The organism is Rhodanobacter geophilus, from assembly GCF_040812275.1.
Classification (GTDB): domain Bacteria; phylum Pseudomonadota; class Gammaproteobacteria; order Xanthomonadales; family Rhodanobacteraceae; genus Rhodanobacter_A; species Rhodanobacter_A geophilus.
Genome location: NZ_JBFOHL010000012.1, coordinates 1 through 56,870, shown reverse-complemented (window position 1 = coordinate 56,870; position 56,870 = coordinate 1). Strand labels below are relative to the sequence as shown.

General features: G+C 68.4%; 47 protein-coding genes and 1 tRNA gene (1 of these 48 running past the window's edge). 17 read left to right on the top strand and 31 right to left on the bottom strand.

Going from position 1 to position 56,870, the window contains the following annotated elements; all coding sequences use genetic code 11:
- From ABQJ56_RS13575 to ABQJ56_RS13545, 7 genes are all read right to left on the bottom strand, one after another.
- Nucleotides 1-316, bottom strand: partial view of a sterol desaturase family protein gene (locus ABQJ56_RS13575; RefSeq protein WP_367845546.1) — the 5' portion only. It extends 293 nt beyond the left edge of the window; only the first 316 of its 609 coding nucleotides appear in the window; the start codon lies at nt 314-316; its stop codon lies off the left edge, out of view.
- A 205-nt stretch (nt 317-521) separates the two neighbouring features.
- Nucleotides 522-1,409, bottom strand: a complete 888-nt coding sequence (yihG, locus tag ABQJ56_RS13570) for a 1-acylglycerol-3-phosphate O-acyltransferase, YihG family (protein WP_367845545.1) — start codon at nt 1,407-1,409, stop codon at nt 522-524.
- An 81-nt stretch (nt 1,410-1,490) separates the two neighbouring features.
- Nucleotides 1,491-2,735, bottom strand: coding sequence for a cysteine desulfurase (locus ABQJ56_RS13565; protein ID WP_367845544.1), 1,245 nt, complete (start codon nt 2,733-2,735; stop codon nt 1,491-1,493).
- Between the two features lie 122 nt (nt 2,736-2,857).
- Nucleotides 2,858-4,162: a Fe-S cluster assembly protein SufD gene (sufD, locus tag ABQJ56_RS13560; RefSeq protein WP_367845543.1), complete on the bottom strand. Its 1,305-nt coding sequence runs from the start codon at nt 4,160-4,162 to the stop codon at nt 2,858-2,860.
- Complete coding sequence (gene sufC, locus ABQJ56_RS13555; RefSeq protein ID WP_367845542.1) at nt 4,159-4,926, bottom strand: Fe-S cluster assembly ATPase SufC; 768 nt, start codon at nt 4,924-4,926, stop codon at nt 4,159-4,161. Before sufC ends, sufD begins: the two co-directional genes overlap by 4 nt.
- A gap of 217 nt (nt 4,927-5,143) precedes the next feature.
- Nucleotides 5,144-6,616, bottom strand: coding sequence for a Fe-S cluster assembly protein SufB (sufB, locus tag ABQJ56_RS13550; RefSeq protein ID WP_367845541.1), 1,473 nt, complete (start codon nt 6,614-6,616; stop codon nt 5,144-5,146).
- Nucleotides 6,613-7,089 (bottom strand): SUF system Fe-S cluster assembly regulator, encoded by a 477-nt coding sequence (locus tag ABQJ56_RS13545; protein ID WP_367845540.1) that lies wholly within the window; start codon nt 7,087-7,089, stop codon nt 6,613-6,615. The genes sufB and ABQJ56_RS13545 overlap by 4 nt, the downstream gene beginning before the upstream one ends.
- Before the next feature lie 227 nt (nt 7,090-7,316).
- On the opposite strand from ABQJ56_RS13545, the gene ABQJ56_RS13540 reads away from it, so the two are divergent.
- Together ABQJ56_RS13540 and ABQJ56_RS13535 are read left to right on the top strand one after the other, a co-directional pair.
- Entirely contained in the window at nt 7,317-7,655 is a 339-nt protein-coding gene (locus ABQJ56_RS13540) for a P-II family nitrogen regulator (RefSeq protein WP_367845539.1), read from the top strand.
- Complete coding sequence (locus tag ABQJ56_RS13535; RefSeq protein WP_367845538.1) at nt 7,645-8,970, top strand: ammonium transporter; 1,326 nt, start codon at nt 7,645-7,647, stop codon at nt 8,968-8,970. The genes ABQJ56_RS13540 and ABQJ56_RS13535 overlap by 11 nt, the downstream gene beginning before the upstream one ends.
- 37 nt (nt 8,971-9,007) lie before the next feature.
- On the opposite strand, the gene ABQJ56_RS13530 is transcribed toward ABQJ56_RS13535, so the two are convergent.
- Nucleotides 9,008-11,959 (bottom strand): DEAD/DEAH box helicase family protein, encoded by a 2,952-nt coding sequence (locus ABQJ56_RS13530; protein ID WP_367845537.1) that lies wholly within the window; start codon nt 11,957-11,959, stop codon nt 9,008-9,010.
- Nucleotides 11,960-12,044: 85 nt separating this feature from the next.
- Between ABQJ56_RS13530 and ABQJ56_RS13525 the strand changes: the two genes are divergently transcribed.
- Together ABQJ56_RS13525 and ABQJ56_RS13520 are read left to right on the top strand one after the other, a co-directional pair.
- The gene (locus tag ABQJ56_RS13525) at nt 12,045-12,326 is read left to right on the top strand and encodes a type II toxin-antitoxin system RelE/ParE family toxin (protein ID WP_367845619.1); all 282 of its coding nucleotides are present in this window, start codon (nt 12,045-12,047) and stop codon (nt 12,324-12,326) included.
- Between the two features lie 39 nt (nt 12,327-12,365).
- Entirely contained in the window at nt 12,366-12,644 is a 279-nt protein-coding gene (locus tag ABQJ56_RS13520) for a HigA family addiction module antitoxin (protein WP_367845536.1), read from the top strand.
- Nucleotides 12,645-12,655: 11 nt separating this feature from the next.
- Here the strand turns inward: ABQJ56_RS13520 and ABQJ56_RS13515 are convergent, their stop codons facing one another.
- A complete protein-coding gene (locus ABQJ56_RS13515) occupies nt 12,656-14,590 on the bottom strand; it encodes a site-specific DNA-methyltransferase (protein WP_367845535.1) in 1,935 nt (644 codons plus the stop codon).
- A 130-nt stretch (nt 14,591-14,720) separates the two neighbouring features.
- Between ABQJ56_RS13515 and ABQJ56_RS13510 the strand changes: the two genes are divergently transcribed.
- From ABQJ56_RS13510 to murU, 3 genes are all read left to right on the top strand, one after another.
- Nucleotides 14,721-15,122 carry a helix-turn-helix domain-containing protein gene (locus ABQJ56_RS13510; protein WP_367845534.1) on the top strand — a complete coding sequence of 134 codons (402 nt, stop codon included), beginning with the start codon at nt 14,721-14,723 and terminating at the stop codon, nt 15,120-15,122.
- An 83-nt stretch (nt 15,123-15,205) separates the two neighbouring features.
- Entirely contained in the window at nt 15,206-16,222 is a 1,017-nt protein-coding gene (locus ABQJ56_RS13505) for an aminoglycoside phosphotransferase family protein (protein WP_367845533.1), read from the top strand.
- 121 nt (nt 16,223-16,343) lie between these two features.
- The gene (gene murU / locus ABQJ56_RS13500) at nt 16,344-17,048 is read left to right on the top strand and encodes an N-acetylmuramate alpha-1-phosphate uridylyltransferase MurU (RefSeq protein WP_367845532.1); all 705 of its coding nucleotides are present in this window, start codon (nt 16,344-16,346) and stop codon (nt 17,046-17,048) included.
- Nucleotides 17,049-17,184: 136 nt separating this feature from the next.
- Here the strand turns inward: murU and secF are convergent, their stop codons facing one another.
- The 5 genes from secF to queA form a co-directional block, all read right to left on the bottom strand.
- Complete coding sequence (secF, locus tag ABQJ56_RS13495; RefSeq protein WP_367845531.1) at nt 17,185-18,141, bottom strand: protein translocase subunit SecF; 957 nt, start codon at nt 18,139-18,141, stop codon at nt 17,185-17,187.
- 148 nt (nt 18,142-18,289) lie between these two features.
- Entirely contained in the window at nt 18,290-20,173 is a 1,884-nt protein-coding gene (gene secD / locus ABQJ56_RS13490; protein ID WP_367845530.1) for a protein translocase subunit SecD, read from the bottom strand.
- Between the two features lie 100 nt (nt 20,174-20,273).
- On the bottom strand, nt 20,274-20,603 hold the full coding sequence (yajC, locus tag ABQJ56_RS13485; protein ID WP_367845529.1) for a preprotein translocase subunit YajC: 330 nt from the start codon (nt 20,601-20,603) through the stop codon (nt 20,274-20,276).
- 185 nt (nt 20,604-20,788) lie between these two features.
- Nucleotides 20,789-21,919 (bottom strand): tRNA guanosine(34) transglycosylase Tgt, encoded by a 1,131-nt coding sequence (gene tgt, locus ABQJ56_RS13480; protein ID WP_367845528.1) that lies wholly within the window; start codon nt 21,917-21,919, stop codon nt 20,789-20,791.
- 63 nt (nt 21,920-21,982) lie between these two features.
- Nucleotides 21,983-23,014, bottom strand: a complete 1,032-nt coding sequence (queA, locus tag ABQJ56_RS13475; protein ID WP_367845527.1) for a tRNA preQ1(34) S-adenosylmethionine ribosyltransferase-isomerase QueA — start codon at nt 23,012-23,014, stop codon at nt 21,983-21,985.
- A 110-nt stretch (nt 23,015-23,124) separates the two neighbouring features.
- On the opposite strand from queA, the gene ABQJ56_RS13470 reads away from it, so the two are divergent.
- Nucleotides 23,125-23,670 (top strand): PH domain-containing protein, encoded by a 546-nt coding sequence (locus tag ABQJ56_RS13470; RefSeq protein ID WP_367845526.1) that lies wholly within the window; start codon nt 23,125-23,127, stop codon nt 23,668-23,670.
- On the opposite strand, the gene ABQJ56_RS13465 is transcribed toward ABQJ56_RS13470, so the two are convergent.
- The 5 genes from ABQJ56_RS13465 to ABQJ56_RS13445 are packed head-to-tail and all read right to left on the bottom strand — an operon-like array spanning nt 23,667 to nt 28,407.
- Nucleotides 23,667-24,269: a response regulator transcription factor gene (locus ABQJ56_RS13465; protein WP_367845525.1), complete on the bottom strand. Its 603-nt coding sequence runs from the start codon at nt 24,267-24,269 to the stop codon at nt 23,667-23,669. The genes ABQJ56_RS13470 and ABQJ56_RS13465 overlap by 4 nt on opposite strands.
- Nucleotides 24,266-25,471 carry a sensor histidine kinase gene (locus ABQJ56_RS13460; RefSeq protein WP_367845524.1) on the bottom strand — a complete coding sequence of 402 codons (1,206 nt, stop codon included), beginning with the start codon at nt 25,469-25,471 and terminating at the stop codon, nt 24,266-24,268. Before ABQJ56_RS13460 ends, ABQJ56_RS13465 begins: the two co-directional genes overlap by 4 nt.
- Complete coding sequence (locus ABQJ56_RS13455; protein ID WP_367845523.1) at nt 25,468-26,685, bottom strand: sensor histidine kinase; 1,218 nt, start codon at nt 26,683-26,685, stop codon at nt 25,468-25,470. The genes ABQJ56_RS13460 and ABQJ56_RS13455 overlap by 4 nt, the downstream gene beginning before the upstream one ends.
- A 19-nt stretch (nt 26,686-26,704) precedes the next feature.
- Nucleotides 26,705-27,499 (bottom strand): ABC transporter permease, encoded by a 795-nt coding sequence (locus ABQJ56_RS13450; RefSeq protein ID WP_367845522.1) that lies wholly within the window; start codon nt 27,497-27,499, stop codon nt 26,705-26,707.
- Nucleotides 27,499-28,407 (bottom strand): ABC transporter ATP-binding protein, encoded by a 909-nt coding sequence (locus ABQJ56_RS13445; protein WP_367845521.1) that lies wholly within the window; start codon nt 28,405-28,407, stop codon nt 27,499-27,501. Before ABQJ56_RS13445 ends, ABQJ56_RS13450 begins: the two co-directional genes overlap by 1 nt.
- A 305-nt stretch (nt 28,408-28,712) precedes the next feature.
- On the opposite strand from ABQJ56_RS13445, the gene ABQJ56_RS13440 reads away from it, so the two are divergent.
- The 5 genes from ABQJ56_RS13440 (at nt 28,713) to ABQJ56_RS13420 (ending at nt 35,191) form a co-directional block, all read left to right on the top strand.
- The gene (locus ABQJ56_RS13440; protein ID WP_367845520.1) at nt 28,713-30,209 is read left to right on the top strand and encodes an aminotransferase class III-fold pyridoxal phosphate-dependent enzyme; all 1,497 of its coding nucleotides are present in this window, start codon (nt 28,713-28,715) and stop codon (nt 30,207-30,209) included.
- A 146-nt stretch (nt 30,210-30,355) separates the two neighbouring features.
- On the top strand, nt 30,356-30,715 hold the full coding sequence (locus ABQJ56_RS13435) for a PsiF family protein (RefSeq protein ID WP_367845519.1): 360 nt from the start codon (nt 30,356-30,358) through the stop codon (nt 30,713-30,715).
- A gap of 136 nt (nt 30,716-30,851) precedes the next feature.
- Nucleotides 30,852-31,493, top strand: coding sequence for a uracil phosphoribosyltransferase (gene upp, locus ABQJ56_RS13430; RefSeq protein ID WP_367845518.1), 642 nt, complete (start codon nt 30,852-30,854; stop codon nt 31,491-31,493).
- A 241-nt stretch (nt 31,494-31,734) separates the two neighbouring features.
- Complete coding sequence (locus tag ABQJ56_RS13425; protein ID WP_367845517.1) at nt 31,735-33,381, top strand: methyl-accepting chemotaxis protein; 1,647 nt, start codon at nt 31,735-31,737, stop codon at nt 33,379-33,381.
- Between the two features lie 13 nt (nt 33,382-33,394).
- On the top strand, nt 33,395-35,191 hold the full coding sequence (locus ABQJ56_RS13420) for an EAL domain-containing protein (RefSeq protein ID WP_367845516.1): 1,797 nt from the start codon (nt 33,395-33,397) through the stop codon (nt 35,189-35,191).
- Nucleotides 35,192-35,240: 49 nt separating this feature from the next.
- Here the strand turns inward: ABQJ56_RS13420 and pip are convergent, their stop codons facing one another.
- Both pip and ABQJ56_RS13410 read right to left on the bottom strand, forming a co-directional pair.
- Nucleotides 35,241-36,197, bottom strand: coding sequence for a prolyl aminopeptidase (pip, locus tag ABQJ56_RS13415; protein ID WP_367845515.1), 957 nt, complete (start codon nt 36,195-36,197; stop codon nt 35,241-35,243).
- Between the two features lie 108 nt (nt 36,198-36,305).
- Nucleotides 36,306-37,691, bottom strand: a complete 1,386-nt coding sequence (locus ABQJ56_RS13410) for a D-2-hydroxyglutarate dehydrogenase (RefSeq protein ID WP_367845514.1) — start codon at nt 37,689-37,691, stop codon at nt 36,306-36,308.
- Nucleotides 37,692-37,800: 109 nt separating this feature from the next.
- Here ABQJ56_RS13410 and serA point away from each other — a divergent pair, with 109 nt between their 5' ends.
- From serA to pbpC, 3 genes are all read left to right on the top strand, one after another.
- Nucleotides 37,801-39,033: a phosphoglycerate dehydrogenase gene (serA, locus tag ABQJ56_RS13405; RefSeq protein WP_367845513.1), complete on the top strand. Its 1,233-nt coding sequence runs from the start codon at nt 37,801-37,803 to the stop codon at nt 39,031-39,033.
- Between the two features lie 224 nt (nt 39,034-39,257).
- Nucleotides 39,258-44,246 (top strand): alpha-2-macroglobulin family protein, encoded by a 4,989-nt coding sequence (locus ABQJ56_RS13400; protein ID WP_367845512.1) that lies wholly within the window; start codon nt 39,258-39,260, stop codon nt 44,244-44,246.
- 52 nt (nt 44,247-44,298) lie between these two features.
- Complete coding sequence (gene pbpC, locus ABQJ56_RS13395; protein WP_367845511.1) at nt 44,299-46,680, top strand: penicillin-binding protein 1C; 2,382 nt, start codon at nt 44,299-44,301, stop codon at nt 46,678-46,680.
- A 39-nt stretch (nt 46,681-46,719) separates the two neighbouring features.
- On the opposite strand, the gene ABQJ56_RS13390 is transcribed toward pbpC, so the two are convergent.
- From ABQJ56_RS13390 to thrS, 10 genes are all read right to left on the bottom strand, one after another.
- The gene (locus ABQJ56_RS13390; protein WP_367845510.1) at nt 46,720-47,457 is read right to left on the bottom strand and encodes a hypothetical protein; all 738 of its coding nucleotides are present in this window, start codon (nt 47,455-47,457) and stop codon (nt 46,720-46,722) included.
- A gap of 126 nt (nt 47,458-47,583) precedes the next feature.
- Nucleotides 47,584-47,660: transfer RNA gene (locus ABQJ56_RS13385), tRNA-Pro, on the bottom strand.
- Between the two features lie 88 nt (nt 47,661-47,748).
- Nucleotides 47,749-48,105: a MerR family transcriptional regulator gene (locus tag ABQJ56_RS13380; RefSeq protein ID WP_181301494.1), complete on the bottom strand. Its 357-nt coding sequence runs from the start codon at nt 48,103-48,105 to the stop codon at nt 47,749-47,751.
- A complete protein-coding gene (ihfA, locus tag ABQJ56_RS13375; RefSeq protein WP_077481444.1) occupies nt 48,086-48,385 on the bottom strand; it encodes an integration host factor subunit alpha in 300 nt (99 codons plus the stop codon). Before ihfA ends, ABQJ56_RS13380 begins: the two co-directional genes overlap by 20 nt.
- Nucleotide 48,386: 1 nt before the next feature.
- Nucleotides 48,387-50,765, bottom strand: coding sequence for a phenylalanine--tRNA ligase subunit beta (pheT, locus tag ABQJ56_RS13370; RefSeq protein WP_367845509.1), 2,379 nt, complete (start codon nt 50,763-50,765; stop codon nt 48,387-48,389).
- Nucleotides 50,766-50,785: 20 nt separating this feature from the next.
- The gene (gene pheS, locus ABQJ56_RS13365) at nt 50,786-51,781 is read right to left on the bottom strand and encodes a phenylalanine--tRNA ligase subunit alpha (RefSeq protein WP_367845508.1); all 996 of its coding nucleotides are present in this window, start codon (nt 51,779-51,781) and stop codon (nt 50,786-50,788) included.
- 290 nt (nt 51,782-52,071) lie between these two features.
- Nucleotides 52,072-52,431, bottom strand: coding sequence for a 50S ribosomal protein L20 (gene rplT, locus ABQJ56_RS13360; RefSeq protein ID WP_367845507.1), 360 nt, complete (start codon nt 52,429-52,431; stop codon nt 52,072-52,074).
- A gap of 17 nt (nt 52,432-52,448) precedes the next feature.
- A complete protein-coding gene (rpmI, locus tag ABQJ56_RS13355; RefSeq protein ID WP_367845506.1) occupies nt 52,449-52,646 on the bottom strand; it encodes a 50S ribosomal protein L35 in 198 nt (65 codons plus the stop codon).
- A 233-nt stretch (nt 52,647-52,879) separates the two neighbouring features.
- A complete protein-coding gene (gene infC, locus ABQJ56_RS13350) occupies nt 52,880-53,407 on the bottom strand; it encodes a translation initiation factor IF-3 (protein WP_367845618.1) in 528 nt (175 codons plus the stop codon).
- Nucleotides 53,408-53,451: 44 nt separating this feature from the next.
- Nucleotides 53,452-55,353 (bottom strand): threonine--tRNA ligase, encoded by a 1,902-nt coding sequence (thrS, locus tag ABQJ56_RS13345; protein ID WP_367845505.1) that lies wholly within the window; start codon nt 55,351-55,353, stop codon nt 53,452-53,454.
- Nucleotides 55,354-55,660: 307 nt separating this feature from the next.
- Between thrS and ABQJ56_RS13340 the strand changes: the two genes are divergently transcribed.
- The gene (locus tag ABQJ56_RS13340; RefSeq protein WP_367845504.1) at nt 55,661-56,668 is read left to right on the top strand and encodes an NAD-dependent epimerase; all 1,008 of its coding nucleotides are present in this window, start codon (nt 55,661-55,663) and stop codon (nt 56,666-56,668) included.
- The last annotated feature ends 202 nt before the right edge of the window (nt 56,669-56,870 follow it).

Sequence of the window (56,870 nt, the reverse complement as noted above, 5' to 3'; positions counted from 1 at the left end):
GCAGCGAGTCGAAGCCCAGCGGCTTTTCGTGATGCAAGGTGTGGCCTTGCTCGAACAGCGGCACCGGCCCGTGGAACAGCCAGCGGTGGAAGGCATATTCGATGAAGCTGAAGATGAACAGGCCCAGCAGCAGCAGCAGCGCGGCCTGCAGCGGACGGCTGTGGTCGACCCAGAACGCCGCGCCGAGCAGGGCGAAGCTGACCACGAAATCGGCGGCCTGGCCGACCCAGTAGTTCGCCCGCGTGGCCGACATCCGCGCAATGGCCTGCAGCACGCCGTGGCCATGGGCCTCGCTCGGGCGCATCGTCTCACCCATGGGCAAGCCTCGCTCGTATCCGGTTTGCTTGGCGTCGATCCAGCGTCATCCTCCACCCCTTCGACCGGTTCCGCGGCAGTTCCATGGCTGCCTTTCACGGCGGCATCACCGCCCATGCAAGCTTACAGCGCCCCGCCCGACGGCGGGTATGGCGTGGTTTCGCCGCCTCACGCGGTATTCAGTCGCGCGCGCGGCATCGGCACGATTATTCCAGCAGCCGCCCGACCCGCGCATCCTGCTCTCGCCACAGGGCGTTGATCCACGCCTGGAAACGCTGGCGGAACGCCTCGTCGCCCTCGTAGTCGCCGCGCAGGCCCGGCTCGATCGGACGCTGGCGCAGGCTCACCCGCACCTCGCGCAGCCGGCCGCCGATCAGGTCGGACAGGCTGCACGGGCCACCGGGGTAGACGATGGCGACCTCGAGGATCGCCTGCAGGCCGTCGCCCATCGCGTCCAGCACGAAGGCCACCCCGCCGGCGCGCGGCCGCAGCAGGTGCCGGTAGGGCGAACCTTGCGCATCGTGCTTGGCCGGCGTGAAACGCGTGCCCTCCACGAAATTCATCACCGACACCGGCAGCTGGCGGAACTTCGCGCAGGCACGGCGGGTGGCCTCGCGGTCCTTGCCCTGCCGTTCGGGATGCCTCGCCAGGGTTTCCCGCGAGTAGCGCTTCATGAACGGGAAATCCAGCGCCCACCACGCCGGCCCCATCAACGGCACCCAGATCAGCTGGCTCTTCAGGAAGAAGCGCAGGAACGGGATGCGCCGGTTCAGCAGCTTCTGCAGCACCGGGATGTCCACCCAGCTCTGGTGGTTCGCCAGCACCAGGTAATTCGCGTCGCGGTGCAGGCCGTCCAGGCCGTCCACCTGCCAGCGGATGCGCGTGAACAGATCGAACAGCGCGTTGTTGACGGCTATCCAGCTTTCGGCGATCGCCACCAGGGTGCGCGAGCAGGCGCGGCGAAAACCGGCCAGCGGCACGAGCAGTTTCAGCAGGGTCAGCGCGAACAGCGGCAGCACGTGCGCCAGCACGTTGAGCACGAGCAGCAGCACGACCAGCGGCACGCGGATCAGGCCGGGCAGAGAGGCGAACATCGGGAACCCTGTGGCGGATGTGGGCCCAAGCATAAAGGCCCGGGAAGCGCCCCGGGACCGCCGGGGCGGCGCTGCGGCGACTCAACGCAGCAACCGGCGCACCTTGAGCAAGGCCGCCACGAAGGCGTCGACTTCCTCGTGGGTGTTGTAGAACGCCAGCGAGGCGCGCAGCGTGGCCGGCACGCCGTAGAACTGCATCAGCGGATGCGCGCAATGATGGCCGGAGCGTACCGCCACGCCTTCCAGGTCGAGCAGGGTGGCGAGGTCGGTGGCCTGCGCGCCCTCGACCAGGAACGAGATCACCGGCTCCTTCTCCTGCGCCTCGCCGAAGATGCGCAGGCCGGGAATCTCGCGCAACCGCGCGGTGGCATGGTCGAGCAAGGCACGCTCGTGGGCGCGGATCGCCTCGAAGCCCAGCGACTCGACATAGTCGATCGCGGCCGCCACGCCGGCGAAACCGGCGATGTTCGGCGTGCCCGCCTCGAAGCGGTGCGGCGGCTCGGCGAAGCTGGTGCCGGAGAACTTCACCTCGCGGATCATCTCGCCGCCGCCGAAGAACGGCGGCATCGCGTCCAGGTGTTCCTTGCGCGCCCACAGCGCGCCGGTGCCGGTGGGCGCCAGCATCTTGTGGCCGGTGAGCGCATAGAAGTCGCAGCCCAGCGCCTGCACGTCCACCGGGCGGTGCGGCATCGCCTGCGAGCCGTCCACGAACAGCGGGATGCCGCGCCTGCGGCATTCCTTCGCCAGCTCGCGCACCGGGTTCACCGTACCCAGCACGTTGGAGACGTGGCCCACGCAGGCCAGCTTCACCTCGGGCGTGAGCAGCTCGACGAACTTCTCCACGACCAGCTCGCCGCCCGGGGTGATCGGAGCCGCCTTCACCGTGGCGCCGGCGCGCGCGGCCACGATCTGCCACGGCACGATGTTGGCGTGGTGCTCCATCGTGGTGGTGAGGATGGCGTCGCCGGGCCGGAGCCGCGGCAGCACGAAGCTGTAGGCCACCAGGTTCGCCGCCTGCGTGGTGCCCGAGGTGAGCACCAGTTCGTTGCGCGAGGGCGCGTGGATGAAGCGCGCCAGCGCGTCGCGCGCGCCCTCGTAGGCCGCGGTGGCCTCCTCGCCGAGCAGGTGCACGGCGCGCGACACGTTGGCGTTGTGCTCGCGGTAGTGGCGATCCACCGCCTCGATCACCTGGCGCGGTTTCTGGCTGGTGTTGGCGTTGTCGAAGTACACCAGCGGCTTGCCGTGCACCGTGCGCGCGAGCAGCGGGAAATCCGCGCGGACGCGCTGGACGTCGAAGGTGGTTGGGGTGCCGGCTTGTGCATTCATCCCGAAGATCCCGTGGTTGGCCCCCTCCCCTGCTTGCAGGGGAGGGTTGGGGTGGGGTGCCCTGCGGCGAGCCTTGCCCCCCTCCCAACCTCCCCCTGCAAGCAGGGGGAGGAGAAATAACGTCATGCCGGCAATTCAATCGCCAGCAAGCCGGCCAGGTGTTCGCGCAGCGCCGCGTTCGGCAGGTCGTCCAGCACCGCGCGGCAGAACGCGACGGTGAGCATCCCGCGCGCCTCGGCCTGCGGGATGCCGCGCGAGCGCAGGTAGAACAGCGCGCGCTCGTCGAGCTGGCCCACGGTGGCGCCATGCGCGGCCTTCACCTCGTCGGCGTAGATCTCCAGCTCCGGCTTGGTGTCGATCTCGGCCTGGCCGGACAGCAGCAGGTTCTTGTTGCTGAGGCTGGCATCGCTGCCGTCGGCGCCGGGCGCCACCAGGATCGCGCCGCGGAACACGCCGCGTGCACGCTGGTCGGCCACGCCGCGCCAGACCGAATCCGAAGCCGTGTTCAGCGCCTGGTGGCGGATCGCCAGCTGGGTGTCGATGTGCTGGCGGCCGTGCGGCATGAACACGCCGCGGGTATCCAGCCGCGCGCCGTCGCCTGCCAGCTCGGCGCGCAGCTCGTGGCGCACCAGCGCGCCGCCCAGTTCCAGCACGTGCAGCGTGGCCTGCGCCCGCGCGCCCAGCTGCAGCCGGCTGCGCCGGACCAGGGTGCTGCCGCCGTCCGCGTCCTGGAACAGCGTGTGATGCAGCACCGCACCGTCGCGCAGCACGATGTCGCCCACGGCCGTGCCGAGGTGCCGCTGCTCGCCGCTGGCGGCATGGTGTTCCACCAGCGAGAGTTCGGCGCCCTCGCCCAGCTCGATCACGTGGCGCAGGTGCCAGGCCAGCTCGCCATCGGCAGGCGCGCCGAGGAACACGAGGTGCACCGGCGCAGCGGGCTTCGCGTCGGCTGCCAGCTTCAGCACCACGCCGTCGGCGGCCAGCGCGGCGTTGAGCCGCACGAAGGCGTCGCCCGTTTCGGGCTCGTGCCGCGACAACATGAAGCGCAGCGGCTCCGGTTCCTGCCGCAACGCCTGCGACAACGGCTGCAGCGTGAGGCCCGCCGGCAGCGCGTCCAGCACGGAGAGGTCGGCGCGGAACACGCCGTTGACGAAGACCAGCCGCGGCCCGTCCACGCCGGGCAAGGCGAACGCGGCGGGATCGATCGCGCGCGATGCCGCCTGTGCGTCGCCGTTCGCGAAGCGGCGCTGGCCCAGCGCGCGCAGTGCGGTGTACTTCCATGCCTCCATGCGCGTGTCGGGGAGGCCGGCGGCGGCGAAGGCCGCGAGCTGTTCGCGGCGCAGCGCGTCCAGCCAGGCGATGCCGCTGGCCGGCAGCGCCGCGTCGTCCAGCGACGCGACGAAGGGCGCGGGGGCCGGCTGGTTCATGCCGATGCCCCGGCCGGCTCGCCGTGCTCGCGCACCCAGGCGTAGCCGTGCTCTTCCAGCTTCAGCGCCAGCGTCTTGTCGCCGCTTTCCACGATGCGGCCGCCGGCCAGCACGTGTACGAAGTCGGGCTCGATGTAGTCGAGCAGGCGCTGGTAATGGGTGATCACCAGAAACGAGCGTTCCGGCGAGCGCAGCGCGTTGACGCCCTGCGCCACCTGCTTCAGCGCGTCGATGTCCAGGCCCGAATCGGTCTCGTCGAGGATGGCGAGCTTCGGCTCCAGCACAGCCATCTGGAAGATCTCGTTGCGCTTCTTCTCGCCGCCCGAGAAACCCTCGTTCACCGCGCGGTGCAGCAGCTCGTCGGAGATCTGCATCACCTTGAGCTTCTCGCGCACCAGCTTGAGGAACTGCATGGAATCCAGCTCCTTCTCGCCGCGCGCCTTGCGCTGGGCGTTGAGCGCCGCGCGCAGGAAGTAGGTGTTGTTGACGCCGGGGATTTCCACCGGGTACTGGAACGCCAGGAACACGCCGGCGGCGGCGCGCGCCTCCGGCTCCAGCGCCAGCAGGTCGATGCCGTCGAAGCTCACGCTGCCGGCGGTGACCTCGTAGCCGTCGCGGCCGGAGAGCACGTTGCCCAGCGTGGACTTGCCCGCGCCGTTCGGCCCCATGATGGCGTGCACCTCGCCCGGATTCACCGTCAGCGAAAGGCCCTTGAGGATTTCCTTGCCCTCGACGCGGGCGTGCAGGTTGTCGATCTTCAGCATGTTGGTTCCTGATCTTTTAGCCCCTCTCCCGCCGGGAGAGGGGTTGGGGTGAGGGTTCGGTGCTTGCGGAAAGATCCATGCAAGCCTCGCACCCTCATCCGCCCTTGCTCGCGCCATCCCTGTCGCTCGCCCCTTCGGGGCCAGCTTCGCTGTTCCGCAGGCGCATCCTGCGCCTGCAGGTCGGGCACCTTCTCCCGGAGGGAGAAGGAAAAAAACATCAACCCACCGCGCCTTCCAGCGAGACCTCGAGCAGCTTCTTCGCTTCCACCGCGAATTCCATCGGCAGTTCGCGGAACACCTGCTTGCAGAAGCCGTCGACGATCATCGAGACGGCATCCTCCTCGCCGATGCCGCGCGAGCGGCAGTAGAACATCTGGTCGTCGGAGATCTTCGAGGTGGTGGCCTCGTGCTCGACGATGGCGCTGGGGTTCTTCACTTCCATGTAGGGGAAGGTGTGCGCGCCGCACTTCTTGCCGATCAGCAGCGAATCGCACTGGGTGTAGTTGCGCGCGCGCTCGGCGCCCTTCTCCACCTTCACCAGGCCGCGGTAGCTGTTGTTGCTGCGCCCGGCGCTGATGCCCTTGGAGACGATCTTCGACTTGGTGTCCCGGCCGATGTGGATCATCTTGGTGCCGGTGTCGGCCTGCTGGTAGTGGTGGGTGAGCGCCACCGAGTGGAACTCGCCCACCGAGCGGTCGCCGCGCAGCACCACGCTGGGGTATTTCCAGGTGATCGCCGAACCGGTCTCCACCTGGGTCCAGCTGATCTTGCTGTCGTCGCCGCGGCAGTCGCCGCGCTTGGTCACCAGGTTGTAGATGCCGCCCACGCCGTTCTCGTCGCCGGGGTACCAGTTCTGCACGGTGGAGTACTTGATCTGCGCGCGCTCCAGCGCCACCAGCTCCACCACCGCGGCGTGCAGCTGGTTCTCGTCGCGCTTGGGTGCGGTGCAGCCTTCGAGGTAGGAGACGTGGGCGCCTTCCTCGGCCACGATCAGGGTGCGCTCGAACTGGCCGGTGTTCTGCGCGTTGATGCGGAAATACGTACTCAGTTCCATCGGGCAGCGCACGCCCTTGGGAATGAACACGAAGCTGCCGTCGGAGAACACCGCCGAGTTCAGCGCGGCGAAGAAGTTGTCGCCCGGCGGCACCACGCTGCCCAGGTACTGCTGCACCAGCCCGGGATGCTCGCGGATCGCCTCGCTCATCGAGCAGAAGATCACGCCGGCCTCGGCCAGCTGCTTGCGGAAGGTGGTGCCCACGGACACCGAGTCGAACACCGCGTCCACCGCCACGCCGGCCAGCGCCGCGCGCTCGTGCAGCGGCACGCCCAGCTTCTCGTAGGTTTCCAGCAGCGCCGGATCGACTTCGTCCAGCGACTTCGGCGCCTGCTTGGGCGCGGCGTAGTAGCTGATCGCCTGGTAGTCGATCGCATCCATCTTCAGCTTGGCCCAGTCCGGCTGCGGCATGGTCAGCCAGTGGCGATAGGCGGCGAGGCGCCACTCGGTCATCCACTCCGGCTCGCGCTTGATCGCGGAGAGCTGGCGGATCGTCTCCTCGTCCAGGCCCGGCGGCAGGCCGGTCATCTCGATCTCGGTGACGAAGCCGGCGCTGTAGTTGCGCCCCAGCGCCTCGGCGACCCCGGCGTTGTCGCGCAGCGCGGTGGAAGTGCTGTCGATGGTTGCGCTGCTCATGCCGTGGTTCTGCCTTTCAGGATGCCGGCTTTCAGGGTGCTGATGTCGATCGTCACGTCGGGGTGGCGCGGCGGCGGCCGCAGCATGTCGGCCAGGCTCACCGCACGCAGCGCCCGGTCGAGCACGGTGTTGATGCGCTGCCAGCTGCCGCGCACGCCGCATTGCGCCTCGCGCTCGCACTGGCCTTCGGTGACACCGCATTCGGTCATGCCGATCGGGCCTTCCATCGCCTCGACCACGTCGGCAAGGCTGATCGCCTGCGCGGGCCGCGCCAGCCGGTAGCCGCCGTTGACGCCGCGGAAGGACTCCACCAGGCCGGCATGGCCCAGCGACTTCAGCAGCTTGCTCACCGTGGGCAGCTCCAGCCGGGTCTCGTCGGCGATCTGCGCCGTGCTCAGCACGTCGGCCGGATGGGCGGCGATGCAGGTCATCACCACCGTGGCGTAATCCGTGAGTCGACTGACGCGAAGCATGGGGAGTCGGGGAGCGGCCTTAATTCAGACCAAAATGGTACTGATTGCGGAAAGCCCGGTCAAATGGCCGGCTTGCACCAGCAACACGCAAGGCTTGCACCAGTTTCGCCAGATCCAGACCGCTTCGCCCGCCATCTGGCCGTCCAAACGGCCACACGACGCGCTTCCTGCCGCTGGCACGCATTCTGCTGTGGTGCAACACAAAGCCTGCCGCGAAGGAAAAACGCATGCTGTGGATCACCGCCATCATCAAACCGTTCAAGCTGGATGAAGTACGCGAGGCGCTGGCCGAGGCCGGCGTGCACGGCATGACGGTCACCGAGGTCAAGGGTTTCGGCCGCCAGCACGGCCACACCGAGCTGTATCGCGGCGCCGAGTACGTGGTGGATTTCCTGCCCAAGCTCAAGATCGAGATCGCGGTGAGCGACGAGCAGGTGGAGCAAGCCATCGAGGCGATCGCCGGCACCGCGCGCACCGGCAAGGTGGGCGACGGCAAGATCTTCGTCAGCCCGCTGGAACAGGTGATCCGCATCCGCACGCAGGAGGTCGACGCCGATGCGCTCTGACCGACTGCTGGCCGGCGCCACCGCGCTGGCCTTCCTGCCGTTTTCCGCCCTCGCCCAGGCCGCGCCCGCGCCGAGGCTCGACAGCGGCGACACCGCCTGGATGCTAGTCGCATCCATGCTGGTGCTGATGATGACGATACCCGGCGCCGCGCTGTTCTACGGCGGCATGGTGCGCGCCAAGAACCTGCTCTCGGTGCTGATGCAATGCTTCGCGATCACCGCGCTGGTCACCGTGCTGTGGATGCTCTACGGCTATTCGCTGGCCTTCGGCACCGAGGGCATGCATGCCGGCGTGACGAACTGGCACTCGATCGTCGGCGGCCTCGGCCACGCCATGCTCGCCGGGCTGAAGCCCGATTCGCTGTACCAGACCGTGCCGGAAAGCGTGTTCGTGATGTTCCAGCTCACCTTCGCGATCATCACGCCGGCGCTCATCATCGGCGCCTTCGCCGAGCGCATGAAGTTCAGCGCCATGCTGTGGTTCAGCGGCCTGTGGCTCACCTTCGTCTACCTGCCGATGGCGCACATGGTGTGGAGCGGCCCCGGCTCGCTGCTGGGCGACATGGGCGTGCTCGACTTCGCCGGCGGCACCGTGGTGCACATCAACGCCGGCATCGCCGGCCTGGTCGCCTGCCTGGTGATCGGCAAGCGCCGCGGCTGGCCGCACACGCACATGCCGCCGCACAACCTCGGCTACACCGTGATCGGCGCCAGCCTGCTGTGGCTGGGCTGGTTCGGCTTCAACGCCGGCTCCGCGGTGGCCGCCAACGGCAGCGCCGGCATGGCGATGCTGGTGACGCAGATCGCCACTGCCGCCGCCGCGATCGGCTGGACCGCGGTGGAATGGGCGATCCACAAGCGCGCCAGCGTGCTCGGCATCGCCTCCGGCGCGGTGGCCGGCCTGGTCGCGGTGACGCCCGCCGCCGGCACCTGCGGACCCGGCGGCGCGCTGCTGATCGGCCTCGCCGCCGGCGGCATCTGCTTCTTCACCGCCACCCGGCTCAAGCACAAGCTTGGCTACGACGACACGCTGGACGTGTTCGGCGTGCACGCCATCGCCGGCATCGTCGGCGCCCTGCTCACCGGCCCGTTCGCCGCATCGAAACTGGGCGGCTTCGGCACGGTGACCTCGCCGCTGCTGCAACTGTGGATACAGGCCAAGGGCGTGGGCTTCACCATTGCGTGGAGCGCGGCGCTGAGCTGGGTGATCCTGAAACTCGTCGACCGCATGGTCGGCCTGCGCGTGGATGCGGAACAGGAGCAGATGGGGCTCGATCTCGCCGAGCACGAGGAGCGGGCGTACAACCTGACGTGAGTGACCCGGCCGGCAGCCTGGAGCCTGGGCGACGACCTCACATGCCGTCGCCAAGCTGCAGGTCGCCCTGCGACTGCGCGGTCGGCGTGGCGCGGGCGCGCGAGTACGCCAGCAATTCCCCCAGACGGGCACCCTTCTCGCGCCAGTCGTGGAACAGCGATTCACCGACCAGCGCGTAGTGCCACACGCGCTCGCCACGCAGCGCCGGGGCCAGCGCGTTGATCCGTTCGCACCACGTGGTCGCCGCCTTCAGCTTGCGCTGCACGTTCGGATGGCTGACCTGTTGCTGCGCCTTGGTCTCGACCAGGTAGATCGCATCAGCCGTGCGCACCAGGAAATCGGGGATGTACAGCGCCGGCAGGCCATCGTCCTTGACGTAACGCAGCCGCACGAAGTCGTGCCGGTTCTCGCTGATCTTGCAGAATGCCTCCACGCCGGCATCGCTCTGTGCCCATTCGATGAAGGCGCGCTCCAGGCCGCCGCTGCGGGTGGGATACGGCAGGCGCTCGTAGATGCACTTGCCGACTTCCAGCGAGGCGCTCTCGCGCACCATCAACCGCGTCACCTCCGACAGCCGGCGATGGCGCACCTCGGTGCTGCCGGTGGTGGTGTGCTCCTCGGTGCGCACCAGCGCCAGCCCGAAGATCTTCACGATGTGATCGAGCACCGGGTCCAGCAGCAACAGCCGCCAGCCCTCGTCCGCGAATGGCTCGAAAGGTTCGTCAAACAGCCATTCGCGGATGTAATCGTCCAGCGCGGACGCCAGCACGACGGTATTCATCTGCAGGTACGGGCGATCCAGGTTTTGCGCGATCCGGTTGCCCTTCGGCAGTGGATGGTTCAACGCCTGGCCGACGCGCCGGGTCAGCCGCGACAGCAGTTCGTTGTAGCCGCTGACGTTCATCGCCGCGCCATCGACGCGGTAGTCGCCGAACAAGGTGCTGCTCTGCAGATCCTGCGAGGTGAAGGTGTCGCCCTTGCCGAGCAGTTCGGCCAGTCTGGCCCGACTCATCGCGCTGAACGGCGGCAAGGCAGAGACGTCGATCGGCAGGTGCTCGACGTTTTCCTCGGCCTCGCGCAGGATGAACGGGATGGCAAAATCGTACTGTTCGTAACCCTCGCGCAATTCCGAGGCGATCAGGTCGCCGGTGCTGCTGCCATCCTCGTCGTCGCCGGTCGTGCCGACCAGGCCCTCGGCCATCAGCTCGTCGTAGAAGCCCTGGAATGCCGGATGCTCGACGATCGAGAGGATGTCGATCAGCGAACCCGGCTCCTCGCCGTGGTTGATCCGCTCGCGGTTCTCGCGCTTGATGTCGGCGTACTCCGGGTCGCGCCACATCAGGCGCAGGCCGCGGCCGATGGTCTGCTCCAGCAGGATCTGCGCCTGGCTGGAACGCAGCGGCACGATCACGCAGATGTTGTTGACGTCGAAACCTTCGCGCAGCATCAGCACGCTGACGATCGCCCGCGGCCGGGCATGCTTGTCCACGTTGAACAGGCGCTGGCGCAGCGGCGCCCAGTCCTTCTCGCCCAGTTCGGCCTTCTTGCCGGAATCGACGGTGAGCACGTCGTCGTCGTGCAGGCCCTCGTCGAGCAGGAACCGCGCAACCAGCGGCGACACTTTCGTGTCCTCGCACACCACCAGCATCTTCGGATGGCGGCCGGGATCGAGCCGGGCGAAGTCCGCCTCCAGCTTGCGCAGCTTCTGCAGGCCGGCGCGCAGCATCACGCGCTGGCCTTCCGAAAGCATGACGTTGCCATCGGCATCGCGCTCGGCCTTGAACTCCAGTGGCAGCGCGCCGAGTTCCTTGCGCTTGTCCAGCACCAGCGACTTCACCAGCCCCAGCCGCATCGCCGCCCTCAGGTCGAAATCCACCACGACGTGCGGGAAATACAGCTTGCGCTTGCCCTTCCCGCCGCCGACGTCGTTGTACGGCGTGGCGGAGAAATCCATCTGCACGAAGCGGCGGCCCTTGCCCGCGGCGATGACCGACAGGCTCTTCTGCCATTCGACCTCGCTGGTCTCGCCCTCTTTCTTCAGTTCGTGGATGTGGTGCGCCTCGTCGTTGAACACCATCAGCTCGGGCAGGTCGGCGAGATAGGAGAGCACGTTGCCGCGCGCCCAGCGCCGGTCCAGCACGTCCAGGCTGTTGCCGGCGGCGCGGCCGGGCGTCAGCGGCAACACGTCGTAGGCCACGCGGGCGGCATCGGCGACCATGCCGGGCGCATCGACCCGTTCGGCTTCGTCCTGCTCGATTTCCTCTTCGGCCTCGCTGAGCAGGTGCCAGTTGGTGATCGCGATCATGCCGTTGCCGGTGGCCTTCAGACCGATCTCCTGCTTCTGGCATACATTGCCGCGCACGAACTGCGCGATGCGCTCGCGCCGCGCCGGCGGCGCGAACAGCTCGGCATAGGTGGCGATGTCGGAACTGGCGAAGTCGCGGCTCTTGTCCTCGTTCTCCTTGCCGAGGAACGCGTCCAGCAGCCGTTCGTACACGATCAGTCCCGGCGCCACGATCAGGAAGCGGCGGGTGAAACGCGGATCGTCGCGGCCTTCGTCCAGCGCAGCGGTCTTGTTCAAGAGCTGCCACACCAGCAGCGCCTGCAGCACCCAGGTCTTGCCGGTGCCGGTGGCCATCTTCAGGCAGTACTTCGGGTGGCCGTGCTTGTCCTGCGCCACCTCGGCGAGCCGTGTGCCGTGCAGCAGCGCATCGGCGCAGACCTGCTCGTAAAGGTTCTTCAGGTTCGGGCTGTCCAGCACCTCGTGCGCCACGATCACGTTGAGGATCGCCTGGCGCTGGCCGGGATGGAAGTTGAACGTGCGCGACTGGCAGGCATCCTCGCCGAACCACCAGCGCAGCAGCTCGGCGGTGACCGGCGTCACCCGCTCGTAGATATCGGCAATGCCCTGTTCCAGCCCAATGCAGAGCTGTTCGGTACGGCGGGTGAGCGCGGCGGCCAGCGCCAGCGGATGGCTTGGATCACCCATGGTCAGGCTCCATGTACTTGCAAGCCATAAACGTTTTGTTTATGGTCTGGACGGAAGGATTTGCCGGGTAAACAGGAGTGACCGGGTGATCAGGAGCTTTGCCGACAAGGAAACGGAGCGGTTTTTCGCGACCGGATCGGGGAAGCGGTTCCCGCCTGACATCCAGCGACGCGCCATGCGGCGCCTGTACCAGCTGGATGCCGCCGATTCGCTCGAGGAACTCCGGTATCCGCCGTCCAATCGCCTGGAGGCGTTGGCGCGCGACCGGGCCGGCCAATGGAGTATCCGCATCAATGACCAATGGCGGCTCTGCTTCCGGTTCGAGGGTGGCCAGGCCTTCGATGTCGAAATCGTCGATTACCACTGAGGCACCGCAACCATGAGCATCCCAGCGACCAGGAACGGCATGCCGCCGATCCATCCCGGCGAGTTCGTCGAGGAAATCCTTGAGGACCTCGACATGAGCCAGGCCGCGCTTGCCAGGGCGATCGGCGTTTCGCCAATGCGCATCTCGCACGTCGTGCGCGGCGAGCGCCCCGTGACCGCCGACCTGGCCTTGCGCTTCGGCCGGGCGTTTGGGCAGTCGGCCCAGTTCTGGATCAATCTGCAAAGCGCCTACGACCTGAAGATCGCCGAACGCGAGATCCGGAAGGGATTGGACAAGATCAAACCGCTGGCGGCCTGACGGCATCGGAATCATTTGCCGGGTTCCGCCACCATCTTCACCACCTCGGCCTCGAAGCCGAACACGTCGACCACGCGCACGCAGACGCGACGCGGGCCGCCCTGGTACGGCACGTTGAACTCGGCGGCAGTCACCACGCGCAGCGGATCGTCGTCATTGGCGGTGTTGCCGCGGTAGTCCTGCCACACCGAGCGGAATACACGGCCGTCGTAATCCGGGTCGACCGCCCAGTATTCGATCAGCGCCAACGGTTCGGCGTTGGCCACCTTGAGCAGCTTCTTCCGGTTCTCCTCGTCGAGATTGATGGCCTCGGGCGAGAGCAGCACGTAGTTGTCGAGCGTGACCTTGATCTGCTCCACGTCCCCGCTGCACATGCGCTGCACCGGCTTGATCGTGAGGTATTGCAGGCTGGAGAAACGCACCTGCCCGCGCAGCTTCTCGATGCCGCCCTTCTTGCGCAGGCGGTCGAGCAGGTCGGGCGGGATCACCAGCACTTCAAGCCTGGCGTCGTTCAGCGCGGTGATGCTCTCGCCGATCGACGGCTCGAAGTTCCAGCCCAGCACCACCACCCGGTCCCAGCCGCCGAGCAGGTGGTCGCGCTGGGCGATCGCCTTGCGCAAGGTGGCGTCGCCGGTGAGCTTGTTCGGCGAATCGACCAGCACCAGGGTCTTCTTGCCGCCGTAGACCACCGCGCCCAGGTTGCGCAGCGGGTTGTCCTCCGGCGGCAGCGGCAACGCGCCATACAGCGACAGCACGATGCCCGACAGGTCGCCGACGCGGAAGCTGCGTCCCAGCGAACTCTTCGCCGCCTCGACCTGGTAGTCGCCGATCGCCTGGTACAGGAACGGCTTGGCGCCCTGATCGATCAGCCGCTTGCGCATGATCATGCAGGCGGGTTTGCCGAGGTCGGTGGTGATCCAGCGGCGGCCGAGCTTTTCGGCGACGGCGGCAGTGGTGCCGGAGCCGCCGAATACGTCGAGAACTAACCCTCCCTCTGGACATGACGCAAGGAGGATGCGCTCAAGCAACGATTCTGGTTTCTGGGTGGCGTAATCCACCCGCTCCTTAGATGAGGACGAGATGATGGGAATGTCCCATACATCGGAAACTGCTTTGCCTTCCTGCAAGATTTCGTCAACACGGCGCAGCTTGTTCTTTGAGTTTCCTTTGCCGCCTGGCATCCATATCCATTCAACGCCTTCCTCGTCGACGTGAATGGCCTGCTTCCTACTTTTCATCAGGTCATCTTTCGTCCATGCCGTTTTCGGCATGTCGAAGTAGGTATCTGGACCTTTCCCGTAAAAATAAAGGGCGTCGTGCTTCCGGTTGTAGAACCCCGGCAAATCCATCATTCGGAAGGAATAGTCCCAGATGATCTCATTTTTGAATGCGCCTCGGCCAAATACCTCATCAAGTGCAAGCTTTACGTAATGCCCCACATGCCAATCCAGATGCACATAGATCGAGCCCGTCTCGCTCAATAGCTCCCGCATCAGGATCAACCGCGGCGTGATCATCGCCAGATACGACGCCGTGCCATCCGACCACGTATCCGAATACGCGAACTGCTCGATCACCGTGGGCCGCTGCTCCAGCTCCACGCCGGGCAAGGCGACCTTGGTGCGGTAATCGGCCTTGGAGTCGAACGGCGGGTCGATGTAGATCAGGTCGACCTTGCCGCGCAGGCTGGGCGTGTGCTCGTCGCCAGCCAGCAGCGCGGCCATCGCCAGCAGGTTGTCGCCGTAGATCAGCCGGTTGGTCCAAGCGGCCTCGCCTTCCGTGTCCAGATGCGCCTGCCGGTTCGCCGCGACGATCCAGTCGTTGTCCCGCGTGTCTTTCGACGGCAGCACCCACTCGCGCGTCTGCAGGCTGACCCTATGCCGCCCTTCCAGGCTCTCCAGGATCTTCTCGGCCTGCTGGCGCCCGCGGGCGACGATCTCGGGCAACTGTTCGAGCAGGGATTTGGGCATGGCGGCGACCGTGGGGAATCCAATCGCCGAATGAAAGCAAGTTTTTCATTTTTTATAAAGCATTACTTTCATTCGCACGCATGGCCGGGGCCTATGGTCGTGGCCCATGAAGACCGAACAGTCCGCCTTCGCCAAGCGCCTGGCCGCTGCCCTCGAAGCGGCCGGCATCGAGGCGAGCTCGACCGTGCTGGAGAAGCTGGTGCCGCAGCAGGGCGGCGAAGCCGTGACTCCGCAGGCGATTTCCAACTGGCTCAGCGGCAAGCACATCCCGAAGCAGGCGAACCTGCAGGCCCTGGCCCGCATCACCGGCGTACCGCCACACGAACTGCAGTACGGCACATCCACCCACAAAGGCGTGCGCGAGGCGCACTCTGCCTGGCCGGACCACGTGCGTGGCCACGACCGCCTCGCCTTCGAGGCGTTCCTGACGCTCTCCGACGCGCAGCGCAAAGTGGTCCGCGAATTGATCGCGCTGCTTGCCGTGCCCGCCCGCAGACGCTCCAGCTGATCGCGACCGCTTCGGTAGCCGCCGGCTCGCACAGCCGCCGTCGCGCCGCTAAGCTGCAGGGCACTTCGAGCACGCCCTGCCCCATGCCACTTCCCGTCCAAGACCGCACTGCAGCCCGCCTCGCCTGGACCCGCCGCACGCTCGGCGACCCCACGCTCACGCTGGCACCGGCCTCCGCCGACGCCAGCTTCCGCAGCTACTGGCGCACCGCTCACGCAGGCCAGAGCTGGATCGTGATGGACTCGCCGCCGGAGCGCGAAGACCCGCGGCCGTGGCTGGCGATCGGCGCGCGGCTGGCCGCCGCCGGGCTGCACGTGCCGAAGGTGGCGGCGCAGGATCTGGAGCAGGGCTTCCTGCTGATCGAGGATCTCGGCACGAGGCTGTATCTCGCCGAGCTGGACAACGCGAACGCGGACCGGCTGTACGGCGACGCGATGGACGCGCTGCTCGCGATGCAGACGAAGGTGGCCAGCGACGACCTGCCGCCGTTCGACCGCGCCGTGCTGGTGAACGGGCTGGAGGTGATGCCCAAGTGGTTCCTCGAACGCCATCTCGGCCACACCCCGGATTGCGACGAGTGGGACGTGCTGGAAGCGGCGTTCGACGTGATCATCCACAACGCGCTGGCGCAGCCGCGCGTGTTCGTGCATCGCGACTACCACAGCCGCAACCTGCTGCTGACGGACACGGACAACCCCGGCGTGATCGATTTCCAGGGCGCGCTGCACGGCCCGCTCACCTACGACCTCGCCTCGCTGCTGCGCGACGCCTACGTCGCCTGGCCGCGCGAGCGCGTGGAAGCCTGGGTGGAGTCGTACCGGCAACGCCTGCTTGACGCCGGCGTGATCGACGGCAAGGTGGACCCTGCACGCTTCCGCCGCTGGTTCGACCTCACCGGCCTGCACCGCCACGTGCGCGTGCTGGGGCAGTTCTACCGATTGTGGTATCGCGACGGCAAGCCGGGTTATCTCAAGGACGTGCCGCAGGTGTACCGCTACGTGATCGAGGTGGCGCGCAGCTATCCCGAGTTGGCGGCTTTCGCGGCATTGCTGGAGCGGCATGTGGCTGGCCGCGACCTCACGCACGTAGCCGCAGCATGATGGGAAGGCCTCGACCGTCCATATCCGTCATCCCGGCGAATGCCGGGATCCAGCGGCGTCTCCGGAAAGTGCAAGTAAGGCACGGGATGACGGTGTCTTGCTGCCATCAGGGGCTCGCGGCATGAGGCATGCGCTGATCTTCGCCGCGGGGCTGGGTGAGCGCATGCGGCCGCTCACCGAGCACACGCCGAAGCCGCTGCTGCCCGCGGGCGGCAAGCCGCTGATCGTGTGGCACCTGGAGAAGCTGGCCGCGATGGGCGTGAACTACGTGGCGATCAACACCTCCCACCTCGCGGAGCAATTTCCGGAAGTGCTGGGCGATGGTTCGCGCTGGGGCCTGCGCATCCGCTACGTGTACGAAGGCGCCACCCCGCTGGAAACCGGCGGCGGCCTGCTCAACGCGCTGCCCCTGCTGGGTACGGAGCCGGTGCTGGCGATCAGCGGCGACGTGTGGTGCGACGCCGACTTCGCCACCCTGCCCGCCGAACCGGAGGGCCTCGCGCACCTGCTGATGGTGGCCAACCCGCCGCATCATCCCGGCGGCGATTTTCGGCTGGATGCGCAAGGCCTGCTGCACGCCGAGGGCGAGCCGCGGCTCACCTACAGCGGCATCGGCGTGTTCCGCCGCGAACTGCTGGACGGCTGGCGCGAAGCGGTGGGCGATGTCCCCGGCACCGAGGCGAAGCCGCCGCGCTTCAAGCTGCGGCCGTTGCTGGAAACGGCGATGGCGCGCGGTGCGCTCGCCGGTTCGCTGCATCGCGGCCGCTGGACGGACGTGGGCACGCCGGAGCGCCTGGCCCAACTGGACGCCGCGCTCGCGGGCTGAGCCGCCGAAACGCAAACGGCCCGGGAAAACCCGGGCCGTCGCCTGCATCGGCGGAAGAGCCCTCTCTGCCTGCGGGCGTCTCTCCCGCCAGCGGGAGAGAATCATCAGGATCGCCCGCGAGGCGGCCGATGATGGCTCATGGCCGGCGCGCGAGCTCCGGGTTTTCCCTGGTCACCGGCATCAGGTCCTTCTTCGACACGCCCAGCCACAGCAGGATCGGGCTGGCGACGAAGATCGAGGAGAGCGTGCCCACCACGATGCCGATCAGCATGGTGATCGCGAAGTTGTGCACCGCCGGGCCGCCGTAGAAGAACAGCGCGGCCATGGTGATGCCGGTGAACAGCGAGGTGATGATGGTCCGCGACAGCGTGCTGTTGATCGAGCGGTTGAGGATCTCCTCCGGCTCGGCCTTGCGGGCGAGCCGGAACAGCTCGCGGATGCGGTCGAACACCACCACCTTGTCGTTGATCGAGTAGCCGATCACCGCCAGCACCGAGGCCAGCACGGTCATGTCGAACTCGCGCTGCACCAGCGCCAGCACGCCCAGCGTCACCAGGGTGTCGTGGATCTCGGTGAGCACCGCGGCGATCGCGAAGCGGCGCTCGAAGCGTATCCACAGGTAGGCCATGATGCCGAGTATCACGAACACCGCGGCCACCATGCCGTCGCTCTTCAGCTCCGCGCCCACCTCGGCGCTGACCGAGGAGCGGCTCTTCAGCGTGGCGTCGCTGCGCGTGGCCTTGAGCGCCTGCATCACCGTGCCGGCCACCTTGTCCAGGTCCACCTGGCCCTTGGCGTCCAGCATCGCCTTGGTGGGCTGCATGCGGATCGACACCTCGCGGCTGCCGCCCACGCTCTGCACCACCGGGTTCTCGAGACCGCCCTTCTCCAGCGCGTCGTGCACGTCGTTGGTCTGCACCGGCTGCGCGTAGTCCACCACCAGCGAGACGCCGCCGGTGAAGTCCAGGCCGTAGTTCAGCCCCTTGGTGGCGATCAGCGCCACCGAGGCGATCACCAGCACGATCGCCACCGCGATGCTGAAGACGCGGATGCGCAGGAAATGGACATTGCTGTTGTGATTGAAGATTTCCATCTACCAGTTCCTCGGAAGGTGTACCGGCCACGGAAGGCCGGTCGCGAAACGGGCGCCCAAGCGGCCGTTCCGCGGAGCCTGATCCGGACACGCGCCGGATCAGGCGAGCCGGCGCAAATCCAGGATGGACTTGCGCCGGCCATACAGGCTAGACCGACAGCGTCTTGAGCTTGCGGCGGCCGTGAATCAGCGCGGTGAACGCGTGCGTCATCACTACCGAGGTGAACATCGAGGTCAGGATGCCGATGCCCAGCGTGACGCCGAAGCCGCGGATCGCGCCGGTACCCATCGTCATCAGCGCCAGCGCCGCGATCAGGTGGGTGACGTTGGCGTCGAGAATCGTGGCCCAGGCCTTGTCGTAGCCGGCATGGATCGCCGCGTGCGGCGTCGAGCCGTTGCGCAGTTCCTCGCGCACGCGCTCGCAGATCAGCACGTTCGAGTCGATCGCCATGCCCAGCGTCAGCACGATGCCCGCGATGCCCGGCATGGTCAGGGTCACCCCGATCATCGACATCACCGCCACCAGGATCAGCAGGTTGAAGAACAGCGCGATGTCGGCCACCAGGCCGAACAGCTTGTAGTAGATCGCCGCGCACACCAGCACCAGTAGCAGGCCGAGCATCACCGCCTCGAAGCCCTTCTCGATGTTCTGCTGGCCGAGGCTGGGGCCGATCACGTATTCCTCGACGATGTCCATCGGCGCGGCCAGCGAGCCGCTCTTCAGCAGCAGCGCCAGGTCGGAGGCCTCCTTGGGGCTGCCCAGGCCGTTGGTGGAGAACTCCTTGCCGAACGGGCTCTGGATCTGGGCGTCGTTGATCACCGAGTAGGTGGTCTTCGGCGTGCGCACTTCCTTGCCGTTGACCGTCGAGGTCTCGTACACGGTGTTGATCAGCACCACCGCCATCGGCTTGCCGACGTTGGCGTTGGTGAACTCCTGCATCTTCTTCGCGCCGGCGGCGTTCAGCGTCACGTTCACCGAGGGCGTGCCGTTGTTCGGGTCGACGCCGGAGCTGGCGTTGATCAGCTCGTCGCCGGTGACGATCGGGCGCTTGCCCACCAGCACCGGCACGTGGCCCTGGCTGGTGTAGTAGAGGTTGGCGTCCGGCGGGATGCTGCCGGACTGCGCCGCTTCGACCGCGCGCGGATCGCCGGGATAACCGACGCTGGCGCGGTATTCCAGCGTGGCGGTGGCGCCGATCAGCTTCTTCGCCTCGGCGGGATCCTGCACGCCGGCCAGCTCGACCACGATGTGGTCCTCGCCCTGCTGCTGGATCAGCGGCTCGGACACGCCGAGGTTGTTGATGCGGTTGCGCAGCGTGGCGAGGTTCTGCTTGATCGTGCCCAGCGAGAGGTCGCGCAGCTTGGTGGGCTTGATCGCGGCGTACAGCACGTAGCGGTCGCCGGTGCTGGGGCCGTCGGTCACCACGAGGTCGGGCGAGTTGCCGGCGATCAGGTCGGCCGCGCTGGAGCGGTCGGCCGACGAGCGCAGCACCACCACGATGCCCTGCCCGGCCACCGTGCTGCGCGCCACCGACTCGTAGCGGATGTTCTTGTCGCGCAGCTGGCTGCGGATGTCGTCGGCATAGCTGTTCTCCAGCTTGTCGAGCACGCCGCTCTGGTCCACCTGCATCAGGAAGTGCACGCCGCCCTGCAGGTCCAGGCCCAGCGGCATGGAGTTCGCGCCGATCGAGGTGAGCCAGTGCGGCACGGTGGACTGCAGCTTGAACGCCACGGTGTAGCCGTCGCCGAGCAGCGACTGGATCGCGTCCGCGCCGTTCTTCTGCGCGTCGGCGGTGGCGAACGTGGCAAGCAGCTGGTCGCCCTGCACCACCACCTCGCCTGCGGCGATGTGGTCCTTGGTCAGTGCGTCGCTCACCTTTTGCTGCAAGGTGGAGTCGATCGGCGCGGCGCCCTTGTTGGCGGTGACCTGCACCGCCTTCAGCGGCGGGAAAGCGTTCGGCACCGCGTAGAGGATGCCGAACAGCATCGCCAGCACGACCAGCGCGTACTTCCAGCGTGGGAAATCGCTCATCTGTGATCCTTTGCGAACATCCGTGATCGCGAACATCAAGAAGCGGCCATCCCTGGCCGCACTATTTGATTGGAAATGCCTTCGCCCCGGCCGGCCCGGCTCAGGAGGATTTCAGCGAGCCCCTGGGCAGCACCTGCGACACCGCGCCCTTCTGCAGCTTCACCTTCACGTTCGGCGCGATCTCGATCGTGAGGAAGGTCTCGCCCACCTCCTCCACGCGACCGGCGAGGCCGCCGTTGGTCACCACCTCGTCGCCCTTGGCGAGGGCCGAGACCATCGTGCGATGTTCCTTCTGCCGCTTCATCTGCGGGCGGATCATCATGAAATACATCAGGCCGAACAGCACGACCATCATGATGATCATGGAAATGCCGCCGCCTTGGGCGGGTGCAGCCGCCTGGGCCAGCGTGACAGACATCGGAAGACTCATCGTTTCGTCTCGCAAGTAATGGTGCCAGCAGGGATTTCCGCTGAACGCCCGATAAAAGACCATGGATTATGCCATGCGTTCCCCTCCGCCGCACGGCGCACCGGGCACCCCGTCCGGGCCGCCGGATGCAGTCGGGGCACGCGTCACGCTTTGCAAGGCCGCGGCCCCGCGAATGGCGGCGGGCCTCAGGCCTCGGCCCCGGCCCCCTGCCGGCGCGCATGGAATCCGGCCACGAAATCCTGCAGGCGCCCCGTCGCGATCGCCTCGCGCAGGCCGGCCATCAGCCGCTGGTAGTGGCGGAGGTTGTGCATGGTGGCGAGCTGGCTGCCGAGGATCTCGTTGCAGCGGTCCAGGTGGCGCAGGTAGGCGCGGCTGAAGCCGTTGGCGCAGGCATGGCAGTCGCAGCCCTCCTCGATCACCCGGGTGTCGGCGGCGTACTTCGCGTTGCGGATGCGCAGCGTGCCTTCGGCGGTGAACAGGAAGCCGTTGCGCGCGTTGCGGGTGGGCATCACGCAGTCGAACATGTCGATGCCGCGGCACACCGCCGCCACGATGTCCTCGGGCCGACCCACGCCCATCAGGTAGCGCGGCTTGTTTTCCGGCAGCAGCGACACGGTGAAATCCAGCGTGTGGTTGCGCGCTTCCTCCGGCTCGCCCACGGCCAGGCCGCCCACCGCGTAGCCGTCGAAGCCGATCTGCACCAGCCGCTCGGCCGAACGCCGGCGCAACGGTTCGTACACGCTGCCCTGCACGATGCCGAACAGGTTGTTCGGGTTCTTCAGCTCGTCGAATGCCTGGCGCGAGCGCTCGGCCCAGCGCAGGCTCAGCTCCATCGAATCGGACGCGACCTGCTCGGTGGCCGGGTACGGCGTGCACTCGTCGAAGATCATCGCGATGTCCGAATCCAGCACGCGCTGGATCTGCATCGACACTTCCGGCGACAGGAACACCTTGGAGCCGTCCACCGGCGAGGCGAAGGTCACGCCCTCTTCGCTCAGCTTGCGCCGGTGCGCCAGCGAGAACACCTGGAAGCCGCCCGAGTCGGTGAGGATGGGCCGGTCCCAGCCGATGAAGCGGTGCAGGCCGCCGAACTGCTCCACGATCCCCAGCCCGGGCCGCAGGAACAGGTGGAAGGTGTTGCCCAGGATGATCTCGGCGCCGGTCTCGCGCACGTCGCGCGGCGTCATCGCCTTCACCGAGCCATAGGTGCCCACCGGCATGAAGGCCGGCGTCTCCACCGTGCCACGGGGGAAGGAAAGACGGCCGCGGCGGGCCGCGCCGTCGGTGGCGAGGAGGTCGAATTTCAGGGAAGTCATCGCGCCATTATCGCAGGTCGCGGCTTTCTCCCCTCGCCCGCTTGCGGGCGAGGGGCAACCAGCTCAAGCACCCTGCGGCAGGATCAGCATCGCGTCCCCGTACGAGAAGAAGCGGTAGCGCTGCTCCACCGCATGCCGGTAGGCATCCAGCATGAACTCGCGCCCCGCCAGCGCCGACACCAGCATCAGCAGGGTCGACTGCGGCAGGTGGAAGTTGGTGACCAGGCCGTCGATGCTGGTGATGCGGTAGCCGGGGAAGATGAAGATCCGCGTCTCCCCCGCGAACGGGTGCAGCTGGCCATCCACCGTGGCGCTCTCCAGCGCGCGCACCACGGTGGTGCCCACCGCGATCACCCGGCCGCCGGCGGCGCGCGTGCGGTGGATCTGCTCGACCAGGCCAGCCCCCACGTTCAGCCACTCGCTGTGCATGTGGTGCCCGCTGATGTCTTCCACCCGCACCGGCTGGAAGGTGCCCGCGCCCACGTGCAGGGTGACGTAGCCGAAATGCACCCCGCGCTCGCGCAGCGCGGCCAGCAGCGACTCGTCGAAATGCAGGCCGGCGGTGGGCGCGGCCACCGCGCCGGGTTCGCGCGCGTAGACGGTCTGGTAGCGCTCCATGTCCGCAGCGTCGGCATGGCGCTCGATGTAAGGCGGCAGCGGCATCTCGCCCAGCTTGAGCAGCAGTCTCTCCAGCGGCTCGGGCGCCTCGAAGCGCAGGCGGAAGAAGCCCTCGTCGCGCCCCAGCACCACCGCGTGGCTGCCATCGGCCAGCTCGATCCGCGCGCCCTCCTTCGGCTTCTTGCTCACGCCCAGCTGCACGGTGGCCTCGTGCGCACCGGTGACGCGCTCGATCAGGATCTCCACCGCGCCGCCGCTCACCTTGCGCCCGTACAGGCGCGCCGGCAGCACGCGGGTGTCGTTGAACACCAGCAGGTCGCCGGGCCGCAGGAAGCCGGGCAGCTCGCGGAACATCCGGTCCTGCCGGCTGCCGGCGACCGCATCCAGCAGCAGCAGGCGGCTGGCCGAGCGCTCGGACAACGGCACCTGGGCGATCAGCTCGTGCGGCAGGTCGAAATCGAAATCGGACTTCTTCAAGGAGGGCTCGGCAACGGACGAATGCAATGGACAACGGCGCATTATCGCGCAAGCCCGCACATCCGGGCGTTCGTCTTGTCCCCGCTGCGGGCAACGGCCAGAATCCCGGCATGCATCCACGCCATCCCGCCGCGCCATGGAGTGCCTTCCTCAAGGGCATCTCGATCGTCGTCACCCTGCTCCTGCTGGGCCTGCTCCTGCTGGTCGCCTGCCTCGTGCCGGTCCGCACGCTGCCGGTGCTGCGCGCCGTGGTGATGGCCGTGCCACTGGTGATCCTGCTGGCCGCCGCGCTGTTCGTGGTGCGCGGCTACGAGCTGCGCGACGCCACCCTGCACGTGCACCGCCTGTTCTGGACGACGCGGGTGGCGCTGGGCGAATTGCGCGAAGCGGCCATCGACCCGGAAGCCGGCGCCGGCTCGCTGCGCCTGTTCGGCAACGGCGGCCTGTTCTCGTTCTCGGGCTGGTTCCGCAACGCGAAGCTGGGCCGCTACCGCGCCTTCGTCACCGACTGGCAGCTGGCCGTGGTGTTGCGCGCGAGCACGTGCACCGTGGTGCTGTCGCCGGCCGACCCGGCCGGCTTCGTGCGCGCGCTGCAGGCCGGCGCGACGCCATCCGGCGGCAGGAAGCCGCGGCCGCGCTGGCGGCAAAGCCGTTAGAGCCAGCCCTTCTGCCGCGCCAGCCGGTACGCCTCGATGCGGTTCGCCACGCCGAGCTTGCCGATCGCCTCGGACAGGTAGTTGCGCACGGTGCCGTGCGAGAGGTTCAGGGCGGTGGCGATGTCGCCCGCGCTCTGCCCTTCGCCGGCCAGGCGCAGCACCTGGCGCTCGCGGTCGTTCAACGGATCGGCTTCCGACCACGCTTCCAGCGCCAGCTGCGGGTCGATCGCGCGGCCGCCACGGTGCACGGTGCGCAGCGCCTCGGCGAGGTTCTCGGCGGGGGCGTCCTTGAGCAGGTAGCCGGACACGCCCGCGTCCAGCGCGCGGCGCAGGAAGCCGGGGCGCGCGAAGGTGGTGACGATGATCACCTTGATCGGCAGCTCGTGCCGCTGGAGGCGCTGCGCCAGTTCCAGCCCGGTGAGGCCGGGCATCTCGATGTCGGTGACCAGCACGTCGGGCTTCAGCCGCTGCAGCTCGCGCCAGGCCGCCTCGCCGTCGCAGGCGGAGCCCAGCACCTCGATGTCGGACTCGAGATTCAGCAGCGCCGACAGCGCGCCGCGCACCATGGCCTGGTCTTCGGCCAGCAGCACGCGGATCATGCGATGCGCTCCCGGCCGGCCAGTACCGGCGACGCGAGGCTTGTCGCCGCGGGCCCGGGCGACGCGCGCAACGGCACCTCGACATCGAGCGTGGTGCCGCGCCGCGCGGGCGAATCGATGGCGAGCGCGCCGCCCAGCGCGCGCACGCGCTCGCGCATGCCGCTGATGCCGTTGCCGTGGGCGGTGAGGCCGCCGCGCCCGTCGTCGCTGATGCGCATGTGGAAGCTTTCCGTTTCGCGGTAGAAGGCCACGCGTGCCGTCGTGGCGCGCGCGTGGCGATGGATGTTGGTGACCGCCTCGCGCAGCACCAGCGCCAGCGAGGCCTCGGTCTCCGCGGACAGGTCGAGCTCCGCCGGCAGTTCGGCGTCGAGCGCGATGTTCGAGGCTTCCAGCATCAGCCGCGCCGAAACCAGCTCCGCCGCCAGGTCGCTGCGCCGCATGCCGGTGACCGCCGCGCGCACCTCGGCCAGCGCATGCCGGGAGACCCGCTCCACCTCTTCCATCTCGCGCTGCGCGCGCGGCGGATCGGCCAGCGCCAGCTTGCGCGCCAGTTCGGATTTCAGCGTCACCAGCGACAGCGTGTGGCCGAGCAGGTCGTGCAGGTCGCGGCCGATGCGCTCGCGCTCGGCCAGCACCGCCAGCCGGCGGATCTCGTCCTGCGACAGGCGCAGGGCGGCGTCCTTTTCCTTGTTGATGCGCTCGACCAGCGCGACCACGCTGACCACCATGGCCGACGCCGGCATGATCACCAGGATGGCGGCCGGATAGCCGATCCACCAGACCAGCACCAGCAACACCACGTTGAGCAACGCCAGGTGGACCAGCTGGGTACGCAAACGCATCCGGCAGTGGTTCAGCATCACGCAGGCGTACATGAAGTAGCTGAGGCCGCTCGGGTACCAGCGCAGCAGCACGAAACACAGCCCCGCCATGGCCCAGGCATACCAGTGCACCGTTCGCCGCGCCCCCAGCTGGATCTTGGCGAACAGCAGCAGGAACACCGGGTAGGAGCCGAGCGTGCACAGCAGCCAGGTCAGGGTGTAGCCCGCGATGCCGTGGTCGAACAGCGGCGTGATGAAGATCCACACCGACCACAGCAGGTGGATGCTGTCCGCCCACGGCGACTTGCCGCAGCGGAGGTCGTCGGCCACGCCGGAGTCCGGTGCGGGAGCCAGCCAGCGGGTGACGGGGGCCGGAATCATGTGGCGTGCGTGGCCGGGACGGGGGGCCGCGCATCGATGCGCGGCAGGGCCGTGTCGTGCACGACGGCCTTCGCTGCCAGCGGCACGTCGATGTCCAGTCGCGTGCCGTGGCCCGGCGGCGAATCCAGCCGCAGGCTCCCGCCCAGCGCCTGCACGCGCTCCCGCATGCCCTTGAGGCCGTTGCCGGCCGCGAGGACACCGCCGCGGCCGTTGTCCTCGATGCACAGCTGCACGCCGCCGGCGGTGCGGGCGAGCGACACCCGGGCCCGCGTCGCGTGCGCGTGCCGGGCGATGTTCGTCGCCGCCTCGCGCAGCACCAGCGCCAGGCTGCACTCGACCGACTCGGGCAGGTTGGCGGCCTGCAGGTGCTGGTCGAACTGCACGCCGGACGTGCGCAACAGCAACGCCGCCGAGGCCAGCTCGGCGGCGAAGCCCGCGGCGCGGATGCCGGTGACCGCCGCACGCACTTCCGCCAGCGCATGGCGCGCCACCTCCTCGGCTTCGGCGAGTTCGCGCCGCGCGGTGGCCGGGTCACGATCGAGCAGTTTGCGCGACAGCTCCAGCTTCATCGTGATCAGCGACAGCGTGTGGCCCAGCAGGTCGTGCAGGTCGCGGCCGATGCGCTCGCGCTCGGCGGTGGCGGCGAGCTGGCGGATCTGCTCGTGCGACATGCGCAGCTTGGTGTTCTTGTCCCAGCTGACGCGTCCCGCCAGGGCACCGACCCCGGTGCTGGTGCACACCCCGATCAGGATCAGGTGGGCATACCAGGGCCAGTGCAGGAAGATGCCTTCCAGCACCAGCAGCGCCTGGATGACCGCCATCTTTACCGCACTGGTCAGCCATGAGCCCTGGTACGGCACCATCGCGCAGGCGAACACGGCATACGTCCACCCGGCGGGATTCCACGGCATCGACAGGGCCGTCAGGACCACCAGCGCGCCGACGTAACCGCTTACCTCGGCGGCCGGCCGTACCCACGAGAGCAGGAAGATCAGCAGGAAGAGCGGATAGCCCAGCGCCAGCGACCACCAGAAGCCCGCCTCCACATGCTGGAACAGCGGCCCGAGGAACACCCAGAACGACCACAGCAGGTTCCATACGTAGGCCCATGGCGAATGCCCCGCGGCGCGCATCGCTGCCGCCACGGAACTCGGCGCCGGCTGCAGCCACGCGGGCCATCGCCTGCCGGGGAAGGGCGTGCTCGTATCGCTCATGCCGGCATGCTACTGCGAGTCAACCGACCCGGCGCAGCCGCCGCGCGGCCAGCGCGAAGAACGCCACGCCGAACCCGACCAGCACCAGCGCGTGGGGCAGCACCGGTTCGTGCACGATGCCCACCGCGGCCAGCGCGATGCGGTCGAGGTGGTAGCTCGGCCACACCGGCGCGAACTGCTGCAGGAACTTCGGCAGCATCGGCAGCGGGAACCACAGGCCGGACAGGAAGGACATCGGCAGGTAGACCAGTTGCAGCATGCCGGGCGCGCCCTGTCCCTTGATCAGCGTGCCCACCAGCATGCCCAGCGCGCAGAACGGCAGCACGCCCAGCATGCCGGTGGCGAGCAGCGCGACGAATTGCACCGGCGTCAGCGCCACGTGCGCCAGGCCCGTGGCCATCGCCAGCAGCATCAGCACCACCACCGCGGCGGCGCCCATCGCCATCAGCATCTTGCCCAGCAGGTAGGCGCCGGGTGGCATCGGCAGCGCGCGCTTCCAGGTCAGCAGGCCGCCGTCGCGTTCCAGCGCCAGCGACACGCCGAAGCCGAACAGGCCCGGACTCATCACGCCGAACACGCTGTAGCTGGCCAGCAGGTAACGCGTCGCATCGGCGCCCTCGGACTTGCCCATCAGCACACCGAACACCAGGTAGAACAGGTCCGGAAACAGCAGGATCGGCAGCATGAAGCCCGGTGCACGCAGGTAGCGCAGGCATTCGCTGCGCGCCTCGGCGAGATAGGCGCCGAGCACGCGGCGCGGCGGCATGGCGGGGGTGGCGGCCGGGGATGCGGCGACAACGGCAGCGGCGTTCATCAGGCGGCCTCCTGTTCGGCGGCGGTTTCGCGGGTAAGTTCGGTGAACGCCTCGGCGAGGCCGGCGCGTTGCACTTCCAGTTCGCCCAGGGCGGGATCGGCGTCGAGCAGCCGGCGCACCACCGCCTCGGCCCGCGCGGTGGCGATGCGCAGGTGGCCGTCCTCGCGCGTGGCGGCGGCCACCTCCGGCCAGCCGGCGATCGCCGCCGCATCGAGGTCGCTCACGCAGCGGATGCGGGTGAGCGCCACGCGCTTGCGCATGTCGTCCACGCTGCCCTCGCTGAGCACGCGGCCCTGGCCCAGCACCACCACGCGCTGCGCCAGCGCCTCGGCCTCTTCCAGGTAATGCGTGGTGAGCACCACGGCGCAGCCTTCGGCGACCAGCGCGCGCATCGCCGCCCACAGCCTCTGCCGCGCCTCGATGTCCATGCCCACGGTGGGCTCGTCGAGGAACAGCAATTCGGGCCGCCCGCACAGCGCCAGCGCGAACTGCACGCGCCGCTGCTGGCCGCCGGAAAGCTTGCCGTAGGGCCGCAGCAGCAGGTCGGCGATGCCGGCCAGCGCGGCGGTCTCGTCGAAGCCGCGCGGGTTCGGGTAATAGCTCATCGTCAGGCGCAGCAGCTCGCCCACGCGCAGCGTGGCCGGCAGGTTGGCCGCCTGCAGCATCACGCCGATGCGCCGGCGCGCCTCGATGCGCTGCGGATCGAGTCCGAACAGTTCGGCGCGGCCCGCGTCGGGGCGGATCAGGCCCAGCAGCAGGCCGATGCTGGTGCTCTTGCCGGCGCCGTTGGGGCCGAGCAGGGCCAGCAGTTCGCCGCGGCGCACGGCGAGGTCCACGCCATCCAGTGCGGTGAGCGGGCCGTAGCGCTTCACGGCGGCGGCAAGGCGGGCAACGGTGGTGTCGTTCATGGTGGCTTTCCTCCGTGCCGTGCAGTCTGGGCCTCCCGCCTCACCGTCCGCAGTCGCCCCCGTCAGCCATCGCGGGTGACAGGCGTCACCCGCCCGGAAACGTCGCAAGGTGTTGCAGTGCAAGGCGTTCCGGTGCCGCCAGGGGGTACCGGGCACCCCGCCCCGCGGGTTATCCTCGTCGTTCGTGGATGCGCGCCCTGCCCCGTCGAACCGGGCCGCGCCGCGGGAGCCGGGCTCCCCCACGCACTACACGTTGGCCTGCTTCGCGCTGGGTGCGAGGCGCCGGCGGACTCGAGGAGAAAGCCATGGGTTTGATCGATCAGCTGCGCGAACTGCGCGAATTCGGCGGCAAGCCGCGCACCACCGGTCTGGACGATGCCAGCATCGAACGCATGGCCGCCGCCGACGCCATGCTCGGCGAGGCCGTGACCGCCGCCGTGGCGCGCCATCGCGAACTGCGCGCCGGGCTGGGCGGTTTCCTGAAGCTGGACGAGGCCGAGCAGCTGGCGCAGGCGCAGGCCGGCTTCGTCAACTTCTATCCCGACGACGCGATCAACCCCTACCTGCCGGCTGCCGCCCGCGGTCCGTGGATCGTCACCCTGAAGGGCGCGGTGCTGCACGACAACGGCGGCTACGGCATGCTCGGCTTCGGCCACAACCACCCGGCGATCGACGCCGCGCTGGCGCGCGACCAGGTGATGGCGAACGTGATGACGCCCAGCGTGTCGCAGCTGCGCTTCACCCAGGCGCTGAACGCAGAGCTGGGCCGCAACCGCGGCGGCAACCCGTATGCACGCTACCTGTGCCTGAACTCCGGCTCCGAAGCCGTGGGCCTGGCCTGCCGCATCGCCGACGTCAACGCCAAGCTGATGACCGATGCCGGCGGCCGCTACGCCGGGCGCACGATCAAGCGCGTGGTGGTGAAGGGCGCCTTCCACGGCCGCACCGACAAGCCGGCGCTGTATTCCGATTCCTCGCGCAAGACCTACCAGCAGTACCTCGCCAGCTACCGCCACGAGGACAGCGTGCTGGTGGTCGAGCCGTACAACGTGGCCCAGCTGGAAGCCGCGTTCGCCGACGCCGACAGGCACGGCTGGTTCATCGAGGCGATGTTCCTGGAGCCGGTGATGGGCGAAGGCGACCCCGGTCGCGCGGTGACGCCGGAGTTCTACGCCGCGGCGCGCAAGCTCACCGAGTCGCACGGCAGCCTGCTGCTGGTCGATTCGATCCAGGCCGGCCTGCGCGCGCACGGCGTGCTGTCGCTCACCGACTACCCCGGCTTCGAGAAGCTGCCTGCGCCGGACATGGAGGCCTTCTCCAAGGCGCTCAACGCCGGCCAGTACCCGCTGTCGGTGCTGGCGGTGAGCGAGCGCACCGCCGGCCTGTACCGCAAGGGCATCTACGGCAACACGATGACCGCGAACCCGCGCGCGCTGGACGTGGCGCTGGCCACGCTGGGCGAGCTCAGCGATGCCGTGCGCGCCAACATCCGCGCCCGCGGCAAGGAGTTCGTGGACAAGCTCAACACGCTGAAGGACGAACTGGGCGGACTGATCACCAAGGTGCAGGGCACCGGCCTGCTGTTCTCCTGCGAGCTGGCCCCGCAGTTCAAGTGCTACGGCGCCGGCTCCATCGAGGAATACCTGCGCGAGCGCGGCATCGGCGTGATCCACGGCGGCGTCAACTCGCTGCGCTTCACCCCGCACTTCAACGTCACCAGCGCCGAGGTGGACCTAGTGGTGTCGCACGTGCGCCACGCCCTGCTGGAAGGCCCGCGCAAGAGCGAGAGCAAGGCGGCCTGAGCCGGCGGTCACATGCGGGCGCCCGCCGCCGACCGTGCGGCGGGCGTTCGGCCTACACATCCTTCCCCTCGTTCAGCATCGATCCGCCCTCCACGGCGATAGACTGCGCACGCCGGCAACCGCCGGTCACCTCGGGAGGAATCATCATGATTTTGCGTTTCAGCCAGCTCGCCGCCTGTGCCGTTCTCGCCCTCGCCACCACCGCCGCATTCGCTGCCACGCCGCAGGCGGCCGCCAAGAAGGAGCTCACCCCGCAGCAGCAGCGCATGGCCGACTGCAGCCACCAGGCCACCGGCAAGAAGGGTGACGAGCGCAAGGCCTTCATGAGCGCCTGCCTCAAGGGCAAGAGCACCGCCGCCGCGGCGCCAAGCGCCAAGGCCACCCAGCAGGAAAAGATGAAGGGCTGCAATGCCGAAGCCAAGACCAAGGCACTCAAGGGCGCCGACCGCAAGACCTTCATGAGCACCTGCCTGAAGGGCGACGGCGCCGCCGCCCCGGCTGGCTGAGCAGTCACCCCGCTCCGGCGTCGATGCATGACGCCCTCGCCCCTGCCCGACGGCACCGTCGCGCAGGGGCGTTTCGTTTGCGGCACCTGCTTTATGCTCGGCTCCATCGCGCAACGCACAGCAGGGGTTCCGTCGCATGAAGCCGGTCGAAGTCCGCCACCCGCTGATCCAGCACAAGCTGGGCCTGATGCGCCGCGCCGGCATCAGCACCAAGGAGTTCCGCGAACTGGCGGGAGAGGTGGCCGCATTGCTCACCTACGAGGCCACCAAGGATCTGGAAACCGTCGAGGAGCACATCGAGGGCTGGGCCGGCCCGCTCGTCGTGCGGCGGATCAAGGGCGCCAAGATCACCATCGTGCCGGTCCTGCGCGCCGGCCTCGGCATGCTGCCCGGCGTGCTCGACCTGATCCCCGCGGCCAAGGTCAGCGTGGTGGGCCTGCAGCGCGACGAACAGACACTGAAGCCGCTCGCCTACTACGAGAAGCTCACCGGCCGCATGGACGAGCGCATCGCCCTGATCGTCGACCCGATGCTGGCCACCGCCGGCACCCTGGTCGCCACCGTGGACATGCTGAAGGCCGCCGGCTGCACGCGCATCAAGGGCCTGTTCCTGGTTGCTGCACCGGAGGGCCTCAAGCGCATCGAAGCCGCCCACCCGGACATCGAGATCTATACCGCCGCGATCGACGAGCGGCTCAACGAACACGGCTACATCCTGCCCGGCCTGGGCGATGCCGGGGACAAGATCTTCGGCACCAAGCAGCTGCCGGCCGGCTGAGCCCATCCGGGCGTTGCCGGCACGAACCCGCTACGTGCGAAGCGCGTGGCCCCGCGCGCTCGGCGAACCGCAACACGAAAGCCACGGAATCGACATCTTGCCGCGTCATCTTCCATGCGCTTTTCCAGCTTGCCGGAAAGAAATATAACAATTTGATTTCAAAGAAATTTTTTTCCATTCCCGCTAAAGTTGCGCCGTGCTGGGCCGACAGCTCCTGCAGCCCCCCACCCGCACATTCCCCATGCTCAAACAACCGAAGTGGATTGCCTCACCCAGCCTGCGCCAACGCCTGCTGCTGCGCCTGCTGATCGTCCTTGGCCTGCTCGCGGCGACGAGCGCCGCCGGCATGCTGCAGTTGCAGCGGGCCGATCGCCGCATCCAGGGACTGGTGGAAGGCTCGCTCAGCCCGGTCGCCGACGTCGGTCGCGTGCAGAACGACTACAACAGCAGCCTGCAGATACTGATCCACGCCGTGCTGTCGCAACTGCCTTCCGCCGTGGATGACGCGCACACGCGCATCCGTGCCGATCGCGTGGACGCCACGCGGCACTGGAAGCCGCTCCTGACCAGCGAACTGGCGCTGGAGCAGGCGCAGACCCTGAAGCTTGCCGCGATCCATCGCGACGAAGCCGATCACGCCATCGACGAGACGCTGGCCCTGCTCGACACAGGCCAGTTCCAGCTGGCCGGGCTCAAGCTCGGCATGGAGGTGCAGCCCGCCTACCAGCCGCTGCAGAGCGATTTCGCCAACCTGTTCCTGGCCGCGCTGGCCAAGGGCAATGCGCAGGTGCAGGGCCAGCGCCAGGCCAACCGGCAGGGCATGGTGCTGCTGCTCGTCCTCCTGGCCATGGCGCTGCTGTCCGCCATCGTGCTGGACGGTACGCTGATGCGCAGTCTGTTGCGGCGCCTGCGGCAGGCCACCCTGGTAGCCGAGCGCATCGCCGCGGGACGGCTGGGCGAACCGGTCGATCTGGGCCGCGACGACGAACTGGGACGGCTGCTGCGCGCGCTCGCCGCGATGGACGGACAGCTCGCGCGCGTACTCGCCCTGGTGCGCACGAGCGCCCGTTCGGTGGAGCAGCGCGCGCACCACCTGGCACGCGACAACCAGGCGCTCAGCGCACGCACGCAGACGCAGGCCGCCGGCCTCGAACAGACCTCGGCATCCATGGAGCACATGGCCGCCACCGTCGTGCAGGGTGCCAGCCACGCCGACGGCGCCGCCCAGGCGGCGCGCGAGGCGCTGGGCCATGCGGAACAGGGCCGCCACGTCGCCGACGAGGCACTCGGCTCCATGCATGCGATCCAGCAGAGCAGTCGCGACATCGCGGAAATCGTCGACCTGGTCGACAACATTGCCTTCCAGACCAACCTGCTTTCGCTCAACGCCGCCATCGAGGCGGCCCAGGCCGGCGAACGCGGACGCGGCTTCGCCGTGGTCGCAGGCGAAGTGCGCCGGCTGGCAAGCCGCTGCGTGGAAGCTGGCCAGGACATCCGCCGGCTGGTCGCCAGCAGCACCGAGGCCGTGGAACAGGCCCGTCACAAGGTGGCGCAGTCGGGCGTGGCGCTGGACGGCATCGTGCAGAGCGTGGCCCGTGTTTCCACGCTGATGGCCCGGATTTCCGAAGCCGGCCGGGAACAGGTCGGCGGCATCGGCCAGATCAACCGTGCCGTGGCCGAGATGGACCGCATCACCCAGGCCAACGCCGGCCTGGTGGACGACATCAATGCCACCGGCCAGGCACTCACCGGCGACGCCGAGGCGCTGATGCGCCAGGTAGATTTCTTCCGCCTCCCTGTTGAATCGCACGCCCCTCATGGACCGGAACCTGACGCCCGGCCCTCATCCGCAGTGATGCACCCACTCCAGGCCGCTCGCGCGGCCTGAATCCGGCCCAGGCATGCCCATTCTCCCCGCCCGCCACTGCAACCCCCACGCCATGCTTGAGCGCGCGCTCGCCGCAGGAAGCCTCAACGCGGTCTTCCAGCCCGTGGTGCGCCTGGACACGCTCGAGGTGGTCGCGCACGAGGGACTCAGTCGCTGCGCCTTCATGCCCGGCAATGTCTCCATTCTCGATCTGCTCGATCTCGCCCGCATGGAGGGCCGGCTGGTCGACATGGAACTGCATGCCGCGCGCACGATCTGCGGCGCCTTCGCCGCGCAGGGCGGAGCAGGCCGGCTGCTGGTGAATCTCAGCGCCCGCGCCATCCTCAACGACACCCTGCGCCCGGACGAGGTGCTGACCGCGTTGCGCACCAGCGGCCTGGACCCGGCCCGCGTCACCATCGAGATCACCGAGCGCGACGTGGTGGAGAGCCCGGCCCTTCTTGCCCACGCGCTGGGCTACCTGCGCGCGCACGGCGTCCGCATCGCGCTCGATGATTTCGGCAACGGCCACTCCAACTTCGAGATGTGGAACGAGATCCATCCCGATGTGGTGAAGATCGACCGCTACCTCGTGCATGGGTTGTCGCGCAGCGCCGGCCGGCTGGCGATCGTGCGCTCGCTGTGCCAGGTGGCCGAAGCGCTGGGTACCGATCTCGTCGGCGAAGGCGTGGAGAACCCCGCCGACCTGCGCGTGCTGCGCGACCTCGGCATTCCCTACGCACAGGGCTTCCTGATCGGACGACCGGCACCGGCCCCGGTCACGGCGGCCCGCGCCGAGGCCCGGCATCTGCTGGGCGGCCCCGCCATCCCGGTGCTGCCGCGCCACCGCGGCCCGGTCACCCAGCGACCGACCCAGGTCAGCCATCTGCTGATCGAGGCGCCCACGGTGGACCCGCGCCAGACCAACGAGGAAGTGATGGCGCTGTTCGGCCGCCACCCCGAGCTGCACGCCGTGGCAGTGGTCCGGGACGGCCAGCCGATCGGCCTGGTAAACCGGCGGCTGATGAACGAGCGCATGGCACAACCGTTCGCCCGCGAGCTGCTGGCGCGCAAGTCATGCACCGTGCTTATGAACGACGCGCCGCTGGTCTGCGACGAATACCGCAGTCTCGAAAGCCTCGCCGACGTGCTGCGCGGCGAAGACCAGCGCTACCTGGCCGATGGCTTCGTCGTGACCAGCGATGGCCATTACCGTGGACTGGGCACCGGCGAGGCGTTGGTGCGGCGCGTAAGCGAGCTGCGCATCGAGGCCGCGCGTCATGCCAACCCGCTGACCTTCCAGCCCGGCAACATTCCCACGACCGAACACCTGGGACGCCTGCTCGAGGGCGGCGAGCGCTTTGCCGTGGTGCACGCGGACCTGACCGACTTCAAGCCCTTCAACGACCACTACGGCTATTCGCGCGGCGACGAGATGATCCGCCTGTTGTCGGGCCTGCTGAACGAGCATGTCGACCCGGCGCTCGATTTCGTCGGTCACATCGGCGGCGACGACTTCGTGGTGCTGTTCCAGAGCGCGGACTGGGAAGCGCGCTGCCTGCGCATCATCGAGGCTTTCAATGCGCGCGCGCCGCAGCTGTTCGACGCCGACGACCTGGCGCACGGCGGCCTGCGCGGCAAGGACCGCCGCGGCGAGCCGCAATTCTTCCCTTGCACCACCGTGGTGATGGGCGCCGTCGAGCTGGTGCCGCCCCTGCCGCAACGCGCCGCCTCCATCGCGATGCTGGCGGCGCGCGCGAAGCGCCAGGCCAAGCGTGCCGGCACCAGCCTGCACGTGTTCTCCCGCGCCGGCGCAGCGGCCACGACGTGAAACAGGACTCCGGCCATTGCCGGCCGGAGCCTGGCGTCGCGGCGGCGGTTCAGGCGCGGAAGCGGTCGGTGGCCTCGATCAGCTCGTGGATATTGCCCGGCTCGAACGCCGAGTGGCCGGCGTCCTGCACGATGCGCAGGTCCGCTTCCGGCCAGGCGCGGTGCAGGTCCCAGGCGCTGCGGATCGGGCAGACCACGTCGTAGCGGCCCTGCACGATCACGGCGGGGATCCTGCGGATGCGCTCCACGTTGCGCAGCAGCTGGTCGTCGTGCGCGAAGAAGCCGCCGTTGACGAAGTAGTGGCACTCGATGCGCGCGAAGGCGAGCGCGAAGTCGTCCTCGTCGTGCGAGCCGATGCTCGCCGGGTCCTGGTGCAGGTAGCTGGTGGAACCCTCCCACACCGACCATGCCCGCGCCGCGGCGACGCGCACCACCGGGTCGTCGCTGGTGAGGCGGCGGTGGTAGGCGCTCATCAGGTCACCGCGCTCCACCTCGGGGATCGCTGCGAGATAGGCTTCCCATGCGTCCGGGTACAGTGCGTCGCAACCCTTCTGGTAAAACCATTCCAGCTCCCAGCGGCGCAGCATGAAGATGCCGCGCAGCACCAGCTCGGTGGCCTTGTCCGGATGCGCCTGCGCATAGGCCAGCGCCAGCGTCGAACCCCAGGAACCGCCGAACACCTGCCAGTGGGCGATGCCGAGGTGTTCGCGCACGCGCTCGATGTCGGCCACCAGGTCCCAGGTGGTGTTCTCGCGCAGTTCCGCATGCGGCGTGGACTGGCCGCAGCCGCGCTGGTCGAACAGCACGATGCGGTACACCGCCGGATCAAAGAAGCGCCGGCACCTGGGATTGGTGCCGCCGCCGGGGCCGCCGTGCAGGAACACCACCGGCTTGCCGTCCGGATTGCCGCACTGCTCGTAGTACAGCGTGTGCAGCTCCGAGACCTTGAGCATGCCGCGGTCGTACGGCTCGATTTCGGGGTACAGCGTGCGGCGTTCCTGCGTCATGGCAACCTCGGCGGCGAAGACAATGGTCGCGAGGTTATCATGGGGGTTTGCATGAGAAGTGCGGCCATGGATGGCCGCCCGTTTGATCTTCGCGATCAGGGATGATCGCTAAGGTGTGAACAGCTTGCCCGGATTGAGGATGCCGTTCGGATCGAACACCTGGCGCACGCCGCGCATCAGCGCGATCTCCGCCGCGCTGCGCGTGCTGTCGAGATAGGGCCGCTTGACCAGCCCGATGCCGTGCTCGGCCGAGATGCTGCCGCCATGTTCCTGCAGCGTGGCGGCCAGCAGCTTGGTGACGTGCTCGCACTGCGCGATGAAATCCGCGTCCGCCATGCCGGCGGGCTTGAGCACGTTGATGTGCAGGTTGCCGTCGCCGATGTGGCCGAACCACACCACCTCGATGTGCGGGTACTCGCGCGCCAGCAGTGCCTGCATCGCATGCAGGAAGGCCGGCACCGCGCCGATGCGCACCGAGACGTCGTTCTTGTACGGCTTGTGCGGCGCCAGGCTTTCGGTGATGCCTTCGCGCAGCCGCCACAGCGCGGCGGCCTGCGCGTCGCTCTGCGCGATCGTGCCGTCGACGATCCAGCCCTGCTCCATGCCTTCGCCCAGCACCGCCAGCGCGGCATCCTGCGCGGCCTCGCCCGGCGCGTCGAACTCGGTCACCACGTAGTACGGATGCTCGCCGTCCAGCGCGCGCTGCGCGCCGTGCGCCAGCACGTGCTTCAGCGCGATGTCGGTGAAGAACTCGAAGGCCTGCAGCGCCAGCCTGGCGCGGAACAGGCCGAACACCGCCAGCACCGCGTCCATGTCCGGTAGCGCCAGCAGCATGGTCTGCGCGGGCGGCGGCGGATCGGTGAGCCTGAGCGTGGCTTCCACCACGATGCCCAGGGTGCCTTCCGAGCCGATCATCAGCTGGCGGAAGTCGTAGCCGCTGGAGTTCTTCACCAGCGCGCGGTTGAGGTCGAGCAGTTCGCCGTTGCCGGCCACCACCTTGAGCCCGGCGATCCACTCGCGGGTGTTGCCGTAGCGGATCACCCGGATGCCGCCGGCATTGGTGGCGATGTTGCCGCCGATGGAGCAGGAGCCGCGCGCGGCGAAGTCCACCGGGTAGACCAGCGCGTGCTCGCGCGCGGCCGCGTGTACCGCTTCCAGCGGCATGCCCGGCTGCACGGTGAGCGTGCGGTCGGCGGCGTCGAAGCCCAGCACGCGGTTCATCCGTTCCAGGCTCAGCACCACTTCGCCGTTCGCCGCCACCGCGCCGCCGGAAAGCCCGGTGCGGCCGCCCGAGGGCACGATGGCCACGCCCTGCTCGTTGGCCCAGCGCACGATGCCCTGCACCTCTTCCACCGAGGCCGGCAGCGCGATGGCCAGCGGCGCCGGCGTCCAGCGCCGCGTCCAGTCGCGGCCGTAGTGCTCCAGGTCGCCGGGCCCGGTGAGCAGGCGCAACCCGGGCAGGCGGCGGGCGAGATCGTCCAGGGCGTCGCTCATGTGCTCTCCGGTGGGTTATGCCTTGCGCCGCGTTCGGACGTCCAAACGACCATGTGTTGCGCCGCCGCAATTCTGGCATAGTAGCGGTTCATTTTACGCTGGAGCCGCCATGAAGACCTCGTTCCCCCGGCAAGACATCAAGGTGCTGCTGCTGGAGGGCGTGAGTCGCACCGCGGTGGAGGTGTTCGAGCGCGCCGGCTACAGCAACATCGAATACCACGAGAAGTCGCTGCCCGAGGCGAAGCTGCTGGAACGCATCGCCGACGCCCACCTCGTGGGCCTGCGCTCGCGCACCCAGCTAACCGCCGAGGTGCTGCGCCACGCCAAGCGGCTGATCGCGGCCGGTTGCTTCTGCATCGGCACCAACCAGGTCGACCTGCCCGAGGCCGAGCGGCTGGGCATCCCGGTGTTCAACGCCCCCTATTCCAACACGCGCAGCGTGGCCGAGCTGGTGGTCGCCGAGGCGATCATGCTGCTGCGGGGCATCCCGCAGCGGAACGCACAGTGCCATCGCGGCGGCTGGAGCAAGTCCGCCGCGGGCAGCTACGAGGCGCGCGGCAAGGTACTGGGCGTGATCGGCTACGGCCACATCGGCACCCAGGTGGGCGTGCTGGCCGAAGGCCTGGGCATGCAGGTGATCTTCCACGACGTGGAAACCAAGCTGGCGCTGGGCAACGCCCATGCCGCCGCCGGCTTGCACGACCTGCTGCAGCGCGCCGACGTGGTGACCCTGCACGTGCCGGAAACCCCGGCCACCAAGCTGATGTTCGGCGCGAAGGAGATCGCCGCGATGCGCCAGGGCGCGGTGCTGATCAACGCCTCGCGCGGCAGCGTGGTCGACATCGAGGCGCTGGCCAAGGCACTGCGCGAAGGCCATCTCGCCGGCGCCGCGGTGGACGTGTTCCCGGTCGAGCCCAAGGGCAACGACGACCCGTTCGTCTCGCCGCTGGTGGGCCTGGACAACGTGATCCTCACCCCGCACATCGGCGGCAGCACGCTGGAGGCGCAGGACAACATCGGCATCGAGGTGGCGAGCAAGCTGGTGCGCTACAGCGACAACGGCTCCACCCTGTCGGCGGTGAACTTCCCCGAGGTGTCGCTGCCCGAGCATCCGCGCAGCCGCCGCCTGCTGCACATCCACCGGAACGTGCCGGGCGTGCTGTCGCGCATCAACGAGCTGTTCTCCGCGGGCAACATCAACATCGACGCGCAGTTCCTGCAGACCGACGCGGAAGTGGGCTACGTGGTGATCGACGTGGCCGCCGACGAGCAGCAGGCCGCATCGCTGAAGGACAGGCTCGCCGCCATCCAGGGGACCCTGCGCACCCGCGTGCTCTATTGAGCGCGCTGAGGCCCTGGCCGCCGAGGCCGGCCGGCGCGCCCCTGCCGCCAGGCGATGCGGCCATGCGGAGCCGTGTACCGGTTTAGCCGTCCGAACCGGATGGCGGCCACTCGCAAACGCAGACCGGGGCATGGCGCCCCTTCCCGGAATCGGGCCGCCACGCCCCGGCCTCCGCGCCGCCACAAATGCATGCGAAACTCCTGTCCAGACTCAGGGAGGGTTCCATGGCGCGTCTGTCGATCGGCCGCTGCGCGCGCAGCGGGACGGGGAAGATCGGTGTACTGCTCATGCTCGGCCTGCTGGCCGCATGCGGGCACCATCAGGAAGGGGGCAGGCCGGCACTGCAGGGGGCGCCCGCCGCAAGCACTTCGAGCCATGCCACAAAAGCGCAGCCCTTCGCGCTGCTCGCGGCCGGCCCGCAGTCGACCGGTTCGGGCACCGCCATCGCGCTGCATTTCAGCGCCGCGCTGGCCTCGGCACAATCGTTCGACCAGCAGATCGCGGTGACCGGCCCCAACGGCGAGGTCGTCAACGGCAGCTGGGGCCTGCAGGATGACGGCAAGACCCTGACTTTCCCGTTCGTGTCACCGAACCGGCATTACGCCGTACTCCTGCACGCCGGCCTGCTCGCAGCCGACGGGCGCACGCTGGGACGCGAGATCAAGCGCGACGTCTATTCCGGCAACCTGCAGGCCGCCGTGGGCTTCGCCTCGATGGGCAGCGTGCTGCCGGCACGCGGCTCGCGCGGCCTGCCGCTGGTGTCGGTGAACGTGCACGACGCCGACATCGAGTTTTTCCGCGTCCACGACGATGCCCTGTCGGACCTGTTCTGCGCCTACCCCACCAACAAGCATCGGGACGATTACGAGCTCGATCACCAGATCAATACCTGGAACCGCTGCGAGCACGGCGACCGCATGCGACGGCCGATCACCGACATGGGCGACTCGGTCTATGCCAACCACTACACCCTGGGCGGCGGGGAAAACGAACGCACCGTCACCTACATCCCGGTGCAGGACATCCCGCAGCTTGCCCAGCCGGGCGTGTACATGGCGGTGCTCAAGCAGGGCGGCACATTCGCGGGCGGCTACGACACCGCCGTCTTCTTCGTCAGCGACCTGGGCCTGCATCTCCGCGTCTACCGCAACAACGCCCTGCTGCATGTCGCGTCCCTGGCGGACGGCACGCCGGTCAGCGGCGTCGACGTGGAAATCGACGACGCCAGCGGCGCCGCCAAGCTGAAGGCCACCACCGATGGCGACGGCAACGCGCTGGTCGCGTACAAGGTGGAGCCGTCGGACGTGCTGATCGCCCGGCACGGCAAGGACGTCTCGGTGCTGCCGTTCAACCGCCCCGCGCTGGACGTCTCCAACTTCGACGTCACCGGCCGCCCCCAGCGGCCGTTCGAGGTGTTCGCCTGGTCCGGGCGCGACCTGTACCGCCCCGGCGAGACGCTGCACGCGTCCGCCCTGCTGCGCGACTACGACGGCAACCCGATGAAGCCGCAGGCGCTGTTCGTACGGCTCAAGCAGCCGGACGGGCGCAGCCTGGTCGATACCCGGCTGGATCCCCGCGACCTCAACTACTTCGAACTCAGCCAGGTCATTCCCGAGGATGCACCCACCGGCCTGTGGCAGCTCGAATTCCGGCTGGACCCGGCCAGCAAGGAGGCCGTGCAGGCGTTTCCCTTCCATGTCGAGGAGTTCCTGCCCGAGCGCATGAAGGTGGACCTGGCCAGCCCGCAGGCGTGGCTGGCACCCGACGAACCGTTCAAGCTGGTGGTGAACTCCAGCTACCTCTACGGCGCACCCGCCGATGGCAACCGCTTCACCGCCAAGCTGCTGGTGAAGCCCGAGGTGCACCCGCTCGCGAACCTGCCCGACACCTTCTTCGGCAATCCGCTGGTCGACCTGCCCAAGAGCGCGGACGACGTGGTGGACACCAGGCTCGATGCGCAAGGCCACCTCGAACAGGACATCGCCCTGCCGGACGACGTGAAACCCGTCGCGCCGCTGACCATGACGCTGTCGGGCAGCGTGTATGAAACCGGCGGCCGCGCGGTCACCCGCATCCTGAACCGCGTGTACTGGCCTGCCCCCGAGCTGGTGGGCGTGCGTCCGCTGTTCGATCCGGCCCAGGGTGCGGAAAGCGAAGGCAAGGCGTCCTTCGAGATCCTGCGCGCGAATGCGGACGGCAAGCTGGTGGCGGGTTCGCATCTGAAGGTCCGGCTGCAGCGCGAGATCCGCGATTTCTACTGGCTGTACGAACACGGCGACAACTGGAGGTCCAACGCCAACGTGCAGCTGCAGGAGGTCGACGAGAAAGACGTCGATGTCGCCGCGGGCCAGCGCGCCCAGGTCGATTTCCCGGTGGAATGGGGCGGCTACCGGCTGGAGGTCTACGATCCCGCCACCCGGCTGACCACGGTCTACCCGTTCTTCGCCGGCTACAGCTGGGACGACGAGAACATCGGCAAGGAAGCGCGGCCGGACAAGGTGAAGCTGGCCCTGGACAAGGCGCGCTACCGCGCCGGCGACACCATGAAGGTCACCGTCACGCCGCCGCACGACGGCCCCGGCGTGCTGCTGGTGGAATCCGACCACCTGCTTTACACGCGCGACATCCAGGCCACCGCGGGTGCCACGTTCGAGATCCCCGTCACCAAGGACTGGGAACGCCACGACGTCTATGTCGTCGCGCTGGTATTCCGTGGTGGCAAGGCCACCGGGCACACCACGCCGGCGCGCGCGATGGGCATCGAGCACGTCGCGATGGACCGCAATGACCGGCGCATTCCGCTCAAGCTGGAAGCGCCGGCACTGATGCGCCCGGGCAACCCGCTGGGCGTCACCGTGCAGGCGCAGGGACTCGCCGGGCAACACGCCTACGTCACGCTGTCGGCAGTCGACCAGGGCGTGCTCAACATCACCAACTACCCGGTGCCGGATGCGTGGGCCTGGATGTTCGCCAAGCGCGCGCTCGGCGTCGACGCCTACGACCTCTACAGCCGCGTGATCGAGGCGATGGACGGCGCAACCGGCAAGCCACGCTACGGCGGCGACATGGGCGGCAAGGGCCTGCCACACGCGGCACGGCTGAACCCGAAGGTGCGGATCGTCGACCTGTTCGCCGGCCCGGTCGCCTTCGACGCCCAGGGCAAGGCCACGCTGCACGTCCAGGTGCCGGACTTCAACGGCAGCCTGCGCCTCGCCGCGCTGGCCTACACCGACCGGCGCTTCGGCAACGCCGCCGGCAACGTCACGGTGCGCGCGCCGCTGGTGGTCGAACCCAGCACGCCGCGCGTGATGGCCGCGGGCGACAAGGCGGAAATCAGCGTGGACCTGAAGAACCTGTCCGGCAAGGACGGCGTGGCCAGGATCAGCGTGAAGGCGGGCGACCTGGCCAAGGTGGACAACGCCACCCGCGACGTGCCGCTGAAGGACGGCGCGAGCACGACGCTGCTGATGCCGGTGACCGCCAGGGGCGGCGCGGGCGTGGCGACGCTCGACATCCATGCGCAACTCAACGACTACCGGGTCGACCGGCATTTCGAGTTCGCCGTGCGCCCGGCCTGGCCGGAGCAGGTCCGTACCGTGCCCATGGCCATCGAGGACGGCAAGCCCGCCCGCCTCGACGGCTCGCTGGCCGGGCTGATCCCGGCGACGGTGCGCACCCGGCTCACCCTCGGCACGTTGCCGCCGCTGCCCTACAACAGCGCCCTGCGCCACCTGCTGGACTACCCCTACGGCTGCATCGAGCAGACCACCAGCAAGGGCTACGCGGCGCTCTACATGGACGACAAGACGGCCAAGGCGCTCGGCGTGCCGGGCCTGGCCGATGCCCGGCGCCAGGCGGCGGTGGAAAGCGCCCTCGCCCGCATCGCCTCGTTCCAGGCCAGCAACGGGCATTTCAGTTTCTGGGGCGGCAGCAGCCCGATCGAGACCTTCATGACGCCCTACGTGGTCGACTTCATGCTCGACGCGCGCGATGCCGGCTTCGCCGTGCCGCAGGACGTGCTGCAGAAAGCCTTGCAACGCCTCAGCGACGACCTGCTCGCCGGCGGCCATCCGTACTACGGCTACGAACACCACGACCACATGCGCATCGCGGACGAGGCCTATTCCGGCTTCGTGCTGGCGCGCGTCAACCGTGCGCCGCTGGGCACGCTGCGCGCGATCTTCGACAACGACCGCCAGAAACTGGTCGCGCCCTTGCCGCTGGTGCACCTGGGCGTCGCGCTGAAACTGATGGGCGACAACGAACGTGCGCAGAAGGCGATCGACGAAGCGTTCGCGTGGAACAAGGAGCGCCCCTGGTACGTGGGCGACTACGGCTCGGAGCTGCGCGACCTGGCCGTGATGGTGGCGCTCACCCACACCTACGGCATGAACAAGCCCGCATACGACGCCAAGCTCATCGACTGGGCGCGCAATGCCACGGCCGACGTGCGCGCCACCCAGCAGAAGATTCCCTACTACCACTGGTCGTGGTCCTACCTCAGCACGCAGGAGCAGGTGGCCATCGCACGCGTGGCGCATGCGTTCGACGCGGGGAGCAACGCGCCGCTCGCCGCATCGCTGGAGATCGGCGGCAAGGCCGAGCAGGTGCCGGCGGACAAGTTCATGTGGACCCGCGACCTGACGCCCGCCGAGCTCGCCAGCGGCGTTGCCGTCCAGCCGGCCGGCAAGGCCACCGTGTTCGCGACGTTCGACGTCGCCGGCATCCCGTCGAAAGCGCCCGCGGCCGACCCCAGCCAGGTCGACGTGCGCCGCAGCTACTTCACCACGGACGGCAAGCCGTGGACCGGCGACACGCTCAAGGAAGGCGACAGCCTGATCGTCGAACTGACCATCGAGGCGCGCATGAACATGCCCGATGCGATGGTCACCGACCTGCTGCCCGGCGGCCTGGAAGTGGAGAACCTCAACCTGGGCGGCGCCCGGCAGTGGGAAGGCGTCGTGATCGACGGAATCGACTTGGATCAGCACACCGGCGCCGCCGACATCGTGCACGAGGAATACCGCGACGATCGCTACGATGCGGCCCTGAAGCTGCAACGCGGGCAGGTTGCGCACGTGTTCTACCTGGTGCGTGCGGTGACACCGGGCACGTACACCGTCCCGCCGCCGCTGGTGGAGGACATGTACCGGCCGGCCGTGCGCGGCATCGGCACGGTCCCGATCGCGTCGCTCAAGGTCGTGGAGCCCTGAGTCGACGGAGGGGCGCGTGGCATCCCGCGCGCCCCTCCGGCCGATGAACCGCATGGCTCCCGCCTCACCCGTGACCGGCCGCCGGACCAGGCCCTTCCTCGCACGGCTGCGCCGGTGGCTGCGCGTCGCGACGGCAGGCATTGCCGCGCTGCTTTTGCTGGCCGTGCTGCTGGATCGCCTGTTTCCGCTCAGGCTGCCGGCGCCCGATACCGGCAGCACCGTGGTGCTCGCGCGCGATGGCACGCCGCTGCGCGCGTTCGCCGACAGCGACGGCGTGTGGCGCTATCCGACCACGGCCGGCAAGGTGTCGCCGCTTTATCTCTCCGCCCTGCTCGCCTACGAGGACCGCTGGTTCTACCGGCTGCCGGGCGTCAATCCGTATGCGCTGGCGCGCGGCGCGGCCCTTTCGTTGCGCGAGGGCCGCATCGTGTCCGGCGGTTCGACACTGACGATGCAGGTGGCGCGCATCATCATGCCGATGCCGCATACGGTCGCGGGCAAGTTCGTGCAGATTTTTCGCGCGCTCCAGCTCGAAGCGCACCTGGGCAAGGCGCAGATCCTCGACCTGTATCTCAACCATGCACCCTTCGGCGGCCCGATCCAGGGCGTGGAGGCGGCATCGTGGGCGTACCTCGGCAAGCCGGCCGGCCAGTTGTCGCATGCCGAAGCCGCCTTGCTGGCGGTGCTGCCGCAATCGCCTAGCCTGCTGCGTCCCGACCGCCACCCCGACGCCGCGAGGCGCGCGCGCGACAAGGTGCTCAGGCGCATGCAGGACGAAGGCCTGTGGAGCGCAGCCACGGTCCGCGACGCGGAAATGGAACCGGTGGTCGCGCGTTCGCTGCGCGCCCCCCTGGAAGCGGCCTTGCTGGCCGAACGACTGCACCGGCAACAGCCGCGATCCAGGCGCATCGTCACCACCATCGATGCGAACCTGCAGCGTGCGGTGGAGGATCGCGTCGGCAACTATCTCGCCCGCCTGCCGCCGCGCACCTCCGCCGCCGTCCTGGTGGTCGACAATGCCTCGCTGGCGGCGCGCGTCTACGTGGGCACGGCCGAATTCGGCAGCGTGCAGCGACTGGGGCACGTCGACATGGTGCGCGCGCCGCGCTCGCCGGGCTCCACGCTCAAGCCCTTCCTGTACGGGCTCGCGCTCGACGACGGGCTCATCACCTCGCAAAGCCTGCTGGTCGATGCACCGCAGGATTTCGGCGGCTACAAGCCGGGCGACTTCGATGAATCGTTCAGCGGCCCGGTCAGCGTGGCCGAGGCTTTGCAGCGTTCGCTCAACGTGCCGGCGGTGGATGTGCTCGACCATGTGGGCCCGAAGCGTTTCGTGGCGCGACTGGCGAATGGCGGCGTCGATCTGGAGTTGCCGCAGGGCGCGCAACCGAACCTGTCCATCATCCTGGGCGGCGCCTCGACGCGGCTGGAGGATCTGGTGGGCGCCTATACCGCGTTCGCCAACGGCGGCCTCGCCGGCGTCCCTCGTTATCAGCCGGAGCAACCCAAACAGATCCGCCGCCTGCTTTCGCCCGGCGCAGCCTGGATCATCCGCGACATCCTGGCGACCAACCCTGCCGACGTCGACGGCGCGCCGATGGAGGGCACCATCAACCGGCACGGCGCGGTCGCATGGAAAACCGGCACGAGCTACGGCTACCGCGACGCCTGGGCCCTCGGCGTCACCGACGGCTGGACCGTGGGCGTGTGGATCGGCCGCCCCGACGGCACGCCCTCACCCGGGCAGTACGGCGCGGTGACGTCGCTGCCGCTGATGTTCGACATCGTCGACATGCTGCCCGACCGGCACGCCTACGTGGCGCAGCCAGCGAGCGTGCGCAAGGTGGACATCTGCTGGCCGCTGGGCGGCGCCGCATCCGGCACGCCGCCGGCCCTCTGCCGCCAGCGGCGCAGCGCATGGACGCTCGACGGCGCACTGCCGCCGACCTTCGCCGAACGCGACCTCACGGCCTGGTCCGCCGGCCTGGTGAGCGTGCGCGTCGACGCCGCCGGGCACCGCCTGAGCGCGACCTGCCATGGCAAGGGCGAACACACGCTGCAGATCGCGCGCTGGCCCGCGCTGGCGACTCCTTGGCTGAGCGCCGACGACGCCGCGCATGCCGCCCTGCCACCGCTCGCCCCCGGCTGCGCCCCGGATTCGCTCGACCTCGCCGGCCCGATCCGCATCGCCGGACTCGTCGACGGTGCGCGCCTGCGGCTGGCGCCGAACAGCACCCGACCGCTGGGCGTGACCCTGCAGGCACTCGGTACCACGGGAGAAGTGCAGTGGCTGCTCGACGGCCGCCTGCAAGGGAGCAGCCTCGGCCACGCCGACATGCGCCTGGCCTTGCCGCAAGCGGGCGATCACCAGATCACCGCGCTGACCCGCAATGGCGCGTTTGCGCGGCTTTCCGTGCACGTCGACAAATCCTGAAGCCGCGCGGTTGCGACCCGCCTGCGCCGATGCCCGGGGTCACCGTGGCAATGCGGCAGCGGCGCGGCGCCGGCCCTTCCCCTTGCCGGCGCTCGCCGGTCGAACGGTCTTGCGCGCCGCCTTTTTCGCCGTGGATCCGCGACGCGCGCCCACCGGCGCTTCCGCCTTCCCGGCGTAGCGCTGCTCGTCGCGCCGCTGCTCGCGGAAGGCCGCCGCGTAGCTCTTCAATTCCGCCTTCGCCTTGTCGCCCATCCCCGGCACATCGTCGATGTGCGCCGCCATCTGCCGCAGCAGTTCGTAATCGTGGTAATCGCGGTAGGGCTTGAGGTCGAGGTCGGCCGGCACCTTCTGCAGGCGCTCGTCGCCGATGGACTTCACGTACTTCTGCATGAAGCGGTCGTAGGCCTTCCAGGTGACGCGCTGCGCGTTCACCGCGGCCTCCTCGGCGCGGGTGGCGATCTGGTGCGCGTGCAGGTAATGCAGGCCGAGCTGGTCGATCAGGGTCTTCTCCACTTCCTCGTGCAGGATCAGGAAGCGGTCCACCTCGATCGTGCGGCCGCGGAACGTGAAGCTCTTCGGCAGGTGGCGGTCGATGTAGATGGTCTTGCCGTCGCGGCTGTAGCCGGCGAGGTAGGGAATGTCGTGTTTGCGGTCGAGCTTCTTCACGCGGCGCAGGATCGCGTCCAGTGCACGGTCCGTCATCAGCGCCGAAACGTACCAGTCGGGTGCCTTGAGCTTTTCGTGCGGCGCGTTCGGGTGGCAGCTGTTCGACGGCATGCGGCATCTCCAGGCGTGGGCGGGCCGATGCCGCAGCCTAGCCTCCCGGCGATGCAATTTCCTGCGCCTTCGCGAAACGCTCGAACGCAAACGGCGCCCGCAGGCGCCGTCGATGTTCCAGCTTGATGGTCGGGGCGGCCGGATTCGAACCGACGACCCTTTGCCCCCCAGGCAAATGCGCTACCAGGCTGCGCTACGCCCCGACTTGGACTTGAAAGGCGGCAACGTGGCCGCCTTCCGTGCTTCGCGATCGTGCAATCGTGAAGCGCGGACTATAGCAGAGGAATGCGCTCAGCGGCGCAGCAGGGCGAGGACTTCTTCCAGCTCCAGCCGCACCTGGTGCACGATCTGGTGCGACATGCTCGCCTCGACGCGCGCCTGCGGGCCTTCCAGCCGCGCGCGCGCGCCGGTGATGGTGAAGCCCTCGTCGTACAGCAGCGCGCGGATCTGGCGGATCATCAGCACGTCGTGGCGCTGGTAGTAGCGACGGTTGCCGCGGCGCTTCACCGGGTTCAGCGCAGGAAACTCCTGCTCCCAGTAGCGCAGCACGTGCGGCTTCACCCCGCACAGTTCGCCCACTTCGCCGATGGTGAAGTAGCGCTTGGCCGGGATGGGCGGCAGTTCGGTGTTATTCCCTTGGTCCAGCATAGCCCTCGACTCGCACCTTGAGTTTCTGCCCTGGCCGGAACGTCACCACCCGGCGCGCCGAGATCGGAATCTCCTCGCCGGTCTTGGGGTTGCGCCCTGGCCGCTGGTTCTTCTCGCGCAGGTCGAAATTGCCGAAACCCGACAGTTTCACCTGCTCCCCTCTTTCCAGTGCTTCGCGGACCACCTCGAAGCAGGCGTCCACGAATTCCTTGGCTTCACGCTTGTTGAGGCCCACGTCAAGGAAAAGCCGCTCGGCCATATCCGCCTTGGTCAGCGCCATCTCATCCTCGCAACTTGGCCTGGCATGTCTGCTCCAGTGCGGCGATCGCCTGCCGCACGCAACGGTCTGCGTCGTCGTCGACAAGGGTGCGGGAAGCATCCTGCAAAATCAAGCCCATAGCGAGACTTTTTCGGCCCGCTTCGACCCCTTTGCCGCTGTAGCGGTCGAACAGGCGCAGCTCTTTCAGCACGTCGCCAAGACTGGCGCGAACCACCTCGCCAATCTGCGACCAGGCCACGCTTTCCGGAACCTCGATGGCGATGTCGCGACGCACCAACGGGAAACGGGGCACCGGCTGCGCCCTGGGCAGGCGGCGGGCCAGCAGCGGCTCCAGCGCCAGTTCCAGCACGTGCACGTCCGGCCCCAGGTCCAGCGCCTTGGCCAGCTGCGGATGCAGGGCACCGAGGTATCCCGCCGTCTCGCCGTCACGCGCGAACCGGGCGCCACGACCCGGGTGCAACCAGGGCGGCAGGCCGTCGGCATGCACCGACCAGCGCCCGGCCTCGCCACCCCAGGCCAGCAGGGCGTCCAGGTCACCCTTGATGTCGAAGAAATCCAGCGCGCGGGACGGTTCGCCCCACTGCTCGGCGCGCGCGGAACCGCAAGCGACGATGGCCAGGCTGGGCGTCTCCACGGGCGGGTCGCCCGCCGCAAACACCCGGGCCACCTCGAACAGCCGCACCCGCTCCTGCTGGCGCGCCCGGTTGTGGCGCAACGCCTCGACCAGGCCCGGCAGCAGCGCGGGGCGCATCACGGCAAGATCGGCCGACAGTGGATTGGCCAGCGGCACGCCCTGCCCGGCCAGCCCCCATTGCGCCAGCAGTTCGGTGGACACGAAGGACAGGTTCACCGCCTCGTGGTAACCGCGCGCGGCGAGCTGCTCGCGGAGCGCCAGCTCACTGATCCGCGCTTCCGGCTCGGCCGCCAGCGCCAGCGCGCCGGCCGGCGTGGCGGTGGGGATGTTGTCGTAGCCGAAGATGCGCGCGACTTCCTCGACCAGGTCCTCCTCGCGCTCGATGTCGAAGCGGCTGCTGGGCGCGGTGATGCGCCAGCCGTCGGCCAGCGTTTCCACCCGCATGCCCAGCGCAGTGAAGATGCGCGCCACCTCGGCATCGGCCACCTCCACGCCCAGCACGCGCCTGAGGCGCGCGCGACGCAGCGTTACCGCCGCGGGCTTCGGCAGGTCGGCGAGGTTCTCCGCCGCCAGCACCGGCCCTGCCTTGCCGCCGGCGATCGAAAGCAGCAGTTCGGTGGCGCGTTCCAGCGCACGGCGCGGCAGCTCGGGATCGACGCCACGCTCGAAACGGTGCGAGGCGTCGGTGTGCAGCCCCAGCTTGCGCGCACGGCCCATGATCGCGGCCGGCGCGAAGTGCGCGGCCTCGAGGAAGATGTTGCGCGTGGCGTCGGTGACGCGCGAATCGTGGCCGCCCATCACGCCGGCCACCGCCAGCGCCTTGCGCTCGTCGGCGATCAGCACGAAGCCCTCGTCCAGCGTCGCCTCGCTGCCGTCGAGCAGCTTCAGCGTCTCGCCGGCGCGCACGTGGCGCACCACGATGTCGCCGTCGAGCCGGTCGTTGTCGAACGCGTGCATGGGCTGGCCCAGCTCGAGCATCACATAGTTGGTGACGTCCACCACCGCGCTGATCGGGCGCAGGCCCGCGCGGCGCAGGCGCTCGGCCAGCCACAGCGGCGTGCGCGCGGCGGGGTCGATACCCTCGACGACGCGGCCGAGGTAGCGCGGCGCATCCTTGCCGGCCTCCAGGCGGATGCCGCGGCGCGCATCGCTCGCGACCGGGGCCGCCGCCTGCTCGCCCACCTTCACGCGGCTGCCGAACAGCGCGGCCACGTCGTGCGCGAGGCCGACGAGGCCCAGGCAGTCGGGGCGGTTCGGCGTGAGCTTCAGCTCGATGCTGGCGTCGGGCAGGCCCAGGTACGTCGCCAGCGGCTCGCCGACCGGCGCATCGGCCGGCAATTCCAGCAGGCCGGAGGCATCCGCGTCGATACCCAGCTCCTTCGCCGAGCACAGCATGCCGGAGGACTCCACGCCGCGCAGCCTGGCCGCCTTGATGTGGATGCCGCCCGGCAGGTTCGCGCCCACCGTGGCCAGCGGCACGCGGATGCCTACGCGCGCGTTCGGCGCGCCGCAGACGATCTGCAGCGGTTCGCCCTGCCCTGTGTCCACCTTGCACACCTGCAGGCGGTCGGCTTCGGGGTGCTTTTCGGCAGCCACGATCTCGGCCACCACCACGCCATCGAGCTGCTCACCCAGCGGCGTGAGTTCTTCCACTTCCAGGCCGGCCATGGTCAGCGCGTGGGCCAGCCGGGCGCGGTCGGCCTGGATCTCGACCAGTTCGCGCAGCCAGTTCTCGGAGAATTTCATGCGTGTGTTCCCTGCCCGGTTTACGCGAACTGCTTGAGGAAGCGCAGGTCGTTCTCGAAGAACGCGCGCAGGTCGGTCACGCCGTAGCGCAGCATCGCGAAGCGCTCCACGCCCAGGCCGAAGGCGAAGCCGGTGTAGCGCTCCGGGTCGATGCCGCAGTTCGCCAGCACGTTCGGATGCACCATGCCGCAGCCGAGGACCTCCAGCCAGCGCGATTCGCCGTCCCTAGTCTCCCAGCGGATGTCCACTTCGGCCGAGGGTTCGGTGAAGGGGAAGTAGCTGGGGCGGAAACGCATCTCGAAATCGCGCTCGAAGAACGCGCGGATGAACTCGGCCAAGGTGCCCTTGAGATCGGCAAAGCTGGAGGTTTCGTCGACCAGCAGGCCTTCGATCTGATGGAACATCGGCGAATGGGTCTGGTCCGAATCGCTGCGGTAGACCTTGCCCGGCGCGATGATGCGGATAGGCGGCTGGCGTCCCTTCATCGAGCGGATCTGCACCGGCGAGGTGTGCGTGCGCAGCAGGCGGCCGTCGCCGAAATAGAAGGTGTCGTGCATGGCGCGCGCCGGATGGTGCGGCGGGAAATTCAGCGCCTCGAAATTGTGCCAGTCGTCCTCGATCTCCGGGCCGTCGGCGCGCTGGTAGCCCAGTCGCGCGAAGATCGCGGCGATGCGCTCCAGCGCACGGGTGATCGGGTGGATGCCGCCACGCTCGCCGTCGCGGCCCGGCAGCGAGATGTCGATGGTCTCGGAGGCGAGGCGGCGGTCCAGTTCGGCCTGTTCCAGCATGGCCTTGCGCGCGGCCAGCGCGTCGGCGAGGCGTTCCTTGACGAGGTTCACTTCGGCACCGCGCGCCTTGCGTTCGTCCGGCGCCAGCGCACCCAGCGTCTTCAGCGCGGCGGTGACGATGCCGCTCTTGCCCAGCAGGCCCACGCGCAGCGCGTCGAGCGCATCCAGCGTATCGGCCTTGTCGATGTCGGTCAGCGCCTGCGCGGTTCGACTGTCGAGATCATCCATCGGTGCGACTCTCTTGTCCCCTCTCCCCGTCGGGGAGAGGGTGGGGTGAGGGGCGCTCTTGCGCCGACGCCGGTTCGAAGCGGGCTTCGATGAAGTTCGGGGCAAGCCTTGGCCCCTCACCTCAATCCTCTCCCCGACGGGGGGAGGAGGCGAACGCAAAAAACGCGCTACCAAAACAAAGCGGGGAGAAGGCGCTGGCCTTCTCCCCGCGGATATCATGCTCTTCCTTTCGAAAGTGCGGCCATGGATGGCCGCCTCCTGATCTTGGCGATCAAGGATGAGCGCACAATTTACGCCGCCAGGCCGGCCTTCGCCTTTTCCGCGATGGCGCCAAACGCCTTGATGTCGTGCACGGCGATGTCCGCCAGCACCTTGCGGTCGACCGTGACACCGGCCTTGGCCAGGCCATTGATCAGGCGGCTGTAGGACAGGCCGAACTGACGGGCGGCAGCGTTGATACGCACGATCCACAGGGCGCGGAACTGGCGCTTCTTCTGCTTGCGGCCGATATAGGCGTACTGGCCGGCCTTGATGACGGCCTGGTTCGCTACGCGGAAAACCTTGCGGCGGGCGTTGTAGTAGCCCTTCGCGCGGCCGATGATCTTCTTGTGACGACGACGGGCGGTAACGCCACGCTTTACACGAGCCATGGTCTAGTCCTCCCGGTTCAGAGATACGGCAACATGCGAGCCACACCCTTGGTGTCGCACGCCTTGACGTGGTTGGTGGCGCGCAGGTTGCGCTTACGCTTGGTCGACTTCTTGGTCAGGATGTGCGACTTGAAGGCGTGACCGGCCTTGAACTTGCCGGTAGCGGTCTTGCGAAAACGCTTCGCCGCCGCCCGGTTGGTCTTGATCTTGGGCATGGAAATGCTCCTTGATGGGGTCGCTCTGCCTGTGAGAGCAGCCCGGTTTCTGACTGATTCGGCGGCGACCGCAAGGCCGCGCTTTCCATCCTGCCGACATCGGTTCACGACCCTTCCTGGCGGGTCGAACTGGCGATTGTACGGGGAAAACGGGGACGGCGCCAGCCTGTGGCGCTGCTTTCCACACCCGCCTGCCCGCATGCAAAACGGCGACCTGCAGGCCGCCGCTTGCCTCACTGCTTCTTCTTGGGGCCGATCATCATGACCATCTGGCGGCCTTCCAGGCGCGGGAAGGACTCGACCACGCCATTCTCGCCCACATCCTCCTGGATCTTCTTGGCCAGGTTCTGGCCGAGGTCCTGGTGGGACATCTCGCGACCACGGAAGCGGATGGTGACCTTGACCTTGTCGCCCTCTTCCAGGAAGCGAAGCATGTTGCGCAGCTTGATCTGGTAGTCGCCCACGTCCGTGACCGGACGGAACTTCACTTCCTTGATCTCGACCTGCTTCTGCTTCTTCTTGGCGGCCTGGGCCTTCTTCTGGGCTTCGAACTTGAACTTGCCGTAGTCCATGATGCGGCAGACCGGCGGATCGCCGTTCGGCTGGATCTCGACCAGATCCATGCCGGCTTCCTGGGCCAATGCCAGCGCTTCGTCGCGAGTGAGAATGCCGAGCTGTTCCGCATCGGCGCCGATCACACGCACCCGCGGAACGCGGATTTCGAGGTTACGGCGATTGCCCTTAGTGTCGGTGGTAGCGATACCACTATCCTCCAGAAGAGTTCTTGTAAGTGCCGCCCCGCGCGCTAGCGACGGGTTTCGGCTTCCAGTCGTTCGACGAAGGAGGCCAGCGGCATGCTGCCCAGGTCTTCGCCGGAACGTGTACGCACGGAAACGGCCCCTGATTCCTTCTCGCGATCACCGACCACCAGCAGGTAAGGGACTTTCTGCAACGTATGTTCGCGGATTTTATAGCCGACCTTCTCATTGCGCAAATCCGCCTCGACCCGGAAGCCTTTGTCGACAAGGGCTTGCGCCACCTCGCGGACGTAATCGGCCTGCGCATCGGTGATGCTGAACACCATCGCCTGCACCGGGGCCAGCCACGGCGGCAGCAGGCCGGCGTGGTGCTCGATCAGGATGCCGATGAAGCGCTCCATCGAGCCCACGATGGCCCGGTGCAGCATCACCGGGTGCCGGCGCTGGCTGTGCTCGTCCACGTACTCGGCGCCAAGGCGCTCGGGCATCATGAAGTCCACCTGCATGGTGCCGACCTGCCAGGCGCGGCCGATCGAGTCCTTCATGTGGTACTCGATCTTGGGGCCGTAGAAGGCGCCCTCGCCCGGCAGTTCCTCCCATTCGACGCCGGCCGCGCGCAAGGCGGCGCGCAGCGCGTCCTCGGCCTTGTCCCACACCTCGTCCGAGCCGATGCGCTTGTCCGGGCGCAGCGCGATCTTCAGCGCGATGTTGTCGAAGCCGAAGTCGGCATAGACCTGCATAGCCTGCCGGTGGAAGGCGGTCACCTCCGGCTCGATCTGCTCCGGCGTGCAGAAGATGTGGCCGTCGTCCTGGGTGAACGCACGCACGCGCATGATGCCGTGCAGTGCGCCCGACGGTTCGTTGCGGTGGCAGCCGCCGAACTCGCCGTAGCGGATCGGCAGGTCGCGGTAGCTGTGCAGGCCGGCGTTGAAGATCTGCACGTGGCCGGGGCAGTTCATCGGCTTCAGCGCGTAGGTGTGCTTCTCCGACTCGGTGAAGAACATGTTCTCGGCGTAGTTGTCCCAGTGGCCGGACTTCTTCCACAGCGAGACGTCCAGCACCTGCGGGCAGCGCACTTCCTGGTAGCCGCTCTTGCGGTACACGCCGCGCATGTACTGCTCCACCTGCTGCCAGATCGCCCAGCCGCGCGGATGCCAGAACACCATGCCCGGGCCTTCCTCCTGCTGGTGGAACAGGTCGAGCGCCTTGCCGATCTTGCGGTGGTCGCGCTTCTCGGCCTCTTCGAGCTGGTGCAGGTAGGCCTTGAGGTCCTTGTCGTTGAGCCAGGCCGTGCCGTAGATGCGCGTCAGCATCGCGTTGTTGCTGTCGCCGCGCCAGTAGGCGCCGGCCACCTTCATCAGCTTGAACGCGCGCAGCTTGCCGGTGTTCGGCACGTGCGGGCCGCGGCACAGGTCGGTGAACTCGCCCTGCGAGTACAGCGAGAGCTGCTCGCCGGCCGGGATCGACTCGATGATCTCCGCCTTGTAGGCCTCGCCCAGGCCGCGGAAGAACGCCACCGCCTCATCGCGCGACTTCACGCTGCGCGTCACCGGCAGCTGCTCGGCCACGATCCTGTGCATCTCCTCCTCGATCTTCGGCAGGTCCTCGGGCGTGAACGGGCGCTCGTAGGCGAAGTCGTAGTAGAAGCCGTTGTCGATCACCGGGCCGATCGTGACCTGCGCGCCCGGGAACAGCCGTTGCACCGCCTGCCCCATCAGGTGCGCGGTGGAGTGGCGCAGGATCTCCAGCGCCTCCGGGCTCTTCTCGGTGACGATCTCGAGGCGGGCGTCGTGCTCGATGGGGAAGCTGGCATCCACCAGCCTGCCGTCCACCTTGCCGGCCAGGGTGGCCTTGGCCAGGCCGGCGCCGATGGAGGCGGCCACGTCCTGCACGGACACGGGATGGTCGAACGGGCGCTTGCTGCCGTCGGGTAGCGTGATCTCGATCATGTTCATTCCTGCCGCGTCATCGCGGTGGGCGTCGTTTTTTTGAAAAGTCCGGCCATGGATGGCCGGTTTTGCCGTTGTCCGCCCGGATGGCGGACAAAAACAAAGGCGCCGTAGCGCCTTTGCGGAGCACAAGGCGGGCAGTCGTCAGCCGTGGTTGCGGGTAGTTGCCATGTCGCACGCTCGGCCGACGCTCTGGCGCGGGCCACCTTGTCTCTGGAGGTTGCTGCGGAAACGCTAGTCTAGCCTATCGCAGGCTGTCAATTGGCGACCGGCGATAGAATGCACCGACCTTTCAAGGATTCCCCCCATGCGCATCCTCGTCACCGGCACCGCCGGCTTCATCGGCGCCGCCCTGGCCGAACGCCTGCTCGCGCGCGGCGACGAGGTGCTGGGCATCGACAACCACAACGACTACTACGATCCGGCGCTGAAGGAAGCCCGCCTCGCCCGCTTCGCCAGGCACCCGAACTACAGCCATCGTCGTGCCGATCTCGCCGACGCCGCGTCCGTGAACGAGGCCTTCGCCGGCTTCAGGCCGCAGCGCGTGGCGAACCTGGCCGCCCAGGCCGGCGTGCGCTACTCGCTGAAGAACCCGCAGGCCTACGTGCAGAGCAACCTAGTCGGCTTCGGCAACATACTGGAGGCCTGTCGCCACGGCGCGGTCGAGCACCTGGTCTACGCCTCGTCCAGCTCCGTCTACGGCGCCAACCGCAAGCTGCCGTTCGCGGTGGAGGACGCGGTGGACCACCCGGTCAGCCTGTACGCCGCCACCAAGAAGGCCAACGAGCTGATGGCGCACAGCTACAGCCACCTCTACGGCCTGCCCACCACCGGCCTGCGCTTCTTCACCGTGTACGGGCCCTGGGGCCGGCCGGACATGTCGCCGATGCTGTTCGCCGACCGCATCAGCCGCGGCGAAGCCATCGACGTGTTCAACTTCGGCAACCACAGCCGCGACTTCACCTACGTCGACGACATCGTGGAGGGCGTGACCCGCACGCTCGACCACCCGGCCAAGCCCGACCCGTCCTACAACGCGGAAGCGCCCAACACCGGCACCTCGAACGCGCCCTGGCGCGTCTACAACATCGGCAACGACCAGCCGGTACAACTGCTGCGCTTCATCGAACTGCTGGAGCAGCACCTGGGCCGCAGCGTGGAAAAGAACCTGCTGCCGATGCAGCCGGGCGACGTGCCGGATACCTGGGCCGACGTGTCGGCACTGCGGCGCGACGTGGGCTATGCGCCCAGCACCTCCATCGAGGACGGCGTGGCGCGCTTCGTGGCCTGGTACCGCGGCTACTTCAACCGATAGCCTCGACAGCGACTACGACCGTAGGATCGGCTTCAGCCGCGCCATTCTCGTCATACATCGTGCAGATCGCGGTTGAAGCCGCTTGTGTCTGCACAACCCCGTAAAGTGGCAGTGGAGAGCGATGTGCGGCACGCCGACAAGGCGCAGTGTTGGAAGCACGTGTAGGAGCCCGAGCGGCCGCACATCGACCTCACCCCATAGC

Coding starts and splice junctions, on each gene's coding strand:
- sufD (WP_367845543.1), bottom strand. CDS start 4,162: ATGAACCAGCCGGCCCCCGCGCCCTTCGTCGCGTCGCTGGACGACGCG.
- secD (WP_367845530.1), bottom strand. CDS start 20,173: ATGAGCGATTTCCCACGCTGGAAGTACGCGCTGGTCGTGCTGGCGATG.
- ABQJ56_RS13435 (WP_367845519.1), top strand. CDS start 30,356: ATGATTTTGCGTTTCAGCCAGCTCGCCGCCTGTGCCGTTCTCGCCCTC.
- ABQJ56_RS13400 (WP_367845512.1), top strand. CDS start 39,258: ATGGCGCGTCTGTCGATCGGCCGCTGCGCGCGCAGCGGGACGGGGAAG.
- pheS (WP_367845508.1), bottom strand. CDS start 51,781: ATGGATGATCTCGACAGTCGAACCGCGCAGGCGCTGACCGACATCGAC.
- ABQJ56_RS13545 (WP_367845540.1), bottom strand. CDS start 7,089: ATGCTTCGCGTCAGTCGACTCACGGATTACGCCACGGTGGTGATGACC.
- ABQJ56_RS13410 (WP_367845514.1), bottom strand. CDS start 37,691: ATGAGCGACGCCCTGGACGATCTCGCCCGCCGCCTGCCCGGGTTGCGC.
- ABQJ56_RS13530 (WP_367845537.1), bottom strand. CDS start 11,959: ATGGGTGATCCAAGCCATCCGCTGGCGCTGGCCGCCGCGCTCACCCGC.
- ABQJ56_RS13535 (WP_367845538.1), top strand. CDS start 7,645: ATGCGCTCTGACCGACTGCTGGCCGGCGCCACCGCGCTGGCCTTCCTG.
- rpmI (WP_367845506.1), bottom strand. CDS start 52,646: ATGCCCAAGATCAAGACCAACCGGGCGGCGGCGAAGCGTTTTCGCAAG.
- ABQJ56_RS13420 (WP_367845516.1), top strand. CDS start 33,395: ATGCCCATTCTCCCCGCCCGCCACTGCAACCCCCACGCCATGCTTGAG.
- ABQJ56_RS13450 (WP_367845522.1), bottom strand. CDS start 27,499: ATGAACGCCGCTGCCGTTGTCGCCGCATCCCCGGCCGCCACCCCCGCC.
- ABQJ56_RS13455 (WP_367845523.1), bottom strand. CDS start 26,685: ATGAGCGATACGAGCACGCCCTTCCCCGGCAGGCGATGGCCCGCGTGG.
- ABQJ56_RS13340 (WP_367845504.1), top strand. CDS start 55,661: ATGCGCATCCTCGTCACCGGCACCGCCGGCTTCATCGGCGCCGCCCTG.
- secF (WP_367845531.1), bottom strand. CDS start 18,141: ATGGAAATCTTCAATCACAACAGCAATGTCCATTTCCTGCGCATCCGC.
- ABQJ56_RS13505 (WP_367845533.1), top strand. CDS start 15,206: ATGCCACTTCCCGTCCAAGACCGCACTGCAGCCCGCCTCGCCTGGACC.
- ABQJ56_RS13440 (WP_367845520.1), top strand. CDS start 28,713: ATGGGTTTGATCGATCAGCTGCGCGAACTGCGCGAATTCGGCGGCAAG.
- ABQJ56_RS13380 (WP_181301494.1), bottom strand. CDS start 48,105: ATGCTGGACCAAGGGAATAACACCGAACTGCCGCCCATCCCGGCCAAG.
- rplT (WP_367845507.1), bottom strand. CDS start 52,431: ATGGCTCGTGTAAAGCGTGGCGTTACCGCCCGTCGTCGTCACAAGAAG.
- pheT (WP_367845509.1), bottom strand. CDS start 50,765: ATGAAATTCTCCGAGAACTGGCTGCGCGAACTGGTCGAGATCCAGGCC.
- sufB (WP_367845541.1), bottom strand. CDS start 6,616: ATGAGCAGCGCAACCATCGACAGCACTTCCACCGCGCTGCGCGACAAC.
- ABQJ56_RS13445 (WP_367845521.1), bottom strand. CDS start 28,407: ATGAACGACACCACCGTTGCCCGCCTTGCCGCCGCCGTGAAGCGCTAC.
- ABQJ56_RS13520 (WP_367845536.1), top strand. CDS start 12,366: ATGCCGCCGATCCATCCCGGCGAGTTCGTCGAGGAAATCCTTGAGGAC.
- serA (WP_367845513.1), top strand. CDS start 37,801: ATGAAGACCTCGTTCCCCCGGCAAGACATCAAGGTGCTGCTGCTGGAG.
- thrS (WP_367845505.1), bottom strand. CDS start 55,353: ATGATCGAGATCACGCTACCCGACGGCAGCAAGCGCCCGTTCGACCAT.
- pbpC (WP_367845511.1), top strand. CDS start 44,299: ATGGCTCCCGCCTCACCCGTGACCGGCCGCCGGACCAGGCCCTTCCTC.
- yihG (WP_367845545.1), bottom strand. CDS start 1,409: ATGTTCGCCTCTCTGCCCGGCCTGATCCGCGTGCCGCTGGTCGTGCTG.
- ABQJ56_RS13540 (WP_367845539.1), top strand. CDS start 7,317: ATGCTGTGGATCACCGCCATCATCAAACCGTTCAAGCTGGATGAAGTA.
- murU (WP_367845532.1), top strand. CDS start 16,344: ATGAGGCATGCGCTGATCTTCGCCGCGGGGCTGGGTGAGCGCATGCGG.
- ABQJ56_RS13390 (WP_367845510.1), bottom strand. CDS start 47,457: ATGCCGTCGAACAGCTGCCACCCGAACGCGCCGCACGAAAAGCTCAAG.
- ihfA (WP_077481444.1), bottom strand. CDS start 48,385: ATGGCGCTGACCAAGGCGGATATGGCCGAGCGGCTTTTCCTTGACGTG.
- ABQJ56_RS13460 (WP_367845524.1), bottom strand. CDS start 25,471: ATGATTCCGGCCCCCGTCACCCGCTGGCTGGCTCCCGCACCGGACTCC.
- ABQJ56_RS13510 (WP_367845534.1), top strand. CDS start 14,721: ATGAAGACCGAACAGTCCGCCTTCGCCAAGCGCCTGGCCGCTGCCCTC.
- yajC (WP_367845529.1), bottom strand. CDS start 20,603: ATGAGTCTTCCGATGTCTGTCACGCTGGCCCAGGCGGCTGCACCCGCC.
- ABQJ56_RS13470 (WP_367845526.1), top strand. CDS start 23,125: ATGCATCCACGCCATCCCGCCGCGCCATGGAGTGCCTTCCTCAAGGGC.
- upp (WP_367845518.1), top strand. CDS start 30,852: ATGAAGCCGGTCGAAGTCCGCCACCCGCTGATCCAGCACAAGCTGGGC.
- ABQJ56_RS13565 (WP_367845544.1), bottom strand. CDS start 2,735: ATGAATGCACAAGCCGGCACCCCAACCACCTTCGACGTCCAGCGCGTC.
- sufC (WP_367845542.1), bottom strand. CDS start 4,926: ATGCTGAAGATCGACAACCTGCACGCCCGCGTCGAGGGCAAGGAAATC.
- ABQJ56_RS13425 (WP_367845517.1), top strand. CDS start 31,735: ATGCTCAAACAACCGAAGTGGATTGCCTCACCCAGCCTGCGCCAACGC.
- pip (WP_367845515.1), bottom strand. CDS start 36,197: ATGACGCAGGAACGCCGCACGCTGTACCCCGAAATCGAGCCGTACGAC.
- tgt (WP_367845528.1), bottom strand. CDS start 21,919: ATGACTTCCCTGAAATTCGACCTCCTCGCCACCGACGGCGCGGCCCGC.
- ABQJ56_RS13465 (WP_367845525.1), bottom strand. CDS start 24,269: ATGATCCGCGTGCTGCTGGCCGAAGACCAGGCCATGGTGCGCGGCGCG.